Origin of the sequence: Bacteroides sp. OM08-11 (assembly GCF_003438665.1) — a bacterium.
In the GTDB taxonomy this organism is placed as follows: Bacteria; Bacteroidota; Bacteroidia; order Bacteroidales; family Bacteroidaceae; genus Bacteroides; species Bacteroides cutis.
In genome coordinates, this window is record NZ_QSTJ01000006.1 from 1 (window position 1) to 55543 (window position 55543).

Annotated in this window: 63 protein-coding genes and 2 pseudogenes (1 of these 65 cut by a window edge); 41 read left to right on the forward strand and 24 right to left on the reverse strand. The window is 47.6% G+C overall.

Features of this window, described 5'->3' with window-relative positions:
* The 9 genes and pseudogenes from DXC10_RS11310 to DXC10_RS11350 all read left to right on the forward strand — a co-directional run.
* On the forward strand, nucleotides 1–400 hold a 400-nt coding region (locus tag DXC10_RS11310), incomplete at its 5' end, for a GNAT family N-acetyltransferase (RefSeq protein WP_147331305.1).
* A gap of 43 nt (nucleotides 401–443) precedes the next feature.
* The gene (locus tag DXC10_RS11315) at nucleotides 444–1565 is read left to right on the forward strand and encodes an efflux RND transporter periplasmic adaptor subunit (RefSeq protein ID WP_117713276.1); all 1122 of its coding nucleotides are present in this window, start codon (nucleotides 444–446) and stop codon (nucleotides 1563–1565) included.
* Nucleotides 1562–4675 carry an efflux RND transporter permease subunit gene (locus tag DXC10_RS11320; RefSeq protein ID WP_117713277.1) on the forward strand — a complete coding sequence of 1038 codons (3114 nt, stop codon included), beginning with the start codon at nucleotides 1562–1564 and terminating at the stop codon, nucleotides 4673–4675. The genes DXC10_RS11315 and DXC10_RS11320 overlap by 4 nt, the downstream gene beginning before the upstream one ends.
* Nucleotides 4676–6034, forward strand: a complete 1359-nt coding sequence (locus tag DXC10_RS11325; RefSeq protein ID WP_117713278.1) for an efflux transporter outer membrane subunit — start codon at nucleotides 4676–4678, stop codon at nucleotides 6032–6034. It begins immediately after the preceding gene.
* A gap of 137 nt (nucleotides 6035–6171) precedes the next feature.
* Nucleotides 6172–6486 (forward strand): annotated as a pseudogene (locus DXC10_RS16555) (hypothetical protein); the annotation flags it as partial.
* Nucleotides 6483–7247 (forward strand): annotated as a pseudogene (locus DXC10_RS11335) (SIS domain-containing protein); the annotation flags it as partial. The pseudogenes DXC10_RS16555 and DXC10_RS11335, both read left to right, overlap by 4 nt.
* The gene (locus DXC10_RS11340) at nucleotides 7244–7432 is read left to right on the forward strand and encodes a hypothetical protein (protein WP_005816226.1); all 189 of its coding nucleotides are present in this window, start codon (nucleotides 7244–7246) and stop codon (nucleotides 7430–7432) included. The pseudogene DXC10_RS11335 and the gene DXC10_RS11340, both read left to right, overlap by 4 nt.
* Before the next feature lie 234 nt (nucleotides 7433–7666).
* A complete protein-coding gene (locus DXC10_RS11345; RefSeq protein WP_007897423.1) occupies nucleotides 7667–8809 on the forward strand; it encodes an ImmA/IrrE family metallo-endopeptidase in 1143 nt (380 codons plus the stop codon).
* Nucleotides 8800–9357 (forward strand): DUF4411 family protein, encoded by a 558-nt coding sequence (locus DXC10_RS11350; protein ID WP_005816230.1) that lies wholly within the window; start codon nucleotides 8800–8802, stop codon nucleotides 9355–9357. Before DXC10_RS11345 ends, DXC10_RS11350 begins: the two co-directional genes overlap by 10 nt.
* Nucleotides 9358–9519: 162 nt before the next feature.
* Here the strand turns inward: DXC10_RS11350 and DXC10_RS16750 are convergent, their stop codons facing one another.
* Nucleotides 9520–10149 (reverse strand): M23 family metallopeptidase, encoded by a 630-nt coding sequence (locus DXC10_RS16750; RefSeq protein WP_007837448.1) that lies wholly within the window; start codon nucleotides 10147–10149, stop codon nucleotides 9520–9522.
* 220 nt (nucleotides 10150–10369) lie between these two features.
* Here DXC10_RS16750 and DXC10_RS11365 point away from each other — a divergent pair, with 220 nt between their 5' ends.
* The 16 genes from DXC10_RS11365 to DXC10_RS11440 all read left to right on the forward strand — a co-directional run bounded on the left by DXC10_RS11365 (nucleotide 10370) and on the right by DXC10_RS11440 (nucleotide 26643).
* Entirely contained in the window at nucleotides 10370–11131 is a 762-nt protein-coding gene (locus tag DXC10_RS11365) for a DUF4099 domain-containing protein (protein ID WP_005816235.1), read from the forward strand.
* Between the two features lie 23 nt (nucleotides 11132–11154).
* A complete protein-coding gene (locus DXC10_RS11370; RefSeq protein ID WP_005816237.1) occupies nucleotides 11155–11379 on the forward strand; it encodes a hypothetical protein in 225 nt (74 codons plus the stop codon).
* 37 nt (nucleotides 11380–11416) lie between these two features.
* Nucleotides 11417–13012, forward strand: a complete 1596-nt coding sequence (locus tag DXC10_RS11375) for a hypothetical protein (protein ID WP_005816239.1) — start codon at nucleotides 11417–11419, stop codon at nucleotides 13010–13012.
* A 30-nt stretch (nucleotides 13013–13042) separates the two neighbouring features.
* A complete protein-coding gene (locus DXC10_RS11380) occupies nucleotides 13043–14185 on the forward strand; it encodes a toprim domain-containing protein (protein WP_005816242.1) in 1143 nt (380 codons plus the stop codon).
* Entirely contained in the window at nucleotides 14182–14667 is a 486-nt protein-coding gene (locus DXC10_RS11385) for a PH domain-containing protein (RefSeq protein ID WP_005816244.1), read from the forward strand. Before DXC10_RS11380 ends, DXC10_RS11385 begins: the two co-directional genes overlap by 4 nt.
* A complete protein-coding gene (locus DXC10_RS11390; RefSeq protein ID WP_005816246.1) occupies nucleotides 14648–15349 on the forward strand; it encodes a hypothetical protein in 702 nt (233 codons plus the stop codon). Before DXC10_RS11385 ends, DXC10_RS11390 begins: the two co-directional genes overlap by 20 nt.
* Nucleotides 15350–15366: 17 nt before the next feature.
* Nucleotides 15367–16050, forward strand: a complete 684-nt coding sequence (locus DXC10_RS11395) for a hypothetical protein (RefSeq protein WP_005816248.1) — start codon at nucleotides 15367–15369, stop codon at nucleotides 16048–16050.
* A gap of 93 nt (nucleotides 16051–16143) precedes the next feature.
* Nucleotides 16144–16806, forward strand: a complete 663-nt coding sequence (locus DXC10_RS11400) for a hypothetical protein (RefSeq protein WP_005816251.1) — start codon at nucleotides 16144–16146, stop codon at nucleotides 16804–16806.
* Nucleotides 16807–16821: 15 nt separating this feature from the next.
* The gene (locus DXC10_RS11405; protein WP_005816253.1) at nucleotides 16822–17643 is read left to right on the forward strand and encodes a M23 family metallopeptidase; all 822 of its coding nucleotides are present in this window, start codon (nucleotides 16822–16824) and stop codon (nucleotides 17641–17643) included.
* A 32-nt stretch (nucleotides 17644–17675) separates the two neighbouring features.
* Nucleotides 17676–17948, forward strand: a complete 273-nt coding sequence (locus DXC10_RS11410) for a hypothetical protein (protein WP_007897422.1) — start codon at nucleotides 17676–17678, stop codon at nucleotides 17946–17948.
* A 9-nt stretch (nucleotides 17949–17957) separates the two neighbouring features.
* A complete protein-coding gene (locus DXC10_RS11415; RefSeq protein ID WP_005816255.1) occupies nucleotides 17958–19757 on the forward strand; it encodes a hypothetical protein in 1800 nt (599 codons plus the stop codon).
* Between the two features lie 82 nt (nucleotides 19758–19839).
* Nucleotides 19840–22296, forward strand: a complete 2457-nt coding sequence (locus DXC10_RS11420; RefSeq protein WP_005816257.1) for a zincin-like metallopeptidase domain-containing protein — start codon at nucleotides 19840–19842, stop codon at nucleotides 22294–22296.
* A gap of 4 nt (nucleotides 22297–22300) precedes the next feature.
* Nucleotides 22301–23857, forward strand: coding sequence for a glucosaminidase domain-containing protein (locus DXC10_RS11425; RefSeq protein ID WP_117713279.1), 1557 nt, complete (start codon nucleotides 22301–22303; stop codon nucleotides 23855–23857).
* Nucleotides 23854–24036 (forward strand): hypothetical protein, encoded by a 183-nt coding sequence (locus DXC10_RS11430; RefSeq protein WP_005816263.1) that lies wholly within the window; start codon nucleotides 23854–23856, stop codon nucleotides 24034–24036. Before DXC10_RS11425 ends, DXC10_RS11430 begins: the two co-directional genes overlap by 4 nt.
* A 72-nt stretch (nucleotides 24037–24108) precedes the next feature.
* Nucleotides 24109–24714 carry a hypothetical protein gene (locus DXC10_RS11435; protein WP_005816265.1) on the forward strand — a complete coding sequence of 202 codons (606 nt, stop codon included), beginning with the start codon at nucleotides 24109–24111 and terminating at the stop codon, nucleotides 24712–24714.
* A 6-nt stretch (nucleotides 24715–24720) separates the two neighbouring features.
* Nucleotides 24721–26643, forward strand: coding sequence for a zincin-like metallopeptidase domain-containing protein (locus DXC10_RS11440; RefSeq protein ID WP_005816267.1), 1923 nt, complete (start codon nucleotides 24721–24723; stop codon nucleotides 26641–26643).
* 106 nt (nucleotides 26644–26749) lie between these two features.
* Here the strand turns inward: DXC10_RS11440 and DXC10_RS11445 are convergent, their stop codons facing one another.
* The 3 genes from DXC10_RS11445 to DXC10_RS11455 are packed head-to-tail and all read right to left on the reverse strand — an operon-like array spanning nucleotide 26750 to nucleotide 27620.
* Nucleotides 26750–27115 carry a DUF2958 domain-containing protein gene (locus DXC10_RS11445; protein WP_005816269.1) on the reverse strand — a complete coding sequence of 122 codons (366 nt, stop codon included), beginning with the start codon at nucleotides 27113–27115 and terminating at the stop codon, nucleotides 26750–26752.
* Nucleotides 27116–27117: 2 nt separating this feature from the next.
* Nucleotides 27118–27408 (reverse strand): sulfide:quinone reductase, encoded by a 291-nt coding sequence (locus DXC10_RS11450; RefSeq protein WP_117713280.1) that lies wholly within the window; start codon nucleotides 27406–27408, stop codon nucleotides 27118–27120.
* 17 nt (nucleotides 27409–27425) lie between these two features.
* Nucleotides 27426–27620: a hypothetical protein gene (locus tag DXC10_RS11455; protein WP_117713281.1), complete on the reverse strand. Its 195-nt coding sequence runs from the start codon at nucleotides 27618–27620 to the stop codon at nucleotides 27426–27428.
* A 465-nt stretch (nucleotides 27621–28085) separates the two neighbouring features.
* Between DXC10_RS11455 and DXC10_RS11460 the strand changes: the two genes are divergently transcribed.
* Nucleotides 28086–29348, forward strand: a complete 1263-nt coding sequence (locus DXC10_RS11460; protein WP_005816273.1) for an ATP-binding protein — start codon at nucleotides 28086–28088, stop codon at nucleotides 29346–29348.
* A 140-nt stretch (nucleotides 29349–29488) separates the two neighbouring features.
* Here the strand turns inward: DXC10_RS11460 and DXC10_RS11465 are convergent, their stop codons facing one another.
* From DXC10_RS11465 to DXC10_RS11475, 3 genes are all read right to left on the reverse strand, one after another.
* Nucleotides 29489–30895: an OmpA family protein gene (locus tag DXC10_RS11465; protein ID WP_005816276.1), complete on the reverse strand. Its 1407-nt coding sequence runs from the start codon at nucleotides 30893–30895 to the stop codon at nucleotides 29489–29491.
* Between the two features lie 54 nt (nucleotides 30896–30949).
* A complete protein-coding gene (mobV, locus tag DXC10_RS11470) occupies nucleotides 30950–32401 on the reverse strand; it encodes a MobV family relaxase (protein WP_008665034.1) in 1452 nt (483 codons plus the stop codon).
* 208 nt (nucleotides 32402–32609) lie between these two features.
* Nucleotides 32610–33218: a hypothetical protein gene (locus DXC10_RS11475; RefSeq protein ID WP_233519923.1), complete on the reverse strand. Its 609-nt coding sequence runs from the start codon at nucleotides 33216–33218 to the stop codon at nucleotides 32610–32612.
* Between DXC10_RS11475 and DXC10_RS16565 the strand changes: the two genes are divergently transcribed.
* Entirely contained in the window at nucleotides 33180–33590 is a 411-nt protein-coding gene (locus DXC10_RS16565; protein WP_229127720.1) for a hypothetical protein, read from the forward strand. The two genes, DXC10_RS11475 and DXC10_RS16565, sit on opposite strands and share 39 nt — an antisense overlap.
* On the opposite strand, the gene DXC10_RS11480 is transcribed toward DXC10_RS16565, so the two are convergent.
* From DXC10_RS11480 to DXC10_RS11495, 4 genes are all read right to left on the reverse strand, one after another.
* Nucleotides 33574–33984, reverse strand: a complete 411-nt coding sequence (locus tag DXC10_RS11480; RefSeq protein WP_008766906.1) for a hypothetical protein — start codon at nucleotides 33982–33984, stop codon at nucleotides 33574–33576. The two genes, DXC10_RS16565 and DXC10_RS11480, sit on opposite strands and share 17 nt — an antisense overlap.
* A gap of 73 nt (nucleotides 33985–34057) precedes the next feature.
* Nucleotides 34058–34471: a hypothetical protein gene (locus DXC10_RS11485; RefSeq protein WP_005816283.1), complete on the reverse strand. Its 414-nt coding sequence runs from the start codon at nucleotides 34469–34471 to the stop codon at nucleotides 34058–34060.
* 78 nt (nucleotides 34472–34549) lie between these two features.
* Nucleotides 34550–34996: a hypothetical protein gene (locus DXC10_RS11490; RefSeq protein WP_004319947.1), complete on the reverse strand. Its 447-nt coding sequence runs from the start codon at nucleotides 34994–34996 to the stop codon at nucleotides 34550–34552.
* A gap of 24 nt (nucleotides 34997–35020) precedes the next feature.
* The gene (locus DXC10_RS11495; protein ID WP_005816286.1) at nucleotides 35021–36133 is read right to left on the reverse strand and encodes a hypothetical protein; all 1113 of its coding nucleotides are present in this window, start codon (nucleotides 36131–36133) and stop codon (nucleotides 35021–35023) included.
* Nucleotides 36134–36387: 254 nt separating this feature from the next.
* Here DXC10_RS11495 and DXC10_RS11500 point away from each other — a divergent pair, with 254 nt between their 5' ends.
* From DXC10_RS11500 to DXC10_RS11550, 10 genes are all read left to right on the forward strand, one after another.
* A complete protein-coding gene (locus DXC10_RS11500; RefSeq protein WP_005816288.1) occupies nucleotides 36388–37011 on the forward strand; it encodes a recombinase family protein in 624 nt (207 codons plus the stop codon).
* A gap of 16 nt (nucleotides 37012–37027) precedes the next feature.
* Nucleotides 37028–37711, forward strand: a complete 684-nt coding sequence (locus DXC10_RS11505; protein ID WP_005816290.1) for a DUF3800 domain-containing protein — start codon at nucleotides 37028–37030, stop codon at nucleotides 37709–37711.
* Between the two features lie 3 nt (nucleotides 37712–37714).
* Nucleotides 37715–38251 (forward strand): hypothetical protein, encoded by a 537-nt coding sequence (locus tag DXC10_RS11510; RefSeq protein ID WP_005816292.1) that lies wholly within the window; start codon nucleotides 37715–37717, stop codon nucleotides 38249–38251.
* A gap of 194 nt (nucleotides 38252–38445) precedes the next feature.
* On the forward strand, nucleotides 38446–38745 hold the full coding sequence (gene trxA, locus DXC10_RS11515) for a thioredoxin (RefSeq protein ID WP_005816294.1): 300 nt from the start codon (nucleotides 38446–38448) through the stop codon (nucleotides 38743–38745).
* 10 nt (nucleotides 38746–38755) lie between these two features.
* On the forward strand, nucleotides 38756–39331 hold the full coding sequence (locus tag DXC10_RS11520; RefSeq protein ID WP_007837469.1) for a DUF6155 family protein: 576 nt from the start codon (nucleotides 38756–38758) through the stop codon (nucleotides 39329–39331).
* Nucleotides 39332–39345: 14 nt separating this feature from the next.
* A complete protein-coding gene (locus DXC10_RS11525; RefSeq protein ID WP_005816298.1) occupies nucleotides 39346–39591 on the forward strand; it encodes a hypothetical protein in 246 nt (81 codons plus the stop codon).
* 183 nt (nucleotides 39592–39774) lie between these two features.
* Nucleotides 39775–40212 carry a DUF4186 domain-containing protein gene (locus tag DXC10_RS11535; RefSeq protein WP_005816300.1) on the forward strand — a complete coding sequence of 146 codons (438 nt, stop codon included), beginning with the start codon at nucleotides 39775–39777 and terminating at the stop codon, nucleotides 40210–40212.
* Entirely contained in the window at nucleotides 40209–40415 is a 207-nt protein-coding gene (locus DXC10_RS11540; RefSeq protein WP_005816302.1) for a hypothetical protein, read from the forward strand. Before DXC10_RS11535 ends, DXC10_RS11540 begins: the two co-directional genes overlap by 4 nt.
* A 9-nt stretch (nucleotides 40416–40424) precedes the next feature.
* Nucleotides 40425–40661 (forward strand): hypothetical protein, encoded by a 237-nt coding sequence (locus DXC10_RS11545; RefSeq protein ID WP_005816304.1) that lies wholly within the window; start codon nucleotides 40425–40427, stop codon nucleotides 40659–40661.
* Between the two features lie 24 nt (nucleotides 40662–40685).
* Nucleotides 40686–40865 carry a transcriptional regulator gene (locus DXC10_RS11550; RefSeq protein WP_005816310.1) on the forward strand — a complete coding sequence of 60 codons (180 nt, stop codon included), beginning with the start codon at nucleotides 40686–40688 and terminating at the stop codon, nucleotides 40863–40865.
* Between the two features lie 300 nt (nucleotides 40866–41165).
* On the opposite strand, the gene DXC10_RS11555 is transcribed toward DXC10_RS11550, so the two are convergent.
* Together DXC10_RS11555 and DXC10_RS11560 are read right to left on the reverse strand one after the other, a co-directional pair.
* Nucleotides 41166–41657 carry an SLOG family protein gene (locus DXC10_RS11555; RefSeq protein WP_005816313.1) on the reverse strand — a complete coding sequence of 164 codons (492 nt, stop codon included), beginning with the start codon at nucleotides 41655–41657 and terminating at the stop codon, nucleotides 41166–41168.
* 3 nt (nucleotides 41658–41660) lie between these two features.
* Nucleotides 41661–42227 carry a hypothetical protein gene (locus DXC10_RS11560; RefSeq protein WP_005816315.1) on the reverse strand — a complete coding sequence of 189 codons (567 nt, stop codon included), beginning with the start codon at nucleotides 42225–42227 and terminating at the stop codon, nucleotides 41661–41663.
* On the opposite strand from DXC10_RS11560, the gene DXC10_RS11565 reads away from it, so the two are divergent.
* Entirely contained in the window at nucleotides 42221–42472 is a 252-nt protein-coding gene (locus DXC10_RS11565) for a hypothetical protein (protein ID WP_225494525.1), read from the forward strand. The genes DXC10_RS11560 and DXC10_RS11565 overlap by 7 nt on opposite strands.
* A 306-nt stretch (nucleotides 42473–42778) precedes the next feature.
* Here the strand turns inward: DXC10_RS11565 and DXC10_RS11570 are convergent, their stop codons facing one another.
* From DXC10_RS11570 to DXC10_RS11595, 6 genes are all read right to left on the reverse strand, one after another.
* On the reverse strand, nucleotides 42779–43057 hold the full coding sequence (locus tag DXC10_RS11570) for a plasmid partition protein ParG (RefSeq protein WP_005816317.1): 279 nt from the start codon (nucleotides 43055–43057) through the stop codon (nucleotides 42779–42781).
* Between the two features lie 7 nt (nucleotides 43058–43064).
* A complete protein-coding gene (locus DXC10_RS11575) occupies nucleotides 43065–43820 on the reverse strand; it encodes a ParA family protein (RefSeq protein WP_117713282.1) in 756 nt (251 codons plus the stop codon).
* Between the two features lie 119 nt (nucleotides 43821–43939).
* Nucleotides 43940–44365 (reverse strand): single-stranded DNA-binding protein, encoded by a 426-nt coding sequence (locus DXC10_RS11580; protein ID WP_005816321.1) that lies wholly within the window; start codon nucleotides 44363–44365, stop codon nucleotides 43940–43942.
* 53 nt (nucleotides 44366–44418) lie between these two features.
* The gene (locus DXC10_RS11585) at nucleotides 44419–44775 is read right to left on the reverse strand and encodes a helix-turn-helix domain-containing protein (RefSeq protein ID WP_007837478.1); all 357 of its coding nucleotides are present in this window, start codon (nucleotides 44773–44775) and stop codon (nucleotides 44419–44421) included.
* A 47-nt stretch (nucleotides 44776–44822) separates the two neighbouring features.
* Nucleotides 44823–45074, reverse strand: a complete 252-nt coding sequence (locus DXC10_RS11590) for a hypothetical protein (protein WP_007837480.1) — start codon at nucleotides 45072–45074, stop codon at nucleotides 44823–44825.
* Entirely contained in the window at nucleotides 45062–45616 is a 555-nt protein-coding gene (locus DXC10_RS11595; RefSeq protein WP_005816324.1) for a hypothetical protein, read from the reverse strand. The genes DXC10_RS11590 and DXC10_RS11595 overlap by 13 nt, the downstream gene beginning before the upstream one ends.
* 882 nt (nucleotides 45617–46498) lie before the next feature.
* Between DXC10_RS11595 and DXC10_RS11600 the strand changes: the two genes are divergently transcribed.
* The gene (locus DXC10_RS11600; protein ID WP_224204806.1) at nucleotides 46499–46813 is read left to right on the forward strand and encodes a hypothetical protein; all 315 of its coding nucleotides are present in this window, start codon (nucleotides 46499–46501) and stop codon (nucleotides 46811–46813) included.
* 355 nt (nucleotides 46814–47168) lie between these two features.
* Here the strand turns inward: DXC10_RS11600 and DXC10_RS11605 are convergent, their stop codons facing one another.
* Nucleotides 47169–47555: a single-stranded DNA-binding protein gene (locus tag DXC10_RS11605; protein WP_004319910.1), complete on the reverse strand. Its 387-nt coding sequence runs from the start codon at nucleotides 47553–47555 to the stop codon at nucleotides 47169–47171.
* Between the two features lie 78 nt (nucleotides 47556–47633).
* On the opposite strand from DXC10_RS11605, the gene DXC10_RS11610 reads away from it, so the two are divergent.
* Entirely contained in the window at nucleotides 47634–47777 is a 144-nt protein-coding gene (locus DXC10_RS11610; protein WP_007897403.1) for a hypothetical protein, read from the forward strand.
* Nucleotides 47778–48384: 607 nt separating this feature from the next.
* Here DXC10_RS11610 and DXC10_RS11620 read toward each other — a convergent pair.
* Both DXC10_RS11620 and DXC10_RS11625 read right to left on the reverse strand, forming a co-directional pair.
* A complete protein-coding gene (locus tag DXC10_RS11620) occupies nucleotides 48385–48567 on the reverse strand; it encodes a hypothetical protein (RefSeq protein ID WP_004319908.1) in 183 nt (60 codons plus the stop codon).
* A 15-nt stretch (nucleotides 48568–48582) separates the two neighbouring features.
* A complete protein-coding gene (locus DXC10_RS11625) occupies nucleotides 48583–49167 on the reverse strand; it encodes a hypothetical protein (protein ID WP_005816332.1) in 585 nt (194 codons plus the stop codon).
* Between the two features lie 65 nt (nucleotides 49168–49232).
* Between DXC10_RS11625 and DXC10_RS11630 the strand changes: the two genes are divergently transcribed.
* Nucleotides 49233–49445 (forward strand): hypothetical protein, encoded by a 213-nt coding sequence (locus DXC10_RS11630; protein WP_007837487.1) that lies wholly within the window; start codon nucleotides 49233–49235, stop codon nucleotides 49443–49445.
* Between the two features lie 928 nt (nucleotides 49446–50373).
* Here the strand turns inward: DXC10_RS11630 and DXC10_RS11635 are convergent.
* The gene (locus DXC10_RS11635; RefSeq protein WP_101543458.1) at nucleotides 50374–53664 is read right to left on the reverse strand and encodes a DUF499 domain-containing protein; all 3291 of its coding nucleotides are present in this window, start codon (nucleotides 53662–53664) and stop codon (nucleotides 50374–50376) included.
* 16 nt (nucleotides 53665–53680) lie between these two features.
* A protein-coding gene (locus DXC10_RS11640) for a DUF1156 domain-containing protein (protein WP_117737910.1) crosses the window boundary here: on the reverse strand, nucleotides 53681–55543 show its 3' portion. The gene runs 1164 nt beyond the window's last position; 1863 of the gene's 3027 nt are visible here — the last part of the coding sequence; its start codon lies beyond the right edge, outside the window — the gene reads right to left on this strand; it ends in the stop codon at nucleotides 53681–53683.

Below are 55543 nucleotides of genomic sequence, written 5' to 3' on the forward strand. Positions count from 1 at the left end.
GCATTACCATGCACGGCGTATGGCAATGGACAGTATGCTCTGCCGTTTCAAGGATGACTTTATTATCGGTGACGTGTTCGCTTTGCGTGAGAATGAAGACACTTATAATGTGGGGTGGCATTTCAACAAACGTTTTGAAGGCAAAGGATTCGCTTGTGAAGCGGCAGCCGGATTGTTGGATTATCTTTTCCGAGAGGCGGGCGCACGGCGTATCTATGGATTTGTGGAAGATGACAATATCCGCTCCAAACGCTTATGCGAACGTCTTGGTATGCGCCGCGAAGGATGTTTCAAAGAGTTTGTGACATTCGTAAACAATCCTGACGGCTCCCCAAAATATGAAGATACCTGTGTTTATGCCATTCTCGAAAAAGAGTGGAATACCATCCGTCAGTGGTGACACACCAAACCTATTATGAATTAATACAAAACAAGAAGAAAATATGAACAAGCAATTCATTATCACGAATTTCGCCGCATTTGCTCTCATGCTGTTCCTGCCGACCGGATGCAGGCAGGCGGACGGCAAGCAGGATGCGGTGCAGAGTTATCGGGTCATAAAGGTCGCGGCAAGTCCGGTGGAAATCTCCGAGTCCTATTCCGCCGCCATACGCGGACGGCAGGATGTGGACATCCTGCCGCAAATGTCCGGGCGCATTATCCGTCTGAAAGTGAAAGAGGGTGAACGGGTGAAGACCGGTCAAGTATTGGCTGTAATTGACCAAGTGCCCTATCGGGCGGCATTACGCACGGCGCAGGCCAATGTCAGCGCGGCACAGGCAAAAGTGGAAACGGCAAGAATCGAGCTGCGGGGCAAGCAGGCATTGTTTGACGAGAAGGTCATATCCGACTACGAGCTTTCTCTCGCCCGGAACCAACTGGCAGTGGCGTGTGCTGAACTCGAACAGGCAAAGGCACAAGAATCGGATGCACGCAACAATCTCTCCTATACGGAAATCAAAAGCCCGAGCAACGGAGTAGTAGGCACATTGCCCTATCGCATCGGTGCGCTTGTCGGTCCCAATATGGCACAGCCTTTCACGGTCGTGTCCGACAATGCGGAGATGTATGCCTATTTCTCCATTTCGGAGAATATGCTACGGCGATATTTGGCTCGCTATGGCTCGATTGACAGCATGATAGCCGGGATGCCGGAAGTGGGCCTGCAACTCAACGACGGCAGCCTGTACAAGGCGAAAGGACGTATTGAAACCGTAAGCGGCGTGGTGGATCCTGTTACCGGAACGGTACAAATCAAAGCCCTGTTCCCCAATCCCGACCGCGAACTGTTGAGTGGCAGCATCGGCAATGTCATCCTTCAAAACCCGAAAACGGAGGCCGTAACCATTCCCATGACCGCCACCGTGGAACTGCAGGACAAGATTATCGCTTACCGTCTGAAAAACGGACAGGCGGAAGCCGCCTATCTCACGGTGGACCGCCTGAACGACGGCAACCGGTTTATCGTAAAAGAAGGTCTTTCGGTCGGTGACACCATTGTCGCCGAAGGCGTGGGACTGGTGAGAGAAGGCATGAGCATAACCCCTAAAAACGAAACGAAATGAACCTGCGATTTTTTATAGACCGCCCGGTGTTTTCGGGCGTTATCTCGGTGGTGATTGTACTGTTGGGCATGATTTCCATGTTTTCCTTGCCGGTGGAACAATACCCCGACATCGCACCTCCGACCATCAACGTATCCGCAACTTATCCTGGAGCAAACGCTGAAACTGTGCAGAAGGCAGTGATAACCCCTCTGGAAGAAGCCATCAACGGCGTGGAAGACATGACCTATATGACTTCCACGGCATCGAATACGGGCGATGCTTCCATCGACATCTATTTCAAGCAGGGAACCAACGCGGACATGGCGGCGGTAAACGTGCAGAACCGCGTGAACGGCGCGCTGAGCCAGCTTCCGGCGGAAGCCACCAAGACCGGTGTCACCACTGAAAAGCAGCAGAATGCCGAACTGATGACTTTCGCGCTCTATTCGCCCGATGACCGCTTCGACCAGACCTTCCTGAACAATTACGTGAAAATCAATGTCGAGCCGAGGCTGAAACGTATCAGCGGCGTGGGAAAGGCACAGATGTTCGGTTCCAACTACAGCATGCGACTTTGGCTGCGTCCCGACAAGATGGCGCAATACGGGCTTATCCCCGATGACATATCCACCGTACTCGCACGACAGAACATCGAGGCCGCCACCGGCTCCTTCGGTGCCAATCATCCTACCGCCAATGAATACACGATGAAATACCGCGGACGCTTGTCCGGCGCGGAAGAGTTCGGTGAGTTGGTCATCAAGTCACTGCCGGGCGGCAATGTGCTTCGGCTGAAGGAGGTTGCCGATGTGGAACTGGGCGATGAATACTACAAATATTCCTCCGAAGTGAACGGGCATCCGGCAGCCATGATGCTCATCAACCAGAAAGCCGGGTCCAATGCTTCAAGCACCATCAAGGAGATTCACGAAGTGCTTGACGACCTCAGCCGGGACTTGCCCGAAGGGACGGAATTCGTGGTGCTTACCGATACCAACAAGTTCCTGTATGCTTCCATCAATTCTGTTATCCGGACACTTATTGAAGCGATACTTCTGGTTATCGTGGTGGTATATGTATTTTTGCAAGATATTAAGTCCACGCTTATTCCTACGATATCCATTTTCGTCTCCATTATCGGTACGTTCGCCGTGATGTCCATGATCGGCTTCTCCGTCAACCTGCTCACCCTGTTCGCGCTTGTGCTTGCCATCGGAACTGTGGTCGATGATGCCATTGTGGTGGTGGAAGCGGTGCAGGCGAAGTTCGACGAGGGCTATCAGTCTGCGGTTCTCGCGGCTGATGATGCCATGAAAGGCGTTTCGTCGGCTATCCTGACCTCTACCATCATCTTTATGGCAGTGTTTTTCCCCGTTGCCATGATGGGCGGGACTTCGGGAGCGTTCTACACGCAGTTCGGTATCACGATGGCTGTTGCCGTGGGAATCTCGGCAGTCAATGCCTTCACACTCTCACCGGCACTTTGCGCGCTGCTGCTGAAACCCTATATCGATGAGCAGGGCAACACCAAGAACAATTTTGCAGCCCGTTTCCGTAAAGCGTTCAATGCCGTCTTCGACCGTCTGAGCCGACGCTATGTACGTGGAGTGATGTTCATTATCCATCGCCGATGGCTGTTGTGGAGCATCATAGGCATTTCTTTCGGGTTGCTGGTGCTGCTGGTCAATGTCACAAAGACGGGACTTATTCCCGAAGAGGACACCGGGACGGTCATGGTGAGCATGAACACGAAGCCCGGCACATCCATGGCTCAGACAAGTAAGGTGATGGAGCGTATCAACAGCCGTCTCGACAGCATCGGCGAGATTGAATACAGCGGTGCGGTCGCCGGTTTCTCTTTCAGCGGTTTCGGTCCCTCGCAGGCGATGTATTTCGTGACACTCAAAGACTGGGAGCAGCGTAAGGGAGAGGGGCAGTCGGTCAATGATGTCATCGGAAAGATTTATGCCGCCACTTCGGATATTCCCGATGCCACGGTGTTCGCCATGTCGCCTCCGATGATTGCCGGGTACGGCATGGGAAACGGTTTCGAGCTTTATTTGCAGGACAAGGCGGGCGGAAACATCGCCGCCTTCAAGGAAGAGGCAGACAAGTTTGTCGAAGCCTTGTCGCAGCGACCCGAAATCGGCGAAGTCTATTCCTCCTTTGCCACGGATTATCCGCAATACTGGGTGGATATCGATGCCGCCAAATGCGAACAGTCGGGTGTGTCGCCCGCAGATGTGCTTTCCACATTGTCGGGCTATTATACCGGACAATATGTTTCCGACTTCAACCGGTTCTCCAAGCTCTACCATGTGACCATGCAGGCTCCGGCGGAATATCGTGTGAATGCGGAATCCCTGCACCACATGTATGTGCGTGCCACCGATGGCGGCATGTCGCCTTTGAGCCGGTTCGTGCGCCTGACCAAGACCAACGGCCCGTCAGACCTCACCCGTTTCAACCTGTTCAACGCCATCTCGATTAGCGGGTCTCCGGCTCAGGGCTACAGTTCGGGGCAGGTGCTCGAAGCCATCGGCGAGACGGCACGTGAAGTGCTTCCGTCAAATTACACATACGAGTTTGGCGGCATTTCGCGTGAGGAAAGCAAGACGACCAACAATGCCACGCTTATATTCCTGCTCTGCATGGTTCTGGTCTATCTGATTCTGTGCGCCTTGTATGAGAGCGTGTTCATACCCTTCGCGGTTCTGTTGTCGGTGCCTTGCGGACTGATGGGCAGTTTCCTGTTTGCGTGGCTCTTCGGTCTGGAGAACAACATCTACATGCAGACCGGACTTATCATGATTATAGGCCTGCTTGCCAAGACAGCGATCCTGCTTACCGAATACGCCGGTAAACGGCGGTCGGAAGGCATGACGCTGGCACAGGCGGCATACAGTGCGGCAAAAGTCCGCCTGCGCCCCATATTGATGACTGTGTTGTCCATGGTGTTCGGTCTTGTCCCGCTGATGATGGCGCACGGAGTGGGTGCCAACGGCAGCCGTTCGCTTGCCACAGGTGTAATCGGTGGAATGATTGTAGGTACTTTGGCTCTGTTGTTCCTTGTGCCGTCATTGTTTATTGTATTCCAATATATCCAAGAACGTGTTAAGCATAATTAAATGAAGAAGACAGTAATATATATCATATTGTCGGGATGGATGCTTGCCGGCTGTGGCACATACAGCCGGTATCATCGCCCTGACCTCTCAACGGAGAATCTGTATCGGGACATGCCGGCGGACATTGATACAATGACCATCGCGTCCCTGTCGTGGCGGGAAATGTTTACCGACCCGAAACTCCAGTCCTTGATTGAAACCGGACTTGAACGGAACGCAGACCTCAATGTGGCACGGTTACGCGTGGAAGCGGCAGAAGCCGTCCTGATGACTGCCAGACTATCATATCTTCCATCACTGGGACTGACTGCCGAAGGTAATGCCAATAAACATGACGGAGCAACGGCAAAGACATATAATGTGAGAGCGTCGGCAAGCTGGGAACTGGACATCTTCGGCAAACTTACGGCGGCAAAGCGTGGCGCAGCCGCCGCATTACAAGGAAGCCGTGCCTACCGGCAGGCCGTACAGACACAGCTTGTCGCCACTATTGCAGACAGTTACTACACCCTTGCCATGCTTGACGCACAAATGACAATAAGTAACCGGACTTTGGAGAACTGGCGGACTACCGTACGCACTCTTGAAGCGTTGAAAAAAGTGGGGAAATCAAACGAGGCTGGCGTATTGCAGGCAAAGGCGAACGTGATGCGACTCGAAGCATCCCTGTTATCCATACGCAAGAGTATTTCCGAAACAGAAAACGCCCTGTCTGCGATACTTGCCATGCCGTCACACTCGATTGGACGAAGTGATCTGGCCGAGGCTGCTTTCCCCGATACTGTCTCGATCGGAGTCCCTTTGCAACTGCTTTCCAACCGTCCCGACGTGCGTCAGGCTGAAATGGAACTGGCGCAAGCATTCTACGCCACCAATGCGGCCCGTGCCGCCTTCTATCCCAATATTACCCTCTCGGGAATTCTTGGATGGACTAATAACGGCGGTGGCGTAATCGTAAATCCCGGACAATGGTTACTTAATGCCATCGGTTCCCTGACACAGCCGTTATTCAACCGGGGCGTAAACATCGCCAACTTGAAGATAGCCAAAAGCCGTCAGGAAGAAGCCAAACTGTTGTTCCGGCAATCATTACTGAACGCAGGAAAGGAAGTGAACGATGCTCTGACCGCATGGCAGACGGCAAAATCGCAAATTGAAATCAATGCTCGGCAGGTTGAAACATTATGCGACGCTGTGCGAAAGACAGAATCGCTGATGCGTCATTCCAATACCACCTATCTGGAAGTGCTGACCGCCAAACAGTCTCTTCTCGAAGCGGAAGTGCAACAGTTACAAACTCGTTTTGAACGCATACAAAGTATAATTAAACTTTACCATGCGTTGGGAGGAGGAATGTAACTTTACAAGAATTATAACCTAATACTGAACCATGTTGTGTAATTTTTATATTTCAGTCGTCATAAACTTATAAATAAGTAATTTAGTATGCAAAAACAAATTAAAAAGTCTTCTCTTTTTTTGAAGAGAAGCAACACCTGACCCACTTCGCTACCGAACAGGATGTAGCAGAAGAATTGTTTGAGTTACTCTTAGAAGCGAGAGAACTCTATCTTCAGGATGTGATTTTGAATGGCAAGCGGTATGACCGCTATGTGGATGACTTCATCAACAGTCATCGGTATATCAACTGCAACAGTGCAATTTGCCGAAACTGCCACGAGATGAACATCCACATCGTCAAGGGACTGCTGAACGAATGCGCCCACCTTATCCAGCCTCTTTTTGAGGCATCCGACTTCTCCTTTGAGAAGTGTATGGAGTTACAAAGGAAGTATGACCGCTCGGAACCGTTGCCGCCATACAGTTGGCACGGAGCAAGGGGGCTTTTGTGTATGGCATCTGCAACGTCGTGGGTGCCTCTATCCCAAGAAATACGGATTCCGGGACATACATCCATGTAGGACCTGAGATAGGTGTGGCTTCTACCAAGGCTTTTACAGGACAGGTAACGGTGCTGATGCTGCTTGCCCTCTGCGTGGGACAGATGCGTGGTACTGTGGATGATGCAACCGTAGAGAGGATTGTCCGGGAGTTGAAGAACATGCCCCTATATATAAAAGATGTGTTGGGACTTGCTGACAAAATCAAGAACTTGTCGAAGATATACACCTATGCCCGCAACTTCCTTTATCTCGGTCGTGGGTACAACTACCCCACCGCCCTTGAAGGTGCGTTGAAGCTGAAAGAAATATCCTATATCCATGCGGAGGGTTATCCTGCTGCGGAAATGAAGCATGGACCGATTGCACTTGTAGATAGCGAGATGCCCACGGTGGTCATTGCTCCAACGGACTCGCTGTATGACAAGATAATCAGTAATGTAAGGCAGGTGAAGGCGCGTGGCGGTACGGTTGTCGCCATCATTACCAAGGGCAATGACGCAATGAAGGACATCGCCGACCATTGCCTTGAAGTGCCCGACGTACCCGAATGCCTTACACCTCTCGTTGTTTCCGTCCCATTGCAGTTGCTGGCCTATTACATCGCCATCAACAAGGATAGGAATGTTGACCAGCCAAGAAACCTTGCTAAATCAGTTACCGTAGAATGAATAGAATATTATCACTTATTGTTACCATCCTCTTTGCGTTGTGCATTGAGGCTGGCATCTTTATGCTTATTGCCCACTGGTGGGGCATGACTGCGGCCATTACCGTGATAGCCATTGAATGTGTGTTAGCCTTATGGACAGTTTACGAAATGAGACATGCGAGTGATGAACCAGTTGATGAATAACATTGCAGGCTGTGGTTAGAACGAAAAAGGCTAAAAACAAAAGGACGGGTCGATGATTCGTCCTATTTTTGTGTCTTTTTGGTGGCAAAATGTAGCGATTTAGCAAAATAAACATAAATTCCAGTGATATTCAGCATGAAAATTCGCCCATTTAAGTGAAAATGTGTAATTTTGCAACGCAAAATTGTGCCTAAGCATTTGCATCAAAACAACAATAGTTCAATCGAGGCTGATATGAAAGTAGAGATTAACAAGAAACGTTTAGAATACCTGCTGGCATTATACAAGATGTCGGTGGATGACTTGTTGTCTCTTCTGAACAAAGGCAGGAAACGGATAACAGGAGCCGCAGACATCAGTGGAGATTCTATTGATTTGGGGGTGTTGAAGCGTATAGGTGAGATATTCGACAAAGAAGTCAGTTTCTTTCAAGACTATTCTAAGTTGTCAACCAATGCAAGCAGCAGTATCTTCTTCCGCAAGACCTCATTCGGAACAGAGCTGAACTTGGAGTCGATCCGTACTGTAAACCGATTCGAGAGTCTGAAAAACGCTTTGGATGCATACAACAAACTGTCGCAACTGGATGTGAAGTTTGACATAGAACACTACACCCTACAAGATGACCCTAAGACAGTAGCCGTACGTGCAAGAGATTTTTTTTATCCCGGGGAAACTGTCAATCATAGGCAGTTTCTTGTGAAGATGATAGAAAAAATCGCCGATCATGGCATTTTTGTCTTTGAATACATAGAGACATGGAACAAGAAAGAGAAAACCAACATTGACGGTTTTTACCTTAAGCCCAATGTGATAGTGCTTAAGCATCATAAGCATTACAAGCGAGAAATATTCACTCTGGCGCATGAATTGGGGCATTGTCTATTGGGGATTGAAGAAGTGGAGTCGGTGGACATGATGGACATCTCGGCACAGACTTCATACAGTGATGTCGAAAGATGGTGCAATGATTTTGCATATCAGTTCATTATGGGACAAGAAGCAGAAACACTTGCTAACATAGCATGTGTAGATTCCCGTAACGACTACTGCATTGACCTCTTCAAGGCTATCAGTGCACGGACGCACATTAGCCGTCTTGCCTTATATACAAGGATGTATATCGACAGGAAAATCAGCTATTCGAGCTACAGCAATGTCAAGAGTGAATTGGCAGAGGAATACAGAAGAAGAGAGGAACAGGAAAAGTTGAAAAACTCTGAGAAGAGAGGCGGGCGAACACCAAAGCCCATCATTTCTCCGCTATTCTTGAAAACCATGCAATATGCCTATTTCAATGGAGTGGTCAACGAGACCACTTTCTGTTCGAGACTCAATGTCAAACCAGCAAATTTTGAGAGGGAGTTATGGCGATAGTTGTTGATACATGCTCATTGGTGATGATTGCCAAGAATTATCTTCCCTTGGATAAGGACGGACAGTTGTACTCATTCCTGGAAGAGGCGTTCTCCCGCAAGGATTTGATGCTACTTGATGTGATTCTGGATGAATCAAAACGCACCTCCAAAGGAATTGCAGTTGAAAAGATGCCTTTCCTCAAAGACAAGAAATTGGTCATTCCGACAAAGGATCTATTTCCATGTGCCCCAGAGAGATTCAGCAACATGATAGACAACAATTTCTGTGTAAGACTGAAGAAGCAGGAACTGACTGAAGAAGAATACATAGAGCAAAAGGAAGAATACCTTAAAACAGGTGATGCTAAGATTATCATTTATGCACTGAATGTACGACACTCGGACGCTATCCATCTGGAAGAGATGCAAGTAATGACGGAGGAAACAAGGCAGCAGAATGACGGTAAGTTGTTCAAGAAACTTCCTTTGTTGTGTGAGCAGATAGGGATTGGAACACTAACCGTTTCAGAATATCTGCATAGAAACGGGTTCTTTATTGACAAATAGCATAGATATTAGTATCATCTTATGACATCTTTCACGAAATCATATTATATTCGTGAATAAAACACTTGTTTTTCAAGAATAGAAATTGTTGAGGATTAGATATTTAAGACATTATTGCAATGCGGAAGGGGTGATGTGAACGACAAAAGACAAGGCGTTCTATTAGAGTGGATGCTTGATAAGATTGAGAAGAATGGACGGGTCGATGGCTCGTCCTTTTTTTGTGTCTTTGAGTGTGAGGTGCAGGTGGGGACCAGTACTGCGACCACTGTTGCCTGTCAGCGCGATGATGATGCCGGGACGGACGTGGGTGCCTTTGGTGACGAGAGTTTGGGAGAGGTGGCAATAGCTGACGGTGAAGTCGCCGTGACGGAGGGTGACATAGAGGCCTGAACGTTTGTCCTTGCCTACCTTGATGACCTCGCCGTGCATCATGGCGTATGTGGGTTCGTAATTTGCCTTCAAATCAAGCCCGTTGTGTAGGGCTTTTCTTTTTGTAAATGGGTCTCTGCGGTAGCCGAAAGGGCTGGTGACAGAGATATGACGGAGTGGACTGACAAGTGCCGTGTGGCGGTCGGTCTGCTCCGTTTGGGTTTGTAATGGGGCAAAGGCAAGAGAGTCTCGCCGCTGATGCGGCGAGCACGGAGGCAGTTGTTCGGATGTTGCGGACTGCGTCGTTTTTGGCACAGCCTTGCGGTGTACCTTAGTCTGTGTGACGGTATTGAACTGAGCGCATACTGTTGCTGATGAACAGAATATTGCTGCTATTGTGATGAGTAGAAATCGTTTCATGGTGCAAAAGTAACAAGCAATTCTTTGACTGGCATAAAGAACAAAGGGAAGACAAGAAGATTGTAACATAATATAGCAATCGAGTTTGATTTTTGAGCAGAAATCAAACTCAAATAATAATAATCGTCAAAAATAACACGCATTATCTTATGCAATTCTGCTTGTCTCTGAATAGGTATATAACTTTGCATGAGTTTAATTTCAAATTCAAAGTTAAAGTATGAAGCAAGTACGATTTGAAGAGAGCGAGGTGCCTTATCAGACACTGGCTCGTTTTGGTCTCACACAAGAGAAGATTGAAGACCTGCCCATGTGGGCGTTGGAAGATATTGGTCAGGGACGACGTTCACCGTTGCTGCCCATTCAGGTGAATAATGATGAGGGCGAGACATTGAAGAGCCGCACCCGATTTGCGTTGGTCCGTATGGAGGACGGCAAGGTGGATGTGGTCTTCTATCCGCAGTTGGAGAAATCACCATTGGAGGCTTTTACTCAGGAACAGCAGGAGGACTTGCTGGCTGGAAAGGCTATCCTTGCCGATGTTAAGGATGCTGATGGCAGGAGCAGCAAGGCTTTCGTGCAGATTGACACGGAGACCAATCAGGTGATGTCGGTACCTACGCCTGTCATCGGGCGCAACTTGGAGGTGCTGAAGGATGAACTGAAACTGAGTTCGGCAGAACTGACCGTGATGCAGAAGGGTGAGCCGCTCACGCTCATCATGGAGGACGAACAGGTGACGGTGGGTATTGACCTGAACGATAAGACCGGCATAAGGATTAATCAAGGCGACAGTCAGAAGTGGAAGGAGAACACCAAGCGAGAGTGGGACAAATACACCTTCGGGTGCTATGGCTGTTGGGTAATGGGCGATGACGGTAATCTTGACTATGTGCCTGAAGAGGAATACACGGAAGAACTTTGGAATGAGCAGAAGAAGAATGGAGAGCGCAACCGCGCCTCTTTTTCCATGCACAAATAATCTACACATAATATAATAAGTATATGGCATCAAATAAATATTATCCAGAGGATGTGCTCGTCGAGAAGATACAGAGCGGCGAGTACGGTTGGTTGGAGTATGTCAACCATCATTCTGCTGAATGGCAGGAAGAATATGAGAGCTATTGTCTGAACAACGGACTCTGCATTTGTGAAGAGAGTGCGGAGCAGTTTGTCCATCACAAAGATGAGGAACTGGAGAAGGCAATAGAGAACGGTGAAGCATGATAAATGAAGAGTGAAGAATGAAGAGTGAAGAATAAGTATGGCGATAAGAAAGAATACGAATCCCCAACAGATGGACCTGCAACCAGAGATGCGTGACTTGCTCATGCGCAATGGTATGCAGGCTCATGTGGTGAGTAATGGCAGCGGCTATCAGCTTGTGGTGCAAGGGCATGACAGTCCGCTGCTTACCTATAACATCACCGAGAAGCAGATGTTGGCTCTGACCGACTGGGGTACGAATCATGCCAACAAGTTAGCCTACAATACCTTTACGGGCATTGTGGGCAACGACTTCTATATGCCCAAGAACTTCGTTCATGCACGCAATGCCAACGGTCGTGTAGCTATGGGGCTGCACGGCTATCGTGTTGGTATCGGCGAGTATGGACGGATGGGGCGCATCGATATGCCACCACCCTTTTTAGGTTGGACACCACGCAGTCAGGAGGGATTCCATCTTCGCAGAGTTGGAGGACGATTGTTCTTCCCCGAAGCCCCGATTGTGCCTGAACGTTGGGACGGCAGAATGAAGCCTGGCGAATTGCAGAGCGGCGGTTATGGGTTCTATTATAAGGGACAGCAACAGAGTTATAGCCCTCAGCAACAGGATGTGCTGAAAGATTTGGAGGGAATCATAATGCCTTCCATCAGCCGCACGAGAAGCACGGAGCCAGCCAAGCCTTATAAGGAACTGATTACCTCGCCTGTCTATTTCACCAATGAGAAGTGGCAGGAGTGTCTGGCATCGCATGGCATCATCATTGATGAGAATGCGAAGACGCTGACCATTCAGTCGAACAGCGTCAATGCCGACATGGTGTATGACCTGACAGATGAGGAACTGAAGAAACTCACCTCCAACTCCATCAAGGAAGTGCCCGTCGTTCAACGCTTGGAACTGCTGAATGGCATCATCAAGGACGACTTTGCTGACAAAATCCTGATGGACACACTGAATAGCAAGGAGCGCATCGACCTGCATCTGCATCCCGAACTTGAACAGGAGTTGCAGCAGCGTCAGCAACAAGACGAGGAACGGTTGCTTCCGTTGGAAGAGGACGAGACTGTCAGACGTGACGTGTTGCAAGGCGATGCCATGGTGAGAGGTGAAGACCTTGCCTTGATTAATGAGAACAAGGGTTGGTATCGTGAGGGAGCGCATGGGCGTGAAGTGAAAGTCGGTGACATCATGGTGGAGAAAGTGCCTCCGATGGAGGGAGATAAGAAAGGCGAAGATAAGTATCGCATGACCGCCATTATCAATGGAGAAGCCATCACGCACGAAATCAAGCAGAAGGACTACGACAAGTTCTTGGCGGTGGATGACTACCATCGCATGAAACTCTTCTCCAAGGTTTTCAGTGAAGTGGATATGAAGACACGCCCCGAAACCAACGCCGGACTGGGCACGAAGATATTGGCGGCTCTGACGGCAGGAGCAGTCGTTACAGCAGAGGTGGCGCATGACATAAGCCACCATCATCACCATCCAGCCCCGGAGTTCTATGCAGAGCATCATGGCGGTCCACGTCCTTACTTCAAACCGGGAGTGGATTCGCCACAGGAGATTGCGGCAAGGTACTTTGAGGCAGAAGCAAATCATGTTGCCACGGAGATAAGGAGAGGATATTAACAATGTATAATTTACAATTTATAATTTATAATGAGTAGTGAACTGACATACGATGACTTTCTGGACAGGTTGAGCATACAGGAAGTACTGGTGGACGCAGGGTATCATCTGAACAAGAGAGATGGCTTGCGTTATCCGTCGTATGTGCGTACTGACAGTGAGGGCAGACGGGTGCGTGGTGATAAGTTCATTGTCACGCAGAATGGGAAATGTTGCTTCCAACCACCGCAGCAGAAGGTGTATAATGTCATTTCGTTCATCAAGGAGCATCCAGAAATGTTTTCAGAGAACAAGGTGGGAATGTCTCCTGACCGACTCGTCAACCTCGTCTGCAACCGACTGCTCAACCAACCCATAGAGGACAGACCATCGAAGATTACAGAACCAAGAAAGGACGGAAAGCCATTCAACCTGAATGACTACGACATCCACAAGTTCAATCCGCAGGACAGGGAAACGCAGAAAAGGTTTTATCCCTATTTTAAGTTCCGAGGCATCGACCTCTATACGCAGTATGCTTTTCATCGGCATTTCTGTCTGGCTACTAAGCATCGGACGGATGGACTTACCTTTGCCAACCTTGCCTTTCCGCTTGTACTGCCCAAGACACCCGACAAGACTGTGGGCTTTGAGGAACGAGGACGACCGAAGATGGACGGTAGCGGCGGTTACAAGGGCAAGGCAGAAGGAAGCAACAGCAGTGAAGGACTGTGGATTGCCAACCTCACGGGCGAGCCGTTGGATAAAGCAAGCGAAATTGTATGGTTTGAGAGTGCCTACGATGCCATGGCAGAGTATCAGATAAATCCTGTAAAGATGGTGTATGTATCTACGGGCGGCACACCCACCGAGGGACAGATGCGAGGACTTCTGTCCGTTACTCCCAACGCACGGCACTATTTGGGTTTTGACAAGGACGATGCAGGGCGGCAGTTTGTTGCAAACTTCAGGAAGGTGGCAGCAGAGATGGGCTTCCGTCACGAGCATGTGCAAGCCTATCATCCATTGGGTTGCTACAAGGACTGGAACGATGCGCTGCTCAACAAGAAATCAGCAGAACTGATTGCCAAGGGCGAACCAGATACCTTCGACTATGCCGAGTTTATCGCAGCCGGCAAGGCAGAGAAACAAAGGGAAAAAGAAGAAAAGAACACATATCATAGAAGCGTATGAGACAAGAAGATAATAGCATCATCACCTTGTGCCCCAGCATCGGACAGTTTTTCATCAACGAACTGCCTCTGTTGCTGTTGTGCGTGGCAATGCTCCTAATCGGAGGATTGCCCGGTTGTGCATATAGTACCCTGTTGCTTGTCTTCAGCCTCCTGTTCTCCCTCTGTTTACTCTACCGATTCATCTATCTGAGGAGTATCCGCTACCATATCGGGAGCGAGCAACTCATCTGTGAGCACGGAGTGTTTCAGCGGAGCGTGAACTACATGGAGTTGTACCGAGTGGTGGACTTTGCCGAGCATCAGACATTGATACAACAGTTATGCGGACTGAAAAGCGTGACCGTGTTGTCGATGGATAGAACGACACCGAAACTGGAAATGACCGGCATCAGCAACAGCTATGACGTGGTGAGTGTGATACGAACAAGAGTAGAAACGAACAAACGAAGAAAGGGCGTATATGAGATTACGAATAGATAAGATTTGGTTCATTGTCGTGGCATTGGTACTGAGCGTGCCGTCAGCCCATGCACAGATTGTGACTGCCAACCCTTTGGAATGGATGGCATTAGCAGAGGGCAACGAAGCCATCAACGGTGAGATAGAGAAGGAAATCAAAGGTCAGACCAAGACTGCCCTGTTGCAGAATACCATCGCCGCAGAGTTCACCAAGATACACGAATGGGAGAAGAAGTACAACAGTTATCTGAAAACCGCCAGTGGTTATGCCTCTTCCCTCAAAGCCTGTACCTATCTGTACGACGATGGAGTGAAGATATTCATCACCTTGTGTAAGATGCGCAAGGCCATCAACAATAATCCGCAAGGCATCGTTGCCACCCTCTCGATGAACAACCTGTATATGGAGACCGCCACGGAATTGGTGTCCGTCTTCACACTGCTGAAAGATGCAGTCGCCAAAGGAGGCAAAGAGAACATGCTGACTGGTGCGGAAAGGAGCAAGACGCTGTGGGCACTGAACGACAAGCTGAGTGCCTTCAGCAAGAAGCTGCATCGTCTTTATCTGTCTATACGATATTACACCATGACCGATGTGTGGAACGGCGTGACGGCAGGGATGATAGACCGAAGCAATGGAGAGATAGCCACCCAAGCCCTTAGCAGATGGCGCAGAGCAGGACGTATGACCATCAGTGATTAACGATAAAGGAATCAGTCATGAAGTATTTCATATCAATTGCCATTTTTATGTTTATATCATCTTTTGCAGGAGTGCGGGCGCAGAACGACCCGACTCTTGCGGGGATGATTCTGATGTACACCAACAAGGCGGAGAAAGAACTGAAGAATCAGGAGAAAGTGATGCTGCTACAATCCACCGGCCATATCTGGACCAAGGAGGAAGTGGAAGCCACTACCGACCTGCAGCGGGAGTTCAACAACTATCTGGACTCCTTCCGTTCCATCGTCAGCTATGCCGCACAGATATATGGTTTCTATCACGAGATAGGTCAGTTGGTGGACAATATGGGTGGATTGGTGGCGCAGTTGGATGCCCATCCTGCCAACGGACTTGCCGTAGCCCTGTCAGCCAAGCGCAACAAGATATACCGCGAGCTGATTATGAACAGCATCGAGATAGTTAATGACATACGCACGGTATGCCTGTCGGGCAACAAGATGACCGAGAAGGAGCGTGTGGAGATAGTCTTCGGCATCCGACCCAAACTGAAGAAGATGAACAAGCAGTTGAAGCGACTGACGAGGGCGGTGAAATACACCACCATGGGCGATGTTTGGATGGAGATAGACGAAGGGGCAAGACCCACCAAAGCGAACAAAGCCGAGATAGCAGCGGCTGCCAAGAGGCGGTGGAAGCAGGTGGGCAAGAACGTAAACTGATGGAGCAGCGAGAGCAGAGCCGAACTTGTTCGAGCTATGCCGAGTCGTGACAGAAGAAGACGAAGTCAAACCGTGATTAAAAAACGATAAGATATGGGATTTTGGAGTTCATTATTGAAATATGGTGGCAAGGCGGCACGAGGTACTGGCCATGTCATCGGAGTAACTGGAAAGACCTTAGGCAGTGCGGCACTCCACCCGCAACGCACCCTTATGGGAGCCGGCAAGGCTATGCAGACGGCCGCAGTGGGTAGTGCCGCAGGCTATGTGACATGGGAGAAGCTGACCACAGACAAGAGCGTGGCACGCATCGTAGGTGATGCTGTCATCGGCGAGAATGCCACGGAAGCGGTGGCACAAACCGCCAACGATGTGCAACGTCTGACGGGCAAGGCTGGTGAAGCCGTTGATGCGGTGAACACTGTAGCCGGAAAGATGGACACCCAGTTCAGCGGCATCAGTGATTTCTTTAGGAATATGTTCGGAGGCGTAGGATGCGACATGATAGGCAATCTCTTTGGCAATATCGGCAAGGGCAACGTGTCGGGTATGAGCATCGTCGGACTGGTGGCTGCCGCCTTCATGGTATTCGGACGCTTTGGTTGGATGAGCAAGATTGCGGGTGCCCTGCTTGGAGCGATGATCATCGGGAACAATTCTAAGGTGGCGCAAACTCTGCCTAACAGAGGCGGTACGTCTTCACATGGGCAGAACATGAAAGAAGCAGAGACCCAAAGCAGAGGGATGAAACGATAACCAATATACAGTGATATGAGATATACAGAAGAAATGATACTGCGCTCATCGAGCGGCTACTGTATGCCGTTTGAGGAGCCTATAAAGCAGGACGTGCAGATGTCCTTGGGTTACGGAGAGCAGAAAAATCCCGTGACGGGAGAAACATTCTTCCATCACGGCATAGACTTCTCAGTGAACCATTACCTGCTGTCGGCGGTGGCAACGGGAACCGTCTCTGCCATTGGGTCGGACGCGGAGCATGGCATCTACCAGACCATCCGCTACGGCAAATACGAAGTGACTTACAGGCATCTCTCCAATGTCTTCGCCAACTTCTCCCAAAGCGTCAAGGCCGGTCAGACCATCGCCATCAGTGGCGACCTGCTGCACATGGAGGTGAGGTTTGACGGAGAGGAAATCAATCCGTTGGAGTTCCTCACCATGCTCTACGGCAATATCAAGGCATTGGAGCACAATTCCCAAATGGGCATCAATGAACTGGACATGAACATCCCTTCACCCTACGACACCGACCGTCAGGAGATAGAGGCATTGATGCTCCGCTTCCTTCCCTCCTACTTCGAGGACCTTCAACAAGGAGCATACTCTCTGCCCGAACATACGGAGCAGTCGTTGAGAAACATCTTCTCGTTGGGAGCGAGCAAGCATTATTTCTACGAGACCATGCCGAGCATGGCTAATCCCTTGGGCATCGGCAACCGCTGTATGCCTTTGGCGACTAAGGTGCAGAACCTGCTCATTGCCGACTTTCTCAACTATCTTGCCATGCGACATCAGGTATATCTCTCCACGATGGACGAGGTGTTAAAAAAAAACTCCAAGAGCAAGCCCTGACGCATGACGGCATCATCGACCCTCTTGCCGACTTGGACGTGGATATCCAGAGCTTCGACATTCCGAGGATAGTGAGCGTCTATCCCGACCGGGCTGGCGTGAGATGGTGGACAAAGGCATGGTTCAATGGTAAGGAAGAGGGGGAACCCTCCGTGGAGATTGAGGAACGTATGGCCGTGCAGTTCATCCACTGCCAAGTGGACAAGGACGCATGGTTGGAGGAACACTATCCTAAGCAGATGGAGATATATCACAATGCCATCGAGCAGACAAAGGAACAGATATTACAGCAGTATAATATATAAACAAGGTATATGGCAGTTAAGAACAGTCAGCGATTCGCAGAGATAGAGCGTCTGATGGGCGACTACTTCGGGTGTCACCTTGCCCCCGTGATGGGCAGGGTGCAACGGGACTTGTCCAACAGACAGGCAGACGAGATGCGAGCCTACTCCAACAGTACGGCTGGCATCCTACGCTCATTGGCCACTGCCAATATGCCTGGTGATGACCCATACGCCACGCTGAAGATTACAGGCAAGTGGAACAGCAAGACCACCGAAGACTATCTGGCGATGTGCAAGGAGGCTATTGTCGGCAACAAGGATATGCAGCGTGACCTTGCCGTGATGGCTGAGGAATGGCGCAAGGCGGTGGTGACGGAGATAGGACGAGAGCGGTACGATGCACTCTCTAAACAACTCGGTTGTGATTTGGCATACGCCTATATCGATCACCGCATGGAGCAGCTGATGATAGAAAAAATGGTGAAAGACCGTATGCCAACATCTTCTGCCGACTATATCATCCGCAAGGCGGCACAAAGCAGTCTGTTCGGTCTGCCCTACGAACTGAACAAGTCACCCCTTGCCGCAGAGATAGAAGCCAAAGGAGAGGCAGCCTATAAGCCCTCTCGAACAGAGAAGGCAGCGGGATGGGCAGCCGGAGCGGGTGCCGATGTCGTGGCCATGGGAGGGATTGGCTCATGGGCAACCTTCGCCAAGTTTGTCGGTATCGATATGGTGATGAATGTCGGCATGGAGCACCTAAGCAAGAAAGGTAGCAGCCAAGAGGTCTGTGTCGAGGAGTGTATCAGCAAGGGAGTTTTCGGTACGGGCACCAACGTCTTCGCCTCATTCCGCAAACAGGCAAAAGTCATCAAGAACCACGAGAACAGCTATATCAAGGCTACCAACAGCCATTTCAAGAACAAGATTCCCACGAGCAATATCACTTTTATGGATTGGACGAAACAAACCGAGCAGACCTCTTTTCCTTGGAACAAAGGTACGTTCCTTGACCCTCAGAGAAACGAAGCAACCAAACGTACAGGCAAGTACAAGGATGTGCCCTTGATAGTTGCGCCTGGACAGGAAGACGAGTATCTGGAGGTTAAGGCGAGACTGGATGCAGAGGCTGAGAAGGAGAAGAAGGCAGAACCGAAAGAAACTCCTGATTCATCGACTGAAGAGGCAACACCATCTGTAGTCCAGCAGGAGGAAACAGCCTTACAAACAAACGAAAATGGATGGGACGGGCTGTTGCAGAGTTTTGGACTGAACGGCTTTTCAGACATCGGCAAGAACCTTGGTTATGTGTTGGCGATGCTGCCCGATGTACTGGTGGGACTGTTCACTGGCAAGACAAAATCGCTGAATATGGACAATAGCCTCCTTCCTTTGGCCTCTATCGTGGCTGGAATGTTCGTGAAGAATCCTATACTGAAGATGCTGTTGATGGGTATGGGAGGTGCCAATCTGCTCAACAAAGCGGGACATGAGGTGCTGGGCAGGAAACAGCAGGAAGGCATTGCACCTACAGTTAGTCCTGCTGCATCTCGCATTCAGTACCGCCAATATCCTGATGAACCACTCAATCCTCGTATCAGCAACCCGATGCTGCAAGGGCGGTGTCTCGTTGCCAACATTGACCATGTGCCTTGTACCATTCAACTGCCTGACAGTGTGATTGGGGCGCATCAGTCGGGGGCATTGCCGCTGAATACATTGGCTAACGCCATACTTGCCAAGAACGACCAGATGCGACAGATGGCAGCAATGCAGTACGAAGAGCAGGCACGGGAGAGCGTGGTGCGACCGAGGGGAATACAGTGAAGCCCGACAACAAAATTGTCGGGAACGGTGGCTTGGTAAGCCAATTATAGAATGTGATTGAGATAAACAAAAAGATAAAAGCATGAAAGAGAAATCAGAATTTGAGAAGCGGACGGCGGAGAAGCAGGTGTCGCTGCTCACTGAGGCACTGACGAGTGCGGTGGATGCCAAGGGACATTGGTTGAATGCAAGCGGCAAACTCTATCCGAAGCTCTATCCCAAGGGCTTTTCGGTCAGTCCGTTCAATGCCCTTGTCCTTGCCCTTGACTCCGATGCCAAGGGTTGCAAGAGCAATCTGTTTACGCAGTTCTCCGAAGCGAAGGCACGGGGTGAGAGCGTGAGGGAGCATGAGAAAGGTGTGCCGTTCCTGTATTACAATTGGAATAAGTACGTCAACCGCAACAATCCCGACGATGTCATCACCAAGGAGGCATACGCAGAACTGTCGGAACAGGACAAACAGCAGTACAAGGGAGTGAAAAACCGTGAGATCCGTGTGCTGTTCAATATCGACCAGACGCTACTGCCTATGGCTAACGAAACAGCCTACACTACGGCATTGAAGAAGGATGGCACGGTGGAGGATAGAGGTTATGGCGACAAGGAGGACAAGCAGCTGCATGGGTGCGTCAACGGATTCCTTCAGAAGATGAAGGACAACCTCGTGAATGTACGTCAGGACGGCACGGGTGTGGCGCACTACGACACCGAGAAGGATGTCATCTACCTGCCACGGCAGCGTGACTTCGAGCACTACAATGACTATGTACAGGAGATGATGCGTCAGTTGGTGTCTGCCACCGGTCATCAGCAGCGGTTGGCACGTGAGGGCATGGTCATGAAGAACGGCAAAGCCCCGTCGGAGGATGCCGTGAAGAAGGAACGACTCATCACTGAGATAGCTTCGGGCGTGAAGATGCTCGAACTGGGACTGCCTGCCCGTCTGTCAAAGGACAGCCTTAGCATGGTGGACTATTGGACGAGGGAACTGAAGGAAGACCCTTGTCTGATTGATGCCATCGAGAGTGAGGTGAACGGTGCGCTGAAGGTGTTGAAGAAAGCCGAACTGGGTGAAAAGGTGGAGTATGCCACCGACCAGCATCAGCGAGAGACGGCGCAGATACAGGTGCAGTTGCCCAACCACTACTTCGTAGCAGACGAAATCAAGCAGCATCCCAACGAGGAGCAGCGTACTGTGGTCATCGTGCGTGATGATGCCAGCAAGACCGCCGATGTGGTGCTGCCACAGGGTGCATCGTTGGAGGTGAACAACGAGATCAAGGGCATGAACAAGCAACGCTTCACCAATGCCTTGCAGAAAGAGGGTTATGACAACGTGCGTTTCTACAATCCCGACGGAGCCTTGGGCTTCCGTCCCGACGACAGTTATTTCGCCGACAAGAAAATCACGGTATCAAGACTGCGCAACTGGTCTATCGAAGACCTATCCTCGTTGGATGCTTCTGAGGCCGTAACCCACAGCCGTGACATCGGTTTCGACAATGTGCAGTTGGTAAAGGATGACAAGGAGCGGTGGGCATTGTACATCAAGCCCGAAGGTAAGGAGGGCTTTGCCGTCTATCCCGACAAAGGAGACCTCAATCATTTCTTCACCACCTTGAAGCAGTCGATGGACAACATCGAGCGTGTGCGTGAGGAACTGGCACAGAAGTATTATGCTATGGCAGAGGCGAAACCCGACCTGAAGGTGGACATCTTCGGAGGTAATGAGCAGGAGGTTGATTTGAACCGCATCCAGCGTGTGGCAGTATTCCGTGCCAAATCGGGCGAATGCCTGTGTGCAGCCACTATTGACGGCAAGAAGTTGCAGCCGAGAAGTGTCAGTCCGTCACAATGGCAACGATTGTGGGTGGCTCCTGACAGGGATTCCTACAAGCAGAACCTTGCCGCCTCGCTGTTTGCTGATGTATTGCAGAAAGACAACAATGTCGAGCAAAGTACACAAGAGAAGCAGGAAGAAGCGACGGAGGTGAAGCAAGCGGAGACGGCAATTGTCGATAAGCATGATGAACAGAAGGAAGTGGTACTTAAGGAAGATAAAAGCTCTGAACAAAGGGAAGAGAAGAAACAAGAGGAAAAGAAAGAAGAAAAGAAGGATGAAAAGGCTGTCAAGGCTGCTGTCTCTCCCCTTGTCCAACAATATCTTGACTTGAAGAAGAAGCATCCTGATGCCATTCTTTTGTTTCGCTGCGGTGACTTCTATGAGACCTACAAGGATGATGCGGTGAAGGCATCCAAAATATTGGGTATTACGCTGACAAAGAGCAATGGGCGCAAGGATGATGAAGGCAAGCCGTTGGCAATGGCAGGATTCCCATATCATGCCCTCGACACCTATCTGCCGAAGCTCATTCGTGCTGGTGAACGGGTGGCCATCTGTGACCAGTTGGAAATGCCGAAGCAGACAACATCATCGAAGCGTGGAATTACGGAGATGGTGTCACCTGGAAAAGAGACAGGAAAGCAGATGGCACAGGAAAGTCAAGAAACAGAACAACACACCAGTCTAAGGAGATAGGCTTATGGGAAAGAACGCAGCGTATGCCGCACAATATGCGGAGGAAGCCAAAGAACAGATGCGGATGTATGGGATTCCTGCCTCCGTCATCTTGGCGCAAGCCATACTGGAGAGCAGCAACGGACAGAGCCAACTGTCGCGCGAATGCAACAACCACTTTGGCATCAAGGCTACGGCATCGTGGTTGAAGAATGGCGGAGAGTATGGAGTCTATACGGATGATAGGCCCAACGAGAAATTCTGTAAGTACAAAAGCGTGGGTGACAGTTATGAGCATCACTCGCAGTTCCTGAAGCAGAACAAGCGTTATGCGCAGTGCTTCACGCTGTCGCCTGACGACTACAAGGGATGGACGAAGGGCATTGAGCGTGCCGGCTATGCCACGGGCGGCGGTTATGCTGCAAGTCTGCAGCGCATCATTGAAGCCAACGGACTGGACAAGTATGACCGTGAGGTGATGGCTGAGATGCGGGCAGAAGGTCGGTCGTTCGGGGTGGAGAATAATCCTCGTAGAGAAATGCCTGCTGCCCATGTACCGCAGTCTGCCGGGTATTCCTTTCCTGTGGAGCGAGAGGAGTTTCTCTTCATCACCTCGCCTTTCGGCAATCGCCAGGATCCGATGGATGCCACCAAGCAGCAGATGCACAAGGGCATTGACATCAAGACGAACCATGAGGCGGTGTTGGCCACGGAGAACGGCGGCAAGGTGGTGGCGGTGAACCATAATGCGAACACGGCAGGAGGGAAATCCGTCACCGTGGAATACAGCCGTGAGGATGGCAGCAAGGTGCAATGCTCCTACCTGCATCTGTCTGACATAGCAGTAAAGGTAGGTGACGTGGTTAATGCCAGTCAGAAGTTGGGGGTGTCGGGAAATACCGGCACCAGAACCACTGGCGAGCATCTGCATTTCGGAGTGAAGAGTGTATCGGCTGACGGCTCAAAAAGGGATATGGATCCAGCCGCTTATCTGGCAGAAATCGGACAGAAAGGCAACATCAAGCTACAGGCCCTGCATAACGGCAATGACCTGTTGGCAAAATACAAGAGCAATGCGCCACAGGAGCAGAAGGTTTCGTCGGAGGACTGGATGAAGAAAATCCTTTCCTCGGAGGACAGCGGCGTGGGCATTTCGGGAACGAATGACCCTATACTCGACATGGCGATGACCACCTTCATGTCGCTGATGATGTTGGCAGCGCAGATTGACAGCAATGATGAGGAACGACAAAAAGGACTTATCTCTGCCATGGCAGCCAACCGGCTCGTAGATTTGACCTCGCTTGTTCCAGGCATGAGGCAATGCACCATTACTGTGGGTGAGAACGGCAAGACTGTGCTTCATGCAGAGAGCGGTACGGTGAAGATTGACCGTGAACTGACCTCCTCGGAGATGAACCGCCTGTCGCTCATTTTGGGCAATGCCAATCTGTCGGAAGAAAGCAAACGGACGAAGATTGCGGGAATGGTGACAGGCATCGTGGCGACACAGCAGGCTTCGCAGAACTTCGAGCAAGGGATGGAGGCTGAGAGTCAACAACAAAATCTGCAAAGGAAATGAAAAGGATAGCAAGTCATCTGTGTACATTGCTGGTGGGTATGGTAGCTGTGGCAGGACACTTCATGCTTACCCAATGGCTTTTCGGTCAGACCGTGGCCATCATCTATCTCGGCTTCCAACTTATCATAGCAGCGTGGATAGTCTATGAACTGATACGTGCGCTAGTATATGATGATTGAAAAGAGATTATTGTCATTGCTAAGACATTTCACTTGGACGATGGATATGTATAATTCAAATAGTATCGAGCAATGATCAAATGTAATGTAACAGTGTGCGGAACGGTCAGCAAGGCTGCGACCTGCCGCACGAACAAGGAGGGCAAGGCATTCGTGAGCTTTGCCATGAACGTAGTCATTCCAGCGAAGAGCGGGATTAACAAGACCATCGAGGTGTCGGTCATCAAAGATGGGACACTGACGGAGGTGGGCAGCTGCAACATCGGCGAACGCATTGAGGTAGCCGGTGTATTGGTACCAAGAAAATGGGGCGATGTCCTTTATTTCAACCTGTCGGCAAGCAGCATCAGCCACCAGCCTGACGAGGCAGAGGACTGCATCAAGGGCGTGATGGAGTTCCGCGGCAAGGTGGGCAAGAGCATTGAGGACAAGACGGACAAGAATGGTGTGCCGTACTGCCAGTTCTCCGCTTTCAGCGCAGAGAAAGTACAGGACGGATTTGAATACATCTGGGTAAGTTTCTTCCTATTCGATGGCAAATGCGAGGCATGGCTGCAACCAGGCGTGAAAGCGAACATCAAAGGGGCATTGTCTGTCAGTGTCTTCAATGACAAACTGGACTTCTCCTGCCGAGTGTCTGAAATGAGCGAATATGTTCCGCAGCCCTATAATGGTTAATTGACTATGGGAAAGCCTTATGCTAAGGAAGGTCCGAGTGCCGAAGACAAGGCACTCGACCTGTTTGCCGATATGATGATTGAGCGTATTCAGTCGCTGTCGGGCAAAGACGGATGGAAAAAGCCCTGGTTTACTGAAGGTGCGTTGCAATGGCCGAAAAACCTGAACGGACGAGAATATAATGGCATGAACGCTATGATGTTGCTCCTGCATTGCGAGAAGGAGGGTTACAAGATTCCTCGCTTCTGTACCTTCGACCGCATACAGCAGTTTAACAAAACTGGCAAGAAAGACGAGGAACAGAAGCCCCGTGTGTCAGTACTGAAAGGTGAGCATTCTTTCCCCGTGATGCTCACCACGTTTACGGTGGTCAATAAGGAAACAAAGGAACACATCAAGTGGGAGGACTACAAACTGCTCTCTCAGGAAGAGCGCGAAAAGTACAATGTATATCCAAAGCTTCAGACTTACCATGTCTTCAATGTGGCGCAGACCAACCTGAAGGAGGTCAGACCAGAGTTTTGGGAGAAACTGGAACAGGAATACTCGATGCCCAAGGTAGAGAAGGACGAGCAGTTTGCCTTTGAACCCGTGGATAGGATGATAGCGGACAACCGTTGGATATGTCCCATCAAACCGATGTTCGGTGATTCCGCCTATTTCTCCATCAGCAAGAATGAGATTGTGATGCCTGAGAAAAGGCAGTTCAAGGATGGGGAGTCTTTCTACTCGAACCTTTTCCACGAGATGGGACACTCCACGGGTGCGGAGGGACAGTTAGACCGCATCAAGCCCGCTACCTTCGGCTCGGCAGAGTATGCACGCGAGGAACTGGTGGCAGAACTGACGGCTGCGCTGACCGCTCAGCGGTATGGCATGACAAAGCATCTGAAAGGAGATTCGGCTGCCTATTTGAAGTCTTGGCTGGATTCGCTGAAGGAGTCGCCGCAGTTCATCAAGACCACGCTACTCGATGTGAAAAAAGCTACCTCAATGCTCACGCAGCATATCGACAAGATTGCTATGGAGATAGACCAGGAGAAAAAGGCTGAGCAGGAAAACGGGCAAGGGAAAAGTTATCTATCCATAGATGACGGCGACCATGCAGTCTTGGCATATAATGGTTCTGCTGTATATATCCAGCATCATGAGAAGGAGGACTCTGTAAAGATTGCTGTGCCGACGAGTAACGGTCTGGAAGTGAAACTCTCTGTTCCTTACGACCACGGCAAAGACCTTGACACCAATTATCAGGAGGCTTTTGCCCAGTACAAAAGCCTGACAGAGCCTTCACAATCGAAAGAAAACGTCTATTATGCCTCCATCGCCTATCTCCAATCAACGGATGACACATCGGAACTGGATAAGCTAAAGGAGAAAGGTGACTATCAAGGACTGCTGACGCTTGCCAAGGAATACTATGACGGGAACGGCATGGACGAGGAGCAGACCTACAGGAAGCCGTGCCAGAACAGAGGCGATGACCTGCTAATAGAGGACAAGGACTTTGCAGTGGTCTATAACGGGAGTGTCGGCGGTACGTATGAGGTGTTCCTGAAGCATACGGAGCAAGAAGTGCGTGACCATATCACTCGCTATGGCATAGGACGTGCCAGTGAGGACGTGAAGGCTGTGGCGAGGGAGATGACCGCCGAAGAGTTTTCGGAATTGGCGCAGCGAAAAATGCCGATATTCCAAATGCCGAATGGTGGTTTGCTGAACCTGCAATATAACAAGGATAAGGATAGCCTGGATGTGGGGACTGTGACCAATGCAGGACTCTCTGTGAAGCATACCTTCCCTTTCAGCCACAACCATTCTATGGACGCAAACATCAGCTCTGCGTATGAGCAACTGCTTGACATGGAGGAGTACCAGAAGGAAGAGGTACAAGAGGAGCACGTTGCCAAGTCCGCTTTCCGAAGATGAGAGTAGTATCGTAGTATATACTAATCGTAGGCTTTACTACTCATAGTAGGTACTAACAATAGTCAGCCGCAAGGAGTAATGTCCCTGCGGCTGATTTAATTTGGGGTCATTCCATATTATGAAGGAATGCTTGTAAATCCTCGTCTGGAATGCTCTTCAGTTTCACCGGCTTGAAGCCGTCCAACTGCTCCACTTGAAATATCTCGTCCACTCCATATTTGGAGCCATCCACCTTTACGCTCTCCATTTCATTGACGGAGGTATAGCCATACTCCGTTTCATGCAGACCGCATACGATGGTGAACAACGTGGTGTCGTTACCTTCCGGCTGTCCTTCAAGTACGAACCAACGGACGTGTCCGATGAAGAATATTGCCACACAAACGGCATCCTTGCCTTTGCCGTCCTGTGAATACAGAGGATAGGATTTCAGTATCTCCTCCAATACGGGTGTAATCAATCTGCTTGCCATAGTCAATCGTTGTTAAGTGTTCTGTAATACATTCTGTTCTCTACAAGGTGTTCGATGGCCTCTGCTGCCAATCGGCACACCCACTCGTCACGCTGGTCATAACGACCTTTTTGATAGTCGTTGGCAAGGCGTTCCAAGAAGGCAAACACCACCTTGCCCTTTTCGTTGATAAGATAGCGATGGTCATCTGCAAGGGCATTGCCTACCTTGGCGGCTGACCCCATCTGACCGTTTACGAACCGTGAGAAGCACTCGACAAATGCCTGCTCGTTTTCTGATAATCTGTTGTTCATATCCTTTGAATTAAGAGTTAAATACTTGCCTGATAATAGATGTTTGGCTCACTGCTGACGTTGTAGATATAATCTCCGCAACGCACCAATAAGGCATCCATGCCATAATAGATGCGCTTCATGCCTCTGATGCTTCCGCTCTTGTGGAAGTTGGGAAAACGGCTGATATTGCACTGCTTTCCTTGTTCTTTGTTCAATCTTCTTGTCCTCATATCGTTTAATGTTTGAATGTTCAACTTGTTTTTAACTTCGTTGAAGAAACTCACACTCAGCATAGTGAATAAATTCCCTCTGCGTTCGCTTAACCGTTTCTTTCTTCCCTCCTTTTGAAGCCTTTCGGCTCCTCTTGTCGGGAACTGATTTTTCGTGCATCAAAAGACTGCGGAATGAGGGCGATAAGGCAAGAAAACAGACGGAGGAGTTAATGAAATACCCAAATCTTTGATTTGCGGAAAGCTGTCGTTCAGTCCTCTGCCTGTTAGCATGGCGGTACTTGACCATTCGCCCGGGCAGTAACTTTGCAAAGAAAAATGGGCATCGGCAAGTGGAATAGACACTACAAAACAGGAAAATCATTGATTTTTAGTGCATTTTTCTTTATTTCTTTCTTTGATTTAGGATAAAATATATAACTTTGCCTCCGAAAAAGTGTCACAAGTGACAGTTTTTCGTAAAATATGATAGTAAACAGATATAGATACATAGAACAGTTGAGCCGTTCAAAGAACAACGGGCTCATAAAGATAATCACAGGATTGCGACGTTCAGGCAAGTCGTTCCTTCTGAAGAAACTCTTTCATCAGCATCTATTGGATGAGGGCGTGAGAGAAGACCATATTCTCGTCATCGACATGGAGAGTAGGAAGAACAGAGAGTTCAAGAACCCGGACTACCTGTTGGACTGGGTGGAAAAGATGATGATTGACTATGAGACTTATTATATCATCATCGACGAGGTGCAGGAGGTGGAAGACTTTGTAGAGGTGCTCTCTTCCTTGTCAGTTACCGAAGGGGCGGATGTGTATGTCACAGGCTCCAACTCGCGTTTCCTGTCCTCTGACCTGGTGACGGAATTCCGAGGCAGAGGTGACGAGATACATGTGTGGCCACTATCCTTCAAGGAGTTCATGACGGTGTATGATGGTTCGAAAGAAGACGGTTGGGCTGAATACAGACTGTACGGAGGTTTGCCGCAACTACTTACACAGGTTGGGGATGAGAAGAAGGCTGATTTCCTGCGTCGCCTTTATCGCACGGTATATCTACGTGACATCTACGAGCGGAACAACATAGAACTGAGACCTGAATTTGAAGAATTGTCGAAGACCGTAGCATCCAGTATAGGAGCACCTGTCAATGCACTGAATATAGCCAATACGTTCAAGTCCGTAAGCAATGTGCAGAGCATAACCGACAAGACAGTGTCGGCTTATCTGGAATATATGCAGGATGCTTTCCTTATCGAAAAATCCGAAAGGTTCGACATCAAAGGACGGAAATACATAGGTTCGTTGTCCAAGTATTATTATCAGGACGTAGGTCTGAGGAATGCTATTCTGTCGTTCCGTCAGAGCGAGCCGACACATATCATGGAGAACGTCATCTACAATGAGATGCGTATGCGAGGATGGCTCGTGGATGTGGGTAACGTCTATCATCGAGTGAGGAATACGGAAGGAAAGCAGCAGAGGGTGACATTGGAAGTGGATTTTGTCTGCAACAAAGGGAGCGAGCGGATCTACATCCAGTCGGCGTGGCGTATGCCCGATGCAGAAAAGATGGAACAGGAGAAACGGTCGTTGCGTCTTGTAGATGACTCTTTCCGCAAACTGCTGATCGTGGGAGAACATACCAAGCAGTGGAGCGACGAAAACGGCATACAGATAATGAGTATATATGACTTCCTGCTTGACTGGTCAAGTACTGAGAAACACGGATAAAAAAAAGATATGCGCATAGAATATGCGTTAATACATATATGATTAAGGGAGGGCCTATCCATCACGGACAAGCCCTCCCTTTCTAAAATTTATCAATGAAAAAAAAGTTTTAGTGCTCTTGTTCGGAGCTGTATGTCTGGCTATAGATACAGCAGGATTCTGGTATGGCGGTTCGCCTCATTGGGCGAGTAATCGTCAATGCCGCCATCGAAAATCTGAGAGATGGTGCCATTTTCCATACCACGTTTCATCAGTTCCTCTGCAATGAATCTGGCACGGGAACGGCTGAGGTTATCATTGATGGCTTCACTGCCTGTGGCACTGTCGGCAGCGCCGATGACCTTAACTTTCAAGCCATATTTCTTGGCGATGCGTGCTACTTCGTCGAGATTGACGAGCTGTGACCTGTTGAGCAACCTGTCAGTGCCAAGTTCAAAGAAGAAATAGATGGGCGCACCTATGCAAGCCTTTCCTGAGTGGATGAGCGATAGGTAATCGTCTTCCGGCTCACCTTCAGCATTGCCATATTCTTCTGTACAAGAGGCGGACTCCATGACCTTTGTCTTTTGACCATTACCATACTTGTCTCTCATTCTTGCACGCAGCGAGTTGAGACCGCTGTAGTCGTTTCGAGGATAGCCATTTGTGACGGAAGAAGCGGCATCGTCAGAAAAGAGGTGGCCGTACTTGTCCAGAAGTCCCTCGATGGCAAGAATCTTGCGCAGCTGCTCCAGAGTCTGACAATCTCGATCGTGCTGGGCGTGATAGCGGCTGTTGCTGTCAGAAAGGGATGAGGCGTATGCCGAAAGCCATTCGTTCTGTGCGATGTACGGGCGAGCGTCTATCACTCGCTTCCAGCCAGTCTTGCCGATGCGGACAGAGAGGCCGAGGGATGCGGACAGCAGATGGTCGCCAAGGCGGTGTGCCTTGCCATAGCCGTCAAAATCCTGCATGGTGGTCATGTTGCCTATCTCTGCCGTAACAGCAATGCGTGGGGAGAGATGATACTGCCCCTGTATGCCGTAGGAAATGGCAAAGGGCTTGTGGGCATTCACCTTGTTGTGCAGCATACCCACGCCCACGTATGGAATGACACTCCATCTGGCAAGTGTGTGTACATCGTCCTTGTAGAGGTTGCCGAGGACATTCCACATGAAATCAGCACGCAGGTACTGGTAGTCCTGCGAGGAGTTGTTGCAGTCGTTGAACTGCATACCGCCATAGTTCAGACGACCGCCGACGGAAGGTGTGAACCATTTGCCGATCGACACGGAGAATGCCGGTTTCATGCGACCGAATAGGTCGTTGCATCCGAGCGGTTTGCCGAGGAAGACCGTAGTTCCTCCTGCCGCTTGGACAAACCAGTTGTCCGTCCATGGCGAAGCTACCAATGCCCCTTTCATGTAGGAAGGTTTAAGCGGACGAAGCATACCGTCTGCCGAAAGTCTGCATACAACGGTGGTGGTGTCCGCCGTGCGGTGATAGTCTTTGGCTTGCGCACCCAATGAAAGGGCGAAGCCAAGGGATAGAATAAGTATTTTTCTCATGTTGTTCAATTTAATCTGGTGAATACTATAACAGGTGATACGTGACAGTGCCGCTTATCGTTTCTTCCTTTTGCCGGAAGAGGGGCGCATCATGCGTGCAGCTTTCATCATGCAACGGCGTGCCCAAGCGCGTTCATCCTCGTCATCGTCACGTCCCCATTTGAGGTCGGACGAACTGCCGCCACCGCCATGACCTTCGGCAAAGGTGGTGGCATCATCGACGTAGCCGAGGAATAGAAGCGTGGCACAGTACATCACCTCCGTTCCATTCTCCGCAAAGGCCTGAAGCAGGGAACCGTCAAACACGTCCTTGCCCTCATTGGAAAGCCGTGCCACACGTTCGGAGAACTCGCTGACCATGTTTTCGAGAAGGGCATTTCTGAGAACGGTGTCCGCACCTTGTCGGATAGTATCGGAATATCTGTGTGCCTCCTGCCGCAACTCCTCCGTGCGCTCCTTCATGGCGGTCATCTCCTCACGCAGGGCATCGAGCTTGCGGTCAGCCTCTGAGAGCTTCTCCTGCTTGTCGTCCAGTTTCGACTGGATAGCGGACAGTTCCTGCTCCAGCTCTTGGACTTGCTGACGGAGAGCATCAGGATTGTCGTGACCTGCAAGAATCTGCCGATGCAATTCAGCAAGTGCCGCCTCCTTCTCAACCTTCTCCTGCAAGAGGTTGTTGACCATTGAGGTGAGTCCTTTTACTCTCCGCTCTGCCAGACGGATGTCCGATTGGAGCGAGGCGAGTGTCCGCTGATGGGTGGCGACGGACTGCTCAATGGTGGTGCACTGTTCTGACAGCTGGCGGCGGTATTCTTCGGTGGTGCGGTGGCGTGCTCCCGTCTCTGAGACGGAAGTTCCGCGCTCCATGCCCCAACGCTTGTTGACATCGGCAAATTCGCTGTGCAGGGCTTTCATCCTGGCAGAAAACTCGTACTTGTCCTTTCCGGCGAATATCTGTTTGTATGCAAACTTGCCGTCCTTGATTGGCAAGAGGGTGCAGTGAACGTGCGGATTGGTTTCGTCCAAGTGTAAGATGAAAGCGACGATGTTCTCCTCACCGTATTTGTCCGCAACAAAGCGGTAAACATCCTTTGCCCATTCCTCAATGTCCTTGCATCGGGTTAGATGCGAATTGTCCGCTCCGTGAGTGAGATTCACCTTCTGGTCACCGAATGCCAATTCTGTCATACGTTCTCGTGAGCCTCCGAAGATGAAATTGACCACTGTGCGGAAGCGTGGCTCTGCCAGTCCCTCGTTGGGGTCTTTGATTCCACGGCTCCGCAGGATGTCTGCCATGCGCTCCGGGATGCTTCGGCTCTTGTCTATAGGACAAACCTTGCCGCCCCGAACCTCGAAGTTGAGCCGCTCACGGCTGCGGTCGTAGTTGCCTGTTGATTCAGCGGATCCCCAACCCTTTTCCGTCCAACGGCGTTGGTGCTCGTTGCTCTGTGCTGTGGTGATTCCCTTAGATGGTCGGAAATCCATAACCTGTTTTGGTGTTGCCATAACCTATTTCCTTTTATGTGTGTACAACTCTCCTGTCTCCAGCTTGCTGCTTGTAAGGACAGCCTCCCGATGGTCGGAGACCAAGAGGGGTATTAGGCTACCCAAATTCCCTCATTTCCGACCAACGGGCAAGCCCGATTATTTTACAGCAATGGCAGACGTGTAAACACTGTGCCAGTAGAAAAGAAGAAGCGTTGTACGGTGATTATTAGAGGTTAATACAGCCTTTTGATGGACAGGAGCCCTCTTGGTTGGCTACAATGGCAAGGAACGGTCGGCAGAGTGACTGAAACTGTGACTTGATGGCTGCGCTTTCCTGATGCAAGGCTGGTGAGCTGCCATCCAATGCCAATTCTGATATTGCCTTTGCCGCCTCGATGAATGAGAGCCAGTCTCCTCCCAGGTCTTTGTAAAAGAAGGGAAGAAGGGAGGTAACGAGGGCGTTATCTGTTTCCTGCGAAAGCACCTGATGGAAGGTGGCTTCGCAGACAGCTGTGAGTGCAGTCATACAAAAGGCGTGTCCTACAGATTCGGGAATGTTTCTTCCGCATGGCACCTTGCCAATTGAATTGCCATTGTCGGCTTTCTGCAAGATAATGGCTACTTCCTCTGTTGCATCTTCGTAGAGTTGTTCACATTCCGAGGCGCAAGCCGATGCGGACATCTTGCCGCTTCGCCATTCGTCCAATGCGGTACACATCTTCTGGCGGAACACATCCAAGGCTGCGTCAATCGGAGAAACGGCAGGTGTCTCAGCCAACATCGGGATGGTGATGATTTGGCTCTTCGTGAGACGGGTGACGGAAATCTGGTTCATCTTCTCCAACTGCTCGATGAAGGTGCGGACAGTGGCGCGGTGCCAATGCCAGCATCCTGCCAGTTCGGTAATGGTGATTACAAACTGCCCGTTGGACAGGCTGAACTCCTGCTTGCACAGATCCTTGGGGATGTACTGTACAGAAGCCTTGTCTACAAGGTCAAGGTAGGCTTCGAGCTTCGACAGCCTTATCCCGGACCTCTCTTTCAAGAACTCCAACAGGGACATCCGTTCAGACATCTTGCCGGAACTCGTTCTATGTTTCTGTTTCTTCATTTCAATAATCTGTTTGGTGAATACTGTTGTTTGTCGCCAGCTCCATTATACAAAAGGAACGGCATGATACAGGTGATACTTAATAGTAGTATATGATGAGCATTTCTGTGTCTTCGAGGAGCATCTTGCGGTCAGCCTTGTTCTTCCACAGCGATATGACTATGCGCGAGGGATAGAACAGTGATGCCAGAAGGACAAAGGAGATGGTGACAGCAAGCGTGAACAGATGAGGAGTGAAGACAAACACCACTGCCGCCAACGCGGCGATGCAGAAGGGTGTCCGCTCCTCGTGCAGACGCTGTAGCCACCTCTCCACATCCATAAAGACAAAGAATATGGCAAACGCTATGGTGGAAGCCACTACGCCTATGTCGTTATAGTGTACACAGAGGTAGAGGAAGTGGAACACGTACAGCAGGATGAGCAGCATCAACCGGTAGAGCTTCCTTGCTGTCACAAGCGCGGTCATGCGCAGATAGAACCGTGTCATAAACTGTCTGCGGCTTCTGTGCAGAATCATCGTCACAAAGAAGAACGCTGACATCAGGATGAGAAACAGTATCTTACTTGTCATAATATGTATAGCATGTGAATAATGGAAGTGGACTCAGGTCGGGCTGGACGACACCGTGTGTGGCAGTGGATATGATACGCTCCACATCCTCCAGTGTCAGTTCTCCCTTGATTATTCTCTGACGGAAAGCTCCGTCGGTTGTCCGAAGGCTCTTGATAGCCTGTTCCAAGTCGTACTCGGCTATCTGCCACACTTGCCCTCTCGTGTAGGGGAAATGATGGTGGATGGCCTTGACCACAAGCACACGGCTGAGGATGTCGGTCATTCTGCCGTTCCTGACTATCGTGTGGTTGCGGACAGTGGCGATGCTCTCAATCTCCAGCCATGTGCGGTGACGGTCGAGAAGATGGATAATCTTCATGTAAAGCGTTTCCTTCATCAGATGGTCGGGAGCTTGTGGCATGACTTTGGCCTTTGTTGTGGACAACAGAATGGAGCGTTGTTGCGGTAGAACAGGACTGTCATCTGGCAAATGTAACTTTCAAATGAAGTCGAGCAGGACTTCCTCCTTGGGCTTCATGTATTTGAAGAACCCGTTCTTGCAATGCAGACTGAGGTCGAGGCATACATCTGCCGACATGTGCTCCAGCGAGTCATAGATGGTCACTTTTATCTGGCTGACCATGCCACGCTCATCTGTGGAGCCGTTGACCTTGAACATCCGTCCGAAAGAAGGGTTGGAATAGGCACAGCAGCTGTGTCCGAACTCCGTATGACGGCTTGGAATGTGGTGATAGAGGATTATCATTTCCATCTCGTCTTCGAGCATATCCATCACCTCCTCTATCGTGAAAGGGGTGTTCAACTGGAAAGTAAGAAGCACGTAATCGTCATACTTGACAGGCTTCTCCATCTTGCGCTTGTCCAGCAGTTCTGGCAACTGCAAAGGCACGACGGCAAGGAAATCATCGCAAAACTGTTCTAACATAATCGTATTCTCTGTTTGGGGTGTTTATAATCTTGTGACATAAATCTTCATCATGAGCATGGGCATATCCGACAGGCGTTGCTTGTCGAGGTGCAGTTTCTTGGCCAGACCGTCCATCTCCTTGGGGAGCGCATCGGCTATTTTGTAGAGGTCTGCCTTGTCCTTGTCGGAGAGCACGCTCACGGAAAGGTCATCCATCGTCATGAACGGCTGCATCATCATCAGGAGGTAGGCGTGCATGGTGTGCTCGTCCTTTACCCTGCCACTATTCAGATCCTCGATAGCCGCTTGTGCGTTGCGCAGCAGACGGTGGTTGGTGCGCATGGAGAGGTATATCATTGCATCCTTGTGGGACAAATCCTTGCGGTCGGCGGCACGGAGTATCTCCCGACAGCAGTGTTCGGTGTTTCGTCTGATGTCACCGATGTCATCGTCAGCAAAATCCGGCAGGTATTGCAGGAAGGATTTGAAATACAAATGCTCTTCCTTGATGAAAGCGAGCAGGTCTTCCTTGCCGTGAATGCCTTGCTTGGCGGATTTTTGCAGGAACAGCAGGTAACGCTTCAGTACCGCCTGTTTACCACCTTTATTATATATAGGCAGGCTATCCAAGGAAGCGAAGAATGGCTGTGCTTCCTTCACGGCTTGCTGTAGTTCCTCATCACCAACATGGGAAGAGGTCTGTTCTCTGAGATAGAGCAGGTCGTGAAAGGTGCGTTGCTTAGACATCGCCATACGGCACAGCTCGATGTGGATGGAGTCGTTCAACTCATGATATACCGTGAACGGGTATGAGTGGGCTTTCCTGACAGTGTCACGTGAGATGCACGATGTCACGGAATCGTCCAACACGCGCCATTCGTTGACAATCTTAACTAATGTCTGAATTGAGACCTTGCCGTTCTGTCGAAGAGTGGTCAGAAAGCCATGATACTCTCTGATGGCTTCATCGCTCGAATGGAACGACTTCGTGCCGTTTCCGTCTGAACATGCTGTCAGCATGACTACGGCAAACGCAGTGGCAATACAAATGGCAAGTCTGATACAGCCATGCGAGTTTGATTTTGCATTATGCAATATTTGCTTCATGCAATGGAGGTTGGTTTGTCCTCCGAAAAGTTGGGTTTCATATTTCATTGTTGTCATTATTTTGAGTCTGATTTTGAAATTGACGGTGCAAAGTTAATGCGTTTCAGCGATATATTTGCAAGAATGACAGTAAGTTTAATCTTATTTGTGTATCATACTTGCGAGTATGATTTTCAATGAAATCAAGTGAAAAGAAAATGGCAAATTATCGTGTTTAAGTATGATTTTTCGTTCAAGTATGATTGTTTCTCGGAAAAATAGTGTACCTTTGCACTTGATTTCATTTAATAGCGTACAACAGTATGGCAAAAGTAGGTTACATCTTTATCGCCACCAATGGCGAAGAGTATGCAGAAGACAAGGCTTGGATGCAGCAATACGGCTGTGTTCAGGTGATAGAGGAACTGTCCGAACACGAGAGGCTGCGCCCGATGTGGAAGCAGCTCATATCGAGTCTGGAGCGCGGCGACGAGCTGGTGGTGTCGAGGTTCAGTAACGCACTGCGTGGCACCCGTGAACTGGCTACATTCATAGAATACTGCCGTGTGAAGGTGGTTCGCATCATCTCCATCCAAGACCGCATCGATACGTTTGACGAACTTTTCCCCGACACCAAGCCCTCACAGGTCATCCGTATGTTCGGGTCACTCTCTGAGGAGTGTGCCGTGCTGCGCAAGGCATCGGCACACATCATCCATCTGCAACAGAATATCCGGCCGCCCAAGAAGTCGGAAAGGGCACTGTCGAAACTGGAGCGTGAGAAGAATATCGTGAACATGTACAACGAGGGGCACAGCATAGATGACATCTTTGCCATCAGCGGCTTCACAAGCCGAAGTTCCGTGTTCCGCATACTCAACAAGCATGGTGTGACGCTGAACCGTGGACCTCATAGTGGACCGCTGAAGAAAAGGAATAAAGAATAAACAAAAAACAGATACAATGAATAAGACATTCAACATCTACTGTGATGAAAGCACCCACATGGTGCATGACGGTCATCCCTACATGCTTTTGGGATGTACAAGTATAGCATACACACAAATCCGCATGGCAAAAGATGCCATAAAAGATATTAAGAAGAAGCACGGCTATAGTGATGAGCTGAAATGGACAAATGTCCACGAGGCCACGTATAAAGTCTATGCAGAGCTTATAGACTGGTTCTTTATGAATGACATGGAATTTAGGGCTGTGGTTGTTGACAAGAGTCAGATTGACGAGAAACGAGAAGACTATACGTTTAATGATTTCTACTTTCGCATGTACTACCAATTGCTGCATCACAAGATGGACATGGATTATACATATAACATATATATGGATATCAAGGACACATGCAGTAGCGATAAGCTGGAGAGGCTCAGAAAAATAATGGAATACAACTCTTCCATTGGCAGGTTTCAGTTTATACGTTCACACGAAAGTGTCTTCATCCAATTGGCAGATGTTCTAATGGGAGCCATCAACTACAACCTTAGATATGAAAAGGGAGAAGTTGAAGGAAGGGTGAGAGCCAAAATGAAGCTGATTGAAAAGATAAAAAAACACAGTAATATCAGTCTCAACACCACAACTCCCAAATTTAGAAAGAAGTTTAATTTGTTTTTTATCGCACTGAAATAGCCAATGAGCAGTTTGAATATTATCAAGAAATACCCTGAGCTGCTGGAACTGGCATATCTCAGTGAACGAGAAAGAGAGCATGATCTTCATGCAATATTCAAGCGTGATATAGAAGATAACTGTCAATTCTCATTCAGAGGGTGGCGCATCTATCCTATAAAGACAGATGGCGAGATTGACATGGCAAGATTGTTCAAGCATCTTACCTGTGAAGAAATCATGGTTGAGAACGAAGACGGTACGACTTATCCAAAGCGAGTATTCGAGATGGCTCGTTCACAAAGGCTTCATTGGATAAATCACCATGTGAGAGAATTGACACCAGACAATCTGGATGTATTTACCATAGAAGAGAGGGACGGCAAAAAGCGTAAGGTCAAGAAAACATACATCTATGATAAAGTGGAAAAGTATGTTATTGTCTTGGAACAACAACGTAGCAACGGATTCTATCTGTTGACAGCATACCATCTTAACAAAGAGTATGGACTAAAGGCTTTGGAAAAGAAGATGAAAAAGAGATTGCAGACACCACTATAAAACGCAAGACCCGAATTGCATCAAAGGCAACCGGGTCTCGAAACTCCTTCTATCTATAGATGAGCGCTGCAAAGGTACGAATATTCTTTGAAATAACGAAGGTTTTTCATTGAATTCTTCTCGATTTTAACATTTGCAGGGCAGTATTGTAAGATAACAGGAAAGAAAATAGCATAATTTTACAGAAAATCGTAATGGAAACATTCAAAGACGTTATATCAAGTGACCAACTTGTCTTGGTCGATTTCTTCGCCACCTGGTGCCAGCCATGCAAGATGATGCACCCCATCCTTGAGCAGGTGAAGGAAGTGTTGGGTGACAGAATCCGCATCATCAAGGTAGATGTGGACAAGTATGGGGTGACTGCAAGTCAGTATGGCATACAGTCTGTGCCCACATTGATGCTGTTCAGACGCGGCGAAGTGTTGTGGAGGACGAGCGGTGTGATGCAGAAATCAGAGTTGCTGGCAACGATTGACCCGTTTTTAAGATAAAAGAGCAGAAATGTCAAAATCTAAATTAAAGTCTGTCCTCATGTCCATGGACAAGAGTGAAATAATAAAAATGGTATTGGAACTTTATTCTGCACGGAAAGAGGCAAAGGAATATCTTGACTTCTATGCAGAGCCGAATGAGGGCCAGAAGCTGGAAGAGTATAAGCACATCATACGGGAAGAGTTCTATCCGAGCAGAAACAGAGAGCCAAAGACACGCTTCTCAGTGTGCCGCAAGGCATTGTCCGACTTCAAGAAACTGAAGCCTTCGGAAGATTCAGTCGCAGAATTGATGGTGTTCTATATGGAGAATGCCTGTCAGTTCACTTATGACTATGGAGACATGTGGGAGCAATTCTATGATTCTGTTGAGAGTAATTTCGACAAGACATTGCGCCACATCGTGCTTTATGACCTTTGGGACAAGTATGATTCCCGAATCAAGCAATGCCTTCGTTGGGCAAGCCCTTGTGGATGGGGATTTCCTGACGCACTGAATGATATGTATGAGGAAATGAAGGCGCAAAATGAGGAACTCCGAAAGAAATACAGGAATTTCAAGATGCCCATCAACGCTGATTATTAAACGAATATACTCAAATGGGGAAACCAAAGAAAAAACATAAGAAAGCGAAACAACTGCCCTTAAGCAAAGAAGAGCAGATTTTTCAAGCGGCAAGAGACCTTGCAGCTGAAATTGGCATATCCTATTCTGAGGCATTAGGGTTTACTTTGGGCATAAAGGACGTAACGTATGGTTGGGAAGAAGACTATACGGAAGAAGAGTTTCAGGCACTGATTGACCACGCTGTGGGAGACACTGATTATGAGCACACCCTCTATTGAATCATCTACACGAGAGGAACGTTTGGATTACGTTCTGAATGAATGGAGATGTCTGCACAACTGTGAGCTGTGCGGTAAGTGCCATATTCTGAAAGGCAGAAGCGAAGAAATACTCTATGCAGACTATATAGACGGCAAGCGGTCATATATGGATATAACATTAGAAATCAGAAGCAACAGATAATGATGTCACAGAAATACATATATCCATCGTTGTTCCAAGAGGAAGAGCCGCAAGAAAGCGTTCCTGGTGATAAGAAAGAGTATGACCTGACGAATCTCTTTGAGAGATTGGCAAAGTCTGATTTTCGCAGCCGGTTCCATCTGTCCAAGCAAGACAGGGAGTATGTAATGGAAAAGGGATTGCCGACGATACGAAAACACGCAGAGGACTTTGTGGCAAAAAGACTTGCTCCGGCTGTCATACCGAACGACGGCAAGCAGACTCCCATGCGTGGGCATCCTGTTTTCCTGGCTCAACATGCCACTGGCTGTTGTTGCCGGGGATGCTTCTTCAAGTGGCATCACATCTCAGCAGGCAGGGCACTGACCAAGGAAGAACAGGAATATGCTGTTGCCGTATTGATGGCATGGATTGAAAAACAGATGAATAAAGGATGAAGATAGAAGAAGCCATAGTATATGTGATGGTAAAGCGAAATGGCGGCATGACAACCGACCAGATTGCCGATGCCATCAATCGTCATAGGCTGCACCTGAGAAAGGACGGTCAGCCTGTGACAAGCAAGCAGGTGTATGCAACAATCTGCCGTTTCCCTGAAATGTTCACAAAAGAAGCTGGCAGAATCATGTTAATGATATGACGTAACGATATGACAATAGATACAACCAACATGTGCTCACACCTTCAGAAGAAGTTGTTTGAACCAGAAGGTGTGTATTATCCTATATGGCAAGCCATGCAGGATGATGAGACCTTGACAGCAGTGGTACGAAGCAGACAGCTGCACATCTACAGAAACGGGAAGAAAATTCTCGTTCTGGCAGGTAAGGCACAACCGAAGATTATAAGGGAAGACAAAATACAAGAGTTAATAACAAGATTATAAACAAAACATCAAATCATCAAAACAATGGACGCAAAAGAAAAAGTATTGGCAACAATGAAAGAGGCTGGTCAGCCTCTCAACGCAGGTAAAATCGCAGAACTCAGCGGTCTCGACCGCAAAGAGGTAGATGCAGCCATGAAGCAGCTGAAAGCAGAGGGTGCAATCGTCTCTCCTGTGCGTTGCAAATGGGCACCTGCAGAGTAAGGTTTATACTGCTGTCTTGAAATATAGGCAGCAGTATCTTTATTTTTATCAAAATGTTAAGGTGAGGAATCTGAATATCCTTGCCTACGGACACAATTATCCGCTGCATCTTTTTGGGGTAAGGTGCAGACGTATGGCTGTCAGCGTATCTTGGTTTAAAGACGCTTAGCGGTCACGGCGGAAGTCGTTTCGTCTCTCTCCGCCGAACAAAGCTCTGAGCACATTGCCCAAAGCTCCGAACACGAAGTAGCAAACGATGATTGCAACAATATCGTCCATAAGCATTTTCTGTTTTATGGGTTATACACTATTATGAAGATTCACTATGTCCAATCCCTGCCTCTTGGCTTCTCTGACGGTGTAGAACGTGCCGCCCTTGGGATTGCCATCGAAGTAGGCTATGAGACGTGAACTGCGGTTGACCATATAGTCGTTGCGCCTCAGAAGGCAGCCATTGTAGTATTGCTCGCTCAATACGACCACGTCATCCACGATGCGCAGGATGGCATCATACTTGGCTTGCTCTTCCTTGCTCCACCGGTCAGACTGACCACGGAACGGCACAACGGCTATCACCTGCAAGTCCTTCAACTCGCATTGCAACGAAAGGGCGGCTTCTGCCGCCAGCAGGTCAAATCCCATTGCCATGCCACAATAGAAATACCGGTAGCCGTCGGCATACGCCTTGGCTATCTCCGATTTGAGACATTGCTTCAACTCCCTCCGCTTGGCGAAAGGTACGCTGCGGTGTCCGCTGAAGCATACGGACACTGCCTTGTCGTACTTTGTCATACTTTACCTTACTTTATAATGTGTGCGTGCGAGGAACATACCGCCAATAACACATGCCCCGAGCCTTTCGAGTTGGTTGGCATACTTGGCATAGCTGAGACCCTTGGTTATCACATCGTCAAAGACCAACACCATTTTGTTGTCGAAGAACGGCTCATCAAACTCAACGACATTCGCCTTGCGGACTTCATCCTCGTTCTTGCGGTTATCGTGGATGGTCTTACGCTCTCCGCATACCCTCACGTGCTCGTAGCCGTTTTCCGCTCCTGTCAATTCACACACCCTGTGGCAGAAAGCCTTGTAGCGGAGTTCGTTGCTCTCGCTTGTGGATGCTGGAACGGGGGCGAAGACGATGTTCACGCAACCCTTGCCGTAGAGTGTCAGCATATTCTCTGCGGTGCGCTGCGCCACTTCCTCGTAGGCTCTTCCGTCCTTGAAGTCAAACACTAATTGTCTGTCGGCAATCTCCTTCTCACCCACATTGCGGATGCGTGCGGGATAGTATTTGCAGAACCAAGTCTGAGGCTTGTCTAACTGCTTTTGGATTTGATAGTCATTCTTGTGTGCCATTGCTCTTATGTTTTTTCTTCCCTTATTTCGGAGGCTTTTCCTGCCTGCCCAAGGGATATTTTTTGCTTTCCAAGAGTGATGGCGATCAAAAAGCCAAATCGGGAGCGAAAAATACGCTCTGCACGCAGAGGAAGATTTTTCGGTCAAATGCAATGGACGATTTGGTGTTTGAACAATCGCCAGCATTACCTTTGCAAAACAATATCCGCAGCGGCAAGGCAGGCGAAAAGAAATCTGTTATGTAAAAGAGGAAACGGGCGGGATGGCGTGGGGCGAAGCTGTATATGGGGAAGGACGATAGTTGATATGAGGGAAAAAGAGAAAATCTTGTAATAGGGAACGACATTGCCTTTTATCAGCATGGAGACAGTCCTACAAGCAGAGAAAACTATTGCCCTAAAAATGAGTTGGATAGTATTTTCTAAAAGTAGTATCGACTACGAATAGTATAATAGTCGAATAGTTTTTACTACCATACTACGGATAGTAAAGTCTGTTTATAGAAGAGATAGCGGTATCATCGTCTGTTCGGCGATGATACCGCGCGGCACTCATGTGTCATGCCGCTTTAGGTATTCTGTCATTGCCTCATTGACAATATCACGCAAGGACATCCCTTTCTTGATGGCGAGGTACTTCATCCTCGTGTGGATGCTCTTGTTGATAAGGAAATTGCAATGCACCGGCACTTCGGTAGTCTCAGAAACAGACACAGGTGGTGCTGGTGTAGTTTCTGTGACTATCTGCTCCTTACTCGGCTTCTTTGTGGAAGAAAGGAGTCCGTTGAGACCGCCTTTCATTCCCTCTTTCAACATACTGCTCTTGCTCATGGCTATGCTATTTTAAGTTTAACACTTCTTTTGCCAAAGACATATAATCACTGGCACCATTGGATTTGGGATTATACTCAAAGATAGTCTTGCCGTTGATGGGTGCTTCTGCCAAAGCCACATTATCACGGATGACGGTCTTGAAAACCTTCTCGTGAAAACTGTCATTGACGATTTCCCTCACGCTTCGGTTCAACGTCTTGCGGCGATCGAACTGGGTGATGACGATGCCGCCCACTTTAAGGTTGGAGTTGAGCCGCTCCTGAACGATGCGGATGATGTCCATCAACTTTGCCATACCTCTCATGGCAAGGTATTGCGCTTGAACAGGGATGATGATGTAGTCGGCTGCGGTGAGGGCATTCAAGGTCAGCAAGCCCAATGACGGTGGACAGTCGATGATGATGTAGTCGAAATGCTCTTTGGCGATGGCTTTGGTGATAAGTCCCTTCAAGATAAGCTCCCGTCCCGGCTCGCTGATAAGCTCTAACTCAGCCGCAGACAGGTCAAGGCATGAGGGTGAGACGGTGATGCCGTTGTGCAACTTGACCAACGGCAAGGTGTACTGTCCACACATTGCGCCATGGACTGTCTGTTCTTCCTCGATGGACAATCCCAAGGCTTCCGTGAGGTTGGCTTGTCCATCCATGTCAATAGCCAAGACGTTCTTCTTACTCAGTTGCAGAGCTGCCGCAAGGCTTACTGCGGTCGTACTTTTCCCTACACCACCCTTGTGATTTAATACTGCAATTATCTGTGTCATAACATGATACTACTATTAGTGAATACTACTTTACTATTCTACTACTGATAGTACATACTAACCATAGTAAAAGCGGATTTACTACGATTAGTACGTACTACTCTCAGTTGATACTACCCTCAGAAGGGAAGGTCTTCGCTCTTGTCCTGCGGTGCATCGGCTGGCGGTACGGGAGCCTCGCCCTCTGCCTTGGCTGCCTTGCGTGCCTTTGTTGCAGGTGTGTCGGTTGCATCCTTCTTCCCTGCATTGACAAAGGCGATGGAGTCAGCTATGATGCTATGCTGTATGTGGTTCTCTCCGTTGCGGTCTGTCCAAATGGAAGAAGTCAGTGTGCCTTCCACAAGCACCATACGACCCTTGGTGAGGTATTCAGCCAAACGGATATGGTTCTCCTTGCTGCTCTTCACCCTTACCCAAGTGGTGATTTGCTTGCCCTTACTGTAGTCGTCCACTGCGATGTCAACAGCCATGAATGTTCCGTGTGTACCTGTGATGACGCGGCAATCCTTTGCTCCGATGCGTCCGATAGTGTGAGTGTAAATCATAATGTGAAAATGTTATAGTGGCAAGTTGGTTAGACTTGCCGTTACCTTGTTATTTAAATGACTTTTCTTGTTGATTGAACATAAGCTATTGCTTCATTCATAATTTCTGCTCGTGACCTACTCTTGTTATCTTGCATCCACTCATCAATTTCAGATTTGAGGAACATGATACGTTTCCCCTTCTTATGGAATGGTATTTGTTTATTGCTTGTCCAACAATAGATTGTGTGTTCAACTGGATGGGTAGGGAGATACTCACTCAATTCGGAAACACTAAGCCATTCCAATCCCTTATCGGGCTGAATTTGAGTCATTAGTGTGGAAAACTTTTCTTCTAAAATCTCCAGCTTGTTTATTACTAATGACAATGCTGATGGCAAGTCATTAAAACTCAATATTTGCTTTTCCATATCAATATATGTGTGGCAAGTTGGTTAGGCTTGCCGTTACCTTGTTATTAATATCCTTTCTTCGTCTGCCTTGTATTGGCGACAAAAGACTTGTTGCTGCCTGTGAGACTGATAGAGCCGCAATTAACAAACTCTCCGTCGGAATAGACTCTGTACTTCTGTCCGCTTACCTCATGCTTCTGTTTGATGCGCTCTCGCATCCACTTCTTGGCTGCGGTCAATGAGCAAAAGGTCTCGCTCTCCTTGGTCGTCTCGTCATATACGATGCACTGGGTCATACATGCTCCTACTTCATCCATGCACCTATACTCGACGTGACATAGTCCAACTGACCGCCAAATATGTCGCTTGGCTCTATGTCGTATTGTCCATCCCTCACTTCCTTGTCCTCTCCAAGAAGCGACAAGTTTCCGTCGGCATCCAAACGTGCTGCGTCTATGACGATGTCACGAGGCTCGTCAAAGAGATAACCTGCCACGATGGGCTGCTCTCCCTCGAAATGCACCTCAAAGCCTCCGTCCACCTCCGTGCCGTACTTGCGAAGAGCCGCTTTCAGCTCGTCCTGCTCCCGGTGCTGCAATGCCTGGAGTTGTCCGTGGATAGTGAGGTCTTGCAGTTCTGCCTCTCGTTTGGTGTGGGTTGCCTCGCCGGTCTTGCAGTCGATGTCATACTTGTGGTAAACCACTGGGATATGGTCTGCCGATGTGACAAGCCATGTGATGTTGTTCACTGAGAAGCCCTGTCTGGTGAGGAACTCCTCGATGTCTGAGCCGAGAAGGTGGTCGGCTACGTCAAGATACTCGATGCGTGCGTCAGCATCATGCAGGATGATAATCTTCATTGCCTTTCTATTTTTAGTGATACAAATAAGTTTGTCGCCCATGTCGCTGGACTTGTTTAACTACGTTGAAGAAACTTACGCTCAGCATAGTGAATAAATTCCCTCTGCGTTCGCTTAACCGTTTCTTTCTCTTCCCTCCTTTCGAGACCTTTCAGCCTGTGGAGGGATATTTTCTGCTCCCACAAGCCGCAAGAAAAGACATAAAGACAAATTATGTGTGAAGAATACTCTTTTCCGAGGAAAAGGAAGATTGTTCACAGTCACAAGACCTCAAGCAGAATTTGACGATTGTCTCAGACGCGGCTAACTTTGCAGGAAATATGCCTACCACTGCGCTGATTGGAAGAAGATTATTGATATTGGCTGCAAGAGGAATGATGTGTTATATATAAAGAGGTAAGAAGAAAGATTGAAACAGTAAGGGTGGGCAGTGAAGTGTTTGCAGGTCTGCTGTACCGACATAAAGCGAGTGTGTTGGCTGACCGGGATGCAAGTCATCAAAGCTTCAGCCTTGATAGCTTGTAGCACGGACAGACAATTCTCTCGCGTCGGTACTTCGGCATACTGTCAGCTTTGGCTAATAGCAACGTGTTGCCATCAGCCAAGGATGTCTGTATGACGACAGACCATGTAACGCTTCGCAAAGGCGTGGGGCAAAGCAGTATAATTTAGAAGTAGATAGTAACGTATATCAGGCAAGAAGAGACAGTTGCGCAACGGACAAATCGGGCACTCCTGTCAGCATGACAAATGTGCCTTGTCCTTGCCGCAGGACACTGAGGCAGATTGGACGTAGCAGACATGTCTGCCACATTCAATATGCCTGAGTGGACAAGAACTGCCTCTTGTATAGCAGAAGAGAAATTGTAAAACAGTTGATTAGTGGTAAAGGTGGTATGGGTGGGCAGAATGGCATTACACGGACATTGCCGAAGCCCGATAATGGGACAGCCAGACAGCAATAAAGGCAGTTATCAGAAGTGTCAGTTTCTGATAGTGACATTGTTGGCTGCCTGTCACATGGGATTCGTGCGGTGTCCGTACAGTAATGCCGTTCTGAAGGTGTGGGGCGAAGCGATACAACGCACTTGGACGAAACCACCGCTTATAACAGAAAATATTTTGCAGTCAAAGAGAAGAAGAATAGTAAAGCAGGTGTGGGTGGGTAGTGAAGCTGTCGCAAGATTGACGGTCTGAATATCAAGGCGAGTGGATAGCCAGTAAAGGACACAATTATCAGAAGCCTCGGCTTCGGCATCTTGTGGCATAGATGGCAGTCCTCTCGCGTTCAGACCTTGGCATACTGTCTTTCTTGGCTAATAGCGACTTTGTCGCCATCAGCCGGGAATATCTGTATGCCAACCATCTTGGTGACGTTTCGCAAATGGTGAGGGACGAAGTGGTTAGAATAAAGGAAGACGGCGTTGCCGTTATGGTTAATAAATGCACATGGTTGTTATTAGAGAAGATTATCACACGCTATAACAGCAGATTGATGTCCCTGAGCAAAACAAAAGCGACCCGAAGGTCGCCTTGTTATGGAGAGGAAAGGCTATTTCTTGCCTTTCTTGGTTGCTGGCTTGGCCGGCTCTTCCGCAGGAGTCTCCTCCTTGTCGGGACACTCGTAGAACTTGGTTGCAACCATGATGATTCTGGAGTGCTTCACGCCATCCTTGTCTGTCCACTCCTCTGGCTTGAAGAAACCCTCGACGGTGAGCAACGTGCCCTTGGTGAGCTTGTCGAATGATTCGGTGTGCTCGTTCTTGCGCCATGCCTCCATATTCATGAAAGCCGATACGCGGTTGGTTTCCTCGCCGTTCTTCTCCTGACGGCCTACTGCCAATGAGAAGCGTGCTACGCTGGCGTTTGCGAACTGACGGATTTCTGCATCCTTACCTACGAAACCTGAAACTGTGAAGTTGTTCTCGATCTTTTTCATTTTGAATTGAATTTAAAAGTGAAACTTAATTTTTACATGCATTCAAAAGCAGGGATGTGGCACCATGTGGGAAGCACCATGAAAATCGTTCGCAATACTCTTTTTGTCGTTGGCGGTAAGGGAGAAAAAGGAAGATTACGCACTATTTTATTGGTCACAGCGATAGCGGCCACACAAGAAGGAGGAAGTCCTTCGCAGCATCACGCTACCTTTGCATGGTAAAAATAAGTGGCTTTCAAATAGCTCAATTCAGAAAAAGACGGGGCCAAACAATGGAACAAAGGTTGTAAGCAAGGAGGCAATCCGTATGCAACAGACAGGGGCACTGCTATGGCTGTATGCCTGGAGAAACGAAGCGGGAAATCCGACCTTACAGCTGTATCATCAGAAGAGTGAGGAGCATGAACACTGATGCACGATGAACGACAAGCCTAAGGGTCAGCTTAGCAATAGAGGCATCAAGCCAAAAGAGGACAGACATCAGAGGATTGGCGATAGCACTGTCATCATGCTAAGACCAAGTTCTGTGTCCGACAAGGAAGAGTCGCAAAAGACAGACGAGTAAAACCAAAAGGCGAAATGACCATTCCTATAACAAGGTACAGAGACGCTTAAAACGGCGAAGGGACTTTGGCGACGTATCGCTATACAGGTGTCGAAGCATCGCTTCTATAACAGGACTGGAGCAAGTGAGCAAACCGCACAACTTGCTCCCAAGGTATTTCAGTTACAACAGCCATAACCTCATTGGAGGATTGTCCTAAAAGAGTTTTTGCAGTCAAAGGAAGAAAGAGTCTGCAAGCCACATAGCCAACAGACTCTCTCCTGATTATTCACAGATGACAACATCATCCTTGTACTCCGTCACTTCCTTGCCGTTGATGAGCTGGACAATGACCTCACAACCCAAGTCCTCGACAATCGTTCCCTCTGTCTGACCTCTTCGGGGATAAAGCAAGGTGCAGAAACACCCTACAACGCCGTCCAACTGCTCCATGTCTATCGTTGCCATATCCGTTCCTCCTTGTTAGCCGAATGTGATTGGATTGATGCAGAAATTCGTGTCCTCTGCCTCATACTCGTATTCATTGATGAAGTCAATCATCTTCTGTTCGCTTCTTCCGTCCTGTGAGACACCAGTCTTCTCACACCACAACTTGATAGCATCACCAAAGGTGGAGTAAGCACCCTCACAATCCTCAAAGAGTTCTCCGTATGCAGTGACGTAGCACTCTTCGGGGAAGAAGTCGTTCTCATCGTGCGTATAGAAGATGTCGCAACCTGGCTCAACCTCTCGCCAACTGATTGAAAGTTCATCGCCAAGTGCCTTGTTCACCTCCTCAAAGAACAAGTCGCATGAAGACCAAGCACTTTCGGTGTCAAAGGACAAGAGGGCATAATCGTCTTCCACGTTCTCCTCATACTCTGCCCAATAGATGTGTCCTCTCACCGAGATGCCTTTCTTCTCGTAGTCAATGCCATAGTGTTCTGCCAAGAGATACAGATACACATTATTACTGTTCACCTCCAACTCTTGGAGTGTGTTCCAAAGGTCTGCCACGGCTTTGCGTGAGCCTGTCACCTTGTACTGAGTGTCGCAAATGTTAGCCATAAGATAAAATTTTTATTTTCTTCCCTTATGTAGAACCAACTACCATCGGGATTGATTAAAGAATTATGTTGCCCCAAAAGGTGTTATGGCTCATCAATGCAAGGTTTTGCCGTCAAATACTACCTCTGCCACAATCAGAGCGTGGAGATTTCACGGACAAACCACAGGCACCGACCTTGCAGGATGAACGCCATGACAGGTACCTTTGCAACACAATTCTTATCAAAGCCCGATGGGGTGGTACATGGCAGACTGCATGGTACAGCAGTGTGAAGTGACGTTATAGGTGGAGATAAGGCTATAAGAGGTTTTTGCAGTCAAAGGAGAAAAGAGTCCACAAAGTGCAGTATCTACAGGACAAAAACACTTTAGTTTACCTTGGTTAGCTCTTATATATATGCTAACCTAAAGTAAACTGTATATATGTCCGTCTAAAACCCGAAAACCGTACGGGTCAGCTTACGTCAGAAACAGAAGTATAGAACCATAGAAGTGGTTCAAGAAGTCTTTCTTCCTTTGACTGCAAAATATTATCTTTGCACGAATCATAATTGCCCTGTAGGATTTAATATAATTTAACACTCTTTGTTGAATGCAAGGAAGAACAGCTTCAATATGCTGAATATCAGTAGTATAACATTGTGTTAACCCTTAATCTGTAGAAAAGGATGTTATCATACAAAGTAATGTCCATTTGTACTTTTTCTATATGGTTTTATACTTACATTTGCATATCATTTGTATCTTGATAACAGTAACTAACTGATTATCAATATACTTTATATTTGAGGAGGTGAAGTAATATTTATAAAGAAATAAGTAGTATATAAAATAAAAAGCGGTAAATCATCGATTTACCGCTTTTTATTTTGTGTTTTTCCTCTGTTTATTATGTTATATTTATATATGTTTGCATTATATTTGTCACGCGCTTTAGTATGTGAAAATATGATTTTTAATTAACATCTTCATATATATATATATATATATTGAATTCTAATACTCACTTTGTTGTCTTTCTGGGTAATATTGAATAATCTATCTCTGCACGAATTGTATCTTTACTTGCGTTTTTACAATAAATATGATTGACTGGTAGATGCTTGTCCGGTTTTATTATTCATCCCTTAATTCCAAAGGGGTACAATAATAAGTAGCGAAAATAAAGTAAGAGTCACAGATTTCATGGCTCTTACTTTATTTATTCTATTCTTCTTCCAGATTGAGCCCTAATTGCATTGCCGATTCCTTTACTACTTTGTAAATTTGTGCCGATTCATCTAATGGATTTAAACTTGTGGTTTTAGCCTTAAAAGAGATTTCTATTTCCAAACCATTATTTTTGAGAGGAACAACAAAGCTGGAGAATAAATCGGTCCAACGCTCAACTGGTACTTTTCCAGAGACTTTAATGGATTTAAATTTCCGTAACTCGTCTACAGGTTGGGAGGGGGGGGTATGCTCCGATTTTTCTCCTGTGGGTGAATTCCAAGCACTTGACTGTTCATCGGTAGAACTTTCTTCAGATTTTGGTTGATTATTAATAGATTTATCCACTAACCAATATTGCGGATCGGTAACATCTAAGAATGGAACAGATTCATGATGATAAATGCGATTGTAGTTTCCTTGTTCACCACAAGCTACATTAAAATCACCATTCTCGCAATACTTTTGGATACTTTGACTGACAGTTTCCACTCCACAAATCATGGGTTTGTCATCAAATCGTAAAAAGGATTCATATAAGTCGTTAACTTGTATGGGTTGCTCTTTTGTAGGGTATAAGCCACTGCTGCGTAAAGTTCCGAGGCCAATTGACTTTTCAAGCAGCCATTCTTCTTCTTTTATATTGTTAAAAAGATTGCTACTTAGTTGCGTGTTAAAATCTTGTGCAAAATCTTTAATCTCGATTTTCTCTAGCCCCTCGCTTACAGAGTATTTACATACAATATTATAAGCGGAAATAAGTAAAGCATTTGCTTGCTTATCGTACTCGGCTTTACGCTCCAAAATATCTTTCTTCTGTTCTGGTTCTATCTGTCCACTATATTCAGCTTGTATTTTCGTACAAGCCAAATACTCGAGTAGCTTACTATGTAGCATACCTAAACCTATTTCAGAGCATGCCAAATATAATATAGTATTTCTGTATATTCGACTACTATTACCTTTATTTTGGGCTATTTGCTCAACTTGCTTTTTGGTTTTGGTATTTATACTTCCGGGTTGTGTTGCATATTCAGGGCCGAGTATCACCAATGTAAGGCTTTTTTGTTCAGGAATGTCATTGGCTGGATTAACCAGTACCTTGATTTTTGATACATTACGGGTTTGTACATTTAGTCGATTAATAATTTCCCCCGAAATATCCGCTTGGCTTATTTCAGCTTTAGCCTGATTTACCAAAATATTGATATTAGGTTTGGATTGAAACCAATAACTGCGTGAACCAACATTAGTGGAATAGAGATAATGAGCTACTTGTTCCAATTTGTTTAATGCACTATTTATTTCACTATGATTGAATGCACTAGGTTTCAAAATACATAGTTTTAGTTCTTCAATAGTCAATCCTTTGTTTTGCAAGTTGCCCAATGAAGCCATTAATATGGTAGTGGCTATACCTTGGGTCAAGTTATATTTACCGATATTGTTGTTAGGATCTTCGTTATCTATTTTATAAGCATTGCTTGAGGTACCTATAACATCGGCATGAATCACTGTTTCCCACTGACTTCCCATCAGGCTGGTTATAGTACCTGTCAATGTTGGCAGATTACTAAGGTTGACATCCGAGGTATGGATTAATGCTTGGGTACCGGTTAATGATCCCCGTCGTGTCCATAAATCCTTCACGATGGATGCTAATAATCGTAATACTCCACGAGTACGCTGGAAACGAGAATCCTGTCCCCATTTTAAACGAAACATATCAATCAATTCCGGATGGAAGGGATAAGATTTGCGCATCTTGTTAATATATTCCATGCGGTCGGCTTGATTGGGTAAATCGGAACGCCGATTATGATATGTATTCTTGTAACGGTTTAAAACAAGCTCTATCACTTGTGGATTCCCAATGTTGTCGAATAAACGACGGCGAACGACTTCAAATATTTCTTCATCTTCGACGGGTTTAATACTTGTTCCAACCCGGACAATACGGTTTTCTAAAGCAGTGAGTATCTGTTGCCCTATGGCTGATGAAGCAACTTCTGCTGCACTGCCGGGTAATGTGGCTATTAATACGCAGCGAGGTACGGAAGATACTATTTCAGTCAGTGTTTGCATAAAACCAATAGTCTGGTCAGATAGACTTCCTTTTCCTATCATGACTGCCGATGCTTTATTACAATAGTCCGCTAACTCATCAATTAGTATAAGAGCAGGAGCTGACTTTTCCAGGATAGGTCGGAATAAGTTGGCTGCCGGTGAAATTCGTTCTATGTCATTCTTTTTAATTAAGTTGTATCCTTCTAAACCTCCTAATTGATAAGCCAACTCTCCCCATAAAGTATAAATAGTGATTCCATTATCGGTGGTTCTGCCTTGTGATACATCAGTGGTGTTATTGGTAAACACTGCTACTTGCGCATTCTCAAACTGAGGAGCTACTTTACTATCTAAAATATGCTGAGTATAAGTTGAAGAGAGTAGAGATTTTCCAGCTTTTGTAATGTGGTATAAAGAGATCAACGTATGCGTTTTACCACCTCCGAATCCAGTCTGCAGGGAGATTACTCGGTTATCGGTTTCTTCACCATTCAACGCCCGAACAACCCGGTTGGCTATGTCACGCAATCCGGCTGTGATATAGGTCTTTTCAAAGAACATAGTCGGATTGCTATACACCTCTTGTCCGATGCCCATAGCCACTTCGCTAAGGTTTGCTGCAAAAACAGACTCATCCAGTGAGCCGTTGCGGATGTCATAATGAGGATATACATTCGTATACCAGGCCGGTAGAGGGGAGTTTTCAGAGAAAGAAACTGTAGAAGAAGTCTCTGTGATGATAGCTGTTTCTATTTGAATCGTTGGTTCATTACCTCTATTTTTTATTGTATCTATTTCTTTCACTAAATCAGGCATCTGAAGTAATTTGGCTACTAATTTCATTGTGCCAAAAGCTCTGTCTATCTCGTCTTCATCCAATGGCTGATAGTGGTTGCATTTATTACGTACTTCCTGTATCTCTTGCAGATAGCTGATAAGTTTATTTGCCTCCTTGCTACTTCCCAATTCATCGGTTAGCTCTTGTTTAAAGGCAATGGCAAAGCTTGAGAGATTGCTATAATCTACCAGTTGCTTACGGTCACTATCTGCGGATAGCGACTGAACAGCTTTATTCCAGGTATTTTGTTTGTCCGGTTTAAGACGTGCAAAGAGTACGCCTTCCCAAGGCTCATTCTTAAATTTCTCCAGTAAGAAACCCACGACGAACGGACGCATAGCTTCAATAAAAATACTGAGTGCTTTGGATAAATTATCATTCATAATCATTCTGTATTTATTAAAATCCTAAATTCATTTGTGTAGCCTGACCAGTTATATCCTTCTGGCAAGACTGTATTAACTCCTCACTATTAGCAAGCAAACCATTTACTTGTTTTAGGTCATCTCCATCGGATAGTAACTCTTTCAGAGAGGCCAATACGCGCCAAAAGCTATTATTTGTTTCGGAACCTACAAGCTTGATATGGCGCAGCAGTTTAGGGCGATTTTCCTTTGACCATAACATCATAGCTTGTTGTACTTGGTCTATTAATGGATCACTGATGTTAGTGCCTTGTATTTCACCTGTGATTCGCTCTATGTAAGAAGCTAAATGTTGCTTGTTTCCATTTTTAATAAGTAAATGATGATGGAATATGTCGCTAACATTTATATTCATGCCGATGCGTGTGAATTTGGCAGCATCATCAAAATCGGTTTCTCCCATGCCGTTCATTTGCAACCAGCCAATGTAAAATTTGGTATACTCATCTCCATCAAAACCTCTGAGTAAGGCATTGAAGGCAGCTGTTTTTGCAAGTTCTAAAAGTTCCGCTACAGTCACTTCGCTTCCATCGGCTTTCTCTACTTTTTCGTATTTGCCAAATTCACTTACTGCTTGTCCAAAGCAAGCTGTTAATAGATCGGCGCCGCGAAAACCTAACCCATAAAGTTTTTCTACCTCTTTATTAACTTTTTCTTCAATGGCTTGTTTCACTTGTTTGAAACTGCCATAACCAGAACGTTCGGAAGGACGACAGGAAACGGTTACAGAAGATTCAAGTGCGGCACTTGCCAGTCCCAAACTTCTATTTGCCATTTCAGTATCCATAGGCCAGCTGCCTGTTATGTTCATGCGGGCACTTAGAATAGAATTACACAACGTGGTCCATGCTTCTGTTGTTTGGTGAGCAAACATTATACTGACAATATCAGACGTTTGTTGTTCTATTGCATCAAATATATCTGTGAGTTTCTTTTCAAAGTATAATTTCGCTTCTTGTTCACTATTATTATGATGATGTTTTAGCGCAGTACACTCCTCTGACTTAGGTGTTTGCGGTGTTGAAAAGTTTAATGAATATGTGTCATTTAATGTTCGCTTAAGCCAAACGTAGAAAAAATCTGATATATCAGCATACGCAATCGCATCATAATAAGGAGGATCTGTAACCACAGCAGTTAACTGTTTACCTCCAAATTGGCTTTTTTCTCCACTTGATGCATTTTTTAAGTTGGTATAGAAAGAAGAATTACTTTCTGATTCTATGTATCGTAGTATCCATTCAAGCTGGTTTGTTGCACTTCCTGAACTGCTACAAAAAGGGTTAGATTCCGGATAGTCAAAAACCATGGCAATAGCTTGTCTGCTGAATGGATGTTCAATAGTTTCACGACCATTATGCCATCTTCCCAAAGATGTATTTACTACTGCAATTCGATCAATCCAGATTGCTAAGTAAGTGTAAAGAGCTTGAGTATATTGTGTAGGCTCTATTTTGTTTTTTAAAAGAGAGAAATTCTTTATAAATGCTTGGAGCATGAATAGTTGGCGGTTAGAAAACATGTCGCCATAAATTTCTATTCCCCATCCTGGAGTATTGAAATTTCTATTATTTTCAACAGCCATTCTATCTGTAGGCTTATATATATTTTCAGATTGCGGCTTAATGTATTCATTTTTACTTGATGATGTGTACAGCTTTCCACTATTCGTTTCAGAAATGATTGCTAATAAAACTTCTTTAGATGTTTTTACCTTAAACTGTTGTTTAACCTGATTTACAGTTGTAATGCTTCCACAGCAAGGGCAGGTCATGTTTCCCCGATTATTCCATCCTTCTTTTATTGAACAAATTCCTTCCTTAATTTCAAATTGAAT

What these genes read in the sequence shown, in the direction of transcription:
- DXC10_RS11315 (WP_117713276.1), top strand. Translation starts at nt 444, where the DNA reads ATGAACAAGCAATTCATTATCACGAATTTCGCCGCATTTGCTCTCATG.
- DXC10_RS11320 (WP_117713277.1), top strand. Translation starts at nt 1,562, where the DNA reads ATGAACCTGCGATTTTTTATAGACCGCCCGGTGTTTTCGGGCGTTATC.
- DXC10_RS11325 (WP_117713278.1), top strand. Translation starts at nt 4,676, where the DNA reads ATGAAGAAGACAGTAATATATATCATATTGTCGGGATGGATGCTTGCC.
- DXC10_RS11340 (WP_005816226.1), top strand. Translation starts at nt 7,244, where the DNA reads ATGAATAGAATATTATCACTTATTGTTACCATCCTCTTTGCGTTGTGC.
- DXC10_RS11345 (WP_007897423.1), top strand. Translation starts at nt 7,667, where the DNA reads ATGAAAGTAGAGATTAACAAGAAACGTTTAGAATACCTGCTGGCATTA.
- DXC10_RS11350 (WP_005816230.1), top strand. Translation starts at nt 8,800, where the DNA reads ATGGCGATAGTTGTTGATACATGCTCATTGGTGATGATTGCCAAGAAT.
- DXC10_RS16750 (WP_007837448.1), bottom strand. Translation starts at nt 10,149, where the DNA reads ATGAAACGATTTCTACTCATCACAATAGCAGCAATATTCTGTTCATCA.
- DXC10_RS11365 (WP_005816235.1), top strand. Translation starts at nt 10,370, where the DNA reads ATGAAGCAAGTACGATTTGAAGAGAGCGAGGTGCCTTATCAGACACTG.
- DXC10_RS11370 (WP_005816237.1), top strand. Translation starts at nt 11,155, where the DNA reads ATGGCATCAAATAAATATTATCCAGAGGATGTGCTCGTCGAGAAGATA.
- DXC10_RS11375 (WP_005816239.1), top strand. Translation starts at nt 11,417, where the DNA reads ATGGCGATAAGAAAGAATACGAATCCCCAACAGATGGACCTGCAACCA.
- DXC10_RS11380 (WP_005816242.1), top strand. Translation starts at nt 13,043, where the DNA reads ATGAGTAGTGAACTGACATACGATGACTTTCTGGACAGGTTGAGCATA.
- DXC10_RS11385 (WP_005816244.1), top strand. Translation starts at nt 14,182, where the DNA reads ATGAGACAAGAAGATAATAGCATCATCACCTTGTGCCCCAGCATCGGA.
- DXC10_RS11390 (WP_005816246.1), top strand. Translation starts at nt 14,648, where the DNA reads ATGAGATTACGAATAGATAAGATTTGGTTCATTGTCGTGGCATTGGTA.
- DXC10_RS11395 (WP_005816248.1), top strand. Translation starts at nt 15,367, where the DNA reads ATGAAGTATTTCATATCAATTGCCATTTTTATGTTTATATCATCTTTT.
- DXC10_RS11400 (WP_005816251.1), top strand. Translation starts at nt 16,144, where the DNA reads ATGGGATTTTGGAGTTCATTATTGAAATATGGTGGCAAGGCGGCACGA.
- DXC10_RS11405 (WP_005816253.1), top strand. Translation starts at nt 16,822, where the DNA reads ATGAGATATACAGAAGAAATGATACTGCGCTCATCGAGCGGCTACTGT.
- DXC10_RS11415 (WP_005816255.1), top strand. Translation starts at nt 17,958, where the DNA reads ATGGCAGTTAAGAACAGTCAGCGATTCGCAGAGATAGAGCGTCTGATG.
- DXC10_RS11420 (WP_005816257.1), top strand. Translation starts at nt 19,840, where the DNA reads ATGAAAGAGAAATCAGAATTTGAGAAGCGGACGGCGGAGAAGCAGGTG.
- DXC10_RS11425 (WP_117713279.1), top strand. Translation starts at nt 22,301, where the DNA reads ATGGGAAAGAACGCAGCGTATGCCGCACAATATGCGGAGGAAGCCAAA.
- DXC10_RS11430 (WP_005816263.1), top strand. Translation starts at nt 23,854, where the DNA reads ATGAAAAGGATAGCAAGTCATCTGTGTACATTGCTGGTGGGTATGGTA.
- DXC10_RS11435 (WP_005816265.1), top strand. Translation starts at nt 24,109, where the DNA reads ATGATCAAATGTAATGTAACAGTGTGCGGAACGGTCAGCAAGGCTGCG.
- DXC10_RS11440 (WP_005816267.1), top strand. Translation starts at nt 24,721, where the DNA reads ATGGGAAAGCCTTATGCTAAGGAAGGTCCGAGTGCCGAAGACAAGGCA.
- DXC10_RS11445 (WP_005816269.1), bottom strand. Translation starts at nt 27,115, where the DNA reads ATGGCAAGCAGATTGATTACACCCGTATTGGAGGAGATACTGAAATCC.
- DXC10_RS11450 (WP_117713280.1), bottom strand. Translation starts at nt 27,408, where the DNA reads ATGAACAACAGATTATCAGAAAACGAGCAGGCATTTGTCGAGTGCTTC.
- DXC10_RS11455 (WP_117713281.1), bottom strand. Translation starts at nt 27,620, where the DNA reads ATGAGGACAAGAAGATTGAACAAAGAACAAGGAAAGCAGTGCAATATC.
- DXC10_RS11460 (WP_005816273.1), top strand. Translation starts at nt 28,086, where the DNA reads ATGATAGTAAACAGATATAGATACATAGAACAGTTGAGCCGTTCAAAG.
- DXC10_RS11465 (WP_005816276.1), bottom strand. Translation starts at nt 30,895, where the DNA reads ATGAGAAAAATACTTATTCTATCCCTTGGCTTCGCCCTTTCATTGGGT.
- mobV (WP_008665034.1), bottom strand. Translation starts at nt 32,401, where the DNA reads ATGGCAACACCAAAACAGGTTATGGATTTCCGACCATCTAAGGGAATC.
- DXC10_RS11475 (WP_233519923.1), bottom strand. Translation starts at nt 33,218, where the DNA reads ATGAACCAGATTTCCGTCACCCGTCTCACGAAGAGCCAAATCATCACC.
- DXC10_RS11480 (WP_008766906.1), bottom strand. Translation starts at nt 33,984, where the DNA reads ATGACACGGTTCTATCTGCGCATGACCGCGCTTGTGACAGCAAGGAAG.
- DXC10_RS11485 (WP_005816283.1), bottom strand. Translation starts at nt 34,471, where the DNA reads ATGCCACAAGCTCCCGACCATCTGATGAAGGAAACGCTTTACATGAAG.
- DXC10_RS11490 (WP_004319947.1), bottom strand. Translation starts at nt 34,996, where the DNA reads ATGTTAGAACAGTTTTGCGATGATTTCCTTGCCGTCGTGCCTTTGCAG.
- DXC10_RS11495 (WP_005816286.1), bottom strand. Translation starts at nt 36,133, where the DNA reads ATGAAATATGAAACCCAACTTTTCGGAGGACAAACCAACCTCCATTGC.
- DXC10_RS11500 (WP_005816288.1), top strand. Translation starts at nt 36,388, where the DNA reads ATGGCAAAAGTAGGTTACATCTTTATCGCCACCAATGGCGAAGAGTAT.
- DXC10_RS11505 (WP_005816290.1), top strand. Translation starts at nt 37,028, where the DNA reads ATGAATAAGACATTCAACATCTACTGTGATGAAAGCACCCACATGGTG.
- DXC10_RS11510 (WP_005816292.1), top strand. Translation starts at nt 37,715, where the DNA reads ATGAGCAGTTTGAATATTATCAAGAAATACCCTGAGCTGCTGGAACTG.
- trxA (WP_005816294.1), top strand. Translation starts at nt 38,446, where the DNA reads ATGGAAACATTCAAAGACGTTATATCAAGTGACCAACTTGTCTTGGTC.
- DXC10_RS11520 (WP_007837469.1), top strand. Translation starts at nt 38,756, where the DNA reads ATGTCAAAATCTAAATTAAAGTCTGTCCTCATGTCCATGGACAAGAGT.
- DXC10_RS11525 (WP_005816298.1), top strand. Translation starts at nt 39,346, where the DNA reads ATGGGGAAACCAAAGAAAAAACATAAGAAAGCGAAACAACTGCCCTTA.
- DXC10_RS11535 (WP_005816300.1), top strand. Translation starts at nt 39,775, where the DNA reads ATGATGTCACAGAAATACATATATCCATCGTTGTTCCAAGAGGAAGAG.
- DXC10_RS11540 (WP_005816302.1), top strand. Translation starts at nt 40,209, where the DNA reads ATGAAGATAGAAGAAGCCATAGTATATGTGATGGTAAAGCGAAATGGC.
- DXC10_RS11545 (WP_005816304.1), top strand. Translation starts at nt 40,425, where the DNA reads ATGACAATAGATACAACCAACATGTGCTCACACCTTCAGAAGAAGTTG.
- DXC10_RS11550 (WP_005816310.1), top strand. Translation starts at nt 40,686, where the DNA reads ATGGACGCAAAAGAAAAAGTATTGGCAACAATGAAAGAGGCTGGTCAG.
- DXC10_RS11555 (WP_005816313.1), bottom strand. Translation starts at nt 41,657, where the DNA reads ATGACAAAGTACGACAAGGCAGTGTCCGTATGCTTCAGCGGACACCGC.
- DXC10_RS11560 (WP_005816315.1), bottom strand. Translation starts at nt 42,227, where the DNA reads ATGGCACACAAGAATGACTATCAAATCCAAAAGCAGTTAGACAAGCCT.
- DXC10_RS11570 (WP_005816317.1), bottom strand. Translation starts at nt 43,057, where the DNA reads ATGAGCAAGAGCAGTATGTTGAAAGAGGGAATGAAAGGCGGTCTCAAC.
- DXC10_RS11575 (WP_117713282.1), bottom strand. Translation starts at nt 43,820, where the DNA reads ATGACACAGATAATTGCAGTATTAAATCACAAGGGTGGTGTAGGGAAA.
- DXC10_RS11580 (WP_005816321.1), bottom strand. Translation starts at nt 44,365, where the DNA reads ATGATTTACACTCACACTATCGGACGCATCGGAGCAAAGGATTGCCGC.
- DXC10_RS11585 (WP_007837478.1), bottom strand. Translation starts at nt 44,775, where the DNA reads ATGGAAAAGCAAATATTGAGTTTTAATGACTTGCCATCAGCATTGTCA.
- DXC10_RS11590 (WP_007837480.1), bottom strand. Translation starts at nt 45,074, where the DNA reads ATGGATGAAGTAGGAGCATGTATGACCCAGTGCATCGTATATGACGAG.
- DXC10_RS11595 (WP_005816324.1), bottom strand. Translation starts at nt 45,616, where the DNA reads ATGAAGATTATCATCCTGCATGATGCTGACGCACGCATCGAGTATCTT.
- DXC10_RS11605 (WP_004319910.1), bottom strand. Translation starts at nt 47,555, where the DNA reads ATGAAAAAGATCGAGAACAACTTCACAGTTTCAGGTTTCGTAGGTAAG.
- DXC10_RS11610 (WP_007897403.1), top strand. Translation starts at nt 47,634, where the DNA reads ATGAAAATCGTTCGCAATACTCTTTTTGTCGTTGGCGGTAAGGGAGAA.
- DXC10_RS11620 (WP_004319908.1), bottom strand. Translation starts at nt 48,567, where the DNA reads ATGGCAACGATAGACATGGAGCAGTTGGACGGCGTTGTAGGGTGTTTC.
- DXC10_RS11625 (WP_005816332.1), bottom strand. Translation starts at nt 49,167, where the DNA reads ATGGCTAACATTTGCGACACTCAGTACAAGGTGACAGGCTCACGCAAA.
- DXC10_RS11630 (WP_007837487.1), top strand. Translation starts at nt 49,233, where the DNA reads ATGTTGCCCCAAAAGGTGTTATGGCTCATCAATGCAAGGTTTTGCCGT.
- DXC10_RS11635 (WP_101543458.1), bottom strand. Translation starts at nt 53,664, where the DNA reads ATGAATGATAATTTATCCAAAGCACTCAGTATTTTTATTGAAGCTATG.